Source organism: Albimonas donghaensis, from assembly GCF_900106695.1.
Classification (GTDB): Bacteria; Pseudomonadota; Alphaproteobacteria; order Rhodobacterales; family Rhodobacteraceae; genus Albimonas; species Albimonas donghaensis.
On sequence record NZ_FNMZ01000001.1, the window covers coordinates 230,687 to 287,496 of the forward strand.

Genomic DNA, 56,810 nt, shown 5'->3' on the forward strand with positions numbered 1-56,810 from the left:
CCGCCTCCACCCCGATCCGCGCCGAGGGGTCGGAGACCGGGTAGACCGCCGGATCCGGCAGCTTCGCCCTCATGCCGGGGTGATCCGGGCGCCGGCGGCGAGATCCTCGGGCGTGACCGCGGCCAGTTCGTCGATGAAGGCCACGGCGAAGCTGCCGGGCCCCCCGGCGCCCTGCGCGGCGCGCTCTCCCGCCAGGCCGTAGAAGGCGAGCGCCGCCGCGATGTCCTCCAGCGGCGTCTCGCCGGCCGCGAGAAAGGCCCCGCAGATCCCGGTCAACGAGCAGCCCAGCGCCGTGACCTTCGGCATCAGCGGGTGGCCGTTGGCGATCCGGTAGCCGCGCGTGCCGTCGGTCACGTAGTCCACCGGCCCGGTCACCGCGACGATGCCGCCGGTGCGGGCGGAAAGCGCGCGGGCCCCGGCTTCGGCCGTCGCCACCGCGTCGCCGGCATCGGCGCCCTTGCCGCCCGCGGCCGCCCCGGACAGGGCCAGGATCTCGGAGGCGTTGCCACGGATCAGGCTGGGGTTCAGGCCCGCCAGCTGCGCCCCGACCTCGGCCCGATAGGCGGTGGCGAAGACCGCGACCGGGTCCAGCACCCAGGGCTTTCCATGGGCGGTCGCGGAGGCCGCCGCGGCTTCCATCGACGCGACCCATTCCGGCGAGAGCGTGCCGATATTGATGGTCAGCGCCGAGGCGATGGCCGCGAAATCCGCCGATTCCTCGCGCGCATGAACCATGGCGGGAGAGGCGCCGGCGGCCAGCAGCGCGTTGGCCATGACGTTCATCGCCACATAGTTGGTGATGTTCTGCACGAGCGGCGCCGCGGCGCGCATGGCCGCGAGCTTCTCGCCCGGCCGGACGTCGGGGGCGGCGGTGTCGGGGGCGTCGGGGGTGTCGGTCAAGGTCTCGTCCTCCTGCTCGGCGGATACGAGAGCGGCGAGGTCCGGATCGGCCGCGAGGGGCGCGGGGGCCTCGTCGCGACTCCCTCCGCCGGTATGATCCGGATCAGGTTCCAAGGGTGCGTCTCAGCCCCGTGAAGGGGGCGCCCCTGTCGCAATTCGCCCCGACGCTAGGCCGGGGCGGGGGAGGACGCAAGGGGGGGCGAGGTGGGGGCGAGGGGGGAGGCGGCGCGGCCGCGCTCAGGTCAGCAGGCCGAACAGGATCGCGCCCCAGAGAAGCAGGAAGAAATGGGTGAACTGGCTGTCCTTCCAGCCCGCCCAGTAGTGGAACCACTGGCCCCCGACCAGGAAGCCGCCCCAGACCGCCGAGAAAGCCAGCGCGCCGGCGGCGGAGATCATGCGGGCGCCCAGGCCCTCGCCGCCGCCGAGCGCCGCGCCCAGCAGCATCAGCGCGCCCAGCAGCAGCAGCGCCGTGGCGAGCAGTTCGAAGGCGATGATGGCGCGATAGGCCCAGGCGTGGACGGCGGGGGACTCGATCCGGTTGCCCTTCACGTCGGCATAGATCTCGGGCCGTTCCTCGCGCACCCGGTCCATGCGCATGACCATGGTCACCAGATCGCCGTTGACCTTGGGATAGCGGATGTTCTCGATCACGCCGATGCCGATCCAGGCGCCGGTGATGGCGGTCAAAAGCGCCTGACCGAACAGAACCAGAGCCTCCATGCGCATCCCCTCTCGCTGATCGCGAAGCCGTCTTCGCGGGTCGGGCGGACCATCCGCAGGATGGGGGGCGCGGTCAAGCGATCCCGGCGCCGCGGCGCCGCGGGGGAAAGGCGGGCCGGGAGGGGGCCGGATGGAAGAATGCGGGGCGAGGGGAAGGGGGAGACGTCTCCACCCGCGCCGCGGTTCCGCGCCGCGCGGGCGCCCCGGCGCGGCCCTCGAAACGGTCGACGCGCGGCCTCGCTTTCCGGTCGCGCGACGGTCAGCCGGGCAGCAGCGCCTCGATGGCGTGGGAGATCTCGGGGGCCTCGGGCGGGGTGGCGCTGTCCCAGGCGCCGGCCAGGGTTCCGTTCGGCCCCACCAGGTATTTGTGAAAATTCCAGCGCGGCGCCGGCAGATCCGCCGCCGCCGCCGCCCCGCGCGCCCAGGCGTAGAACGGGTGCGCATCCGCGCCCTTCACCCGCACAAGCTCGGTCATCGGGAAGTCGATGGCGAAATTGACCTCGCAGAAGTCCTTGATCCTGGCGGAGTCCTCGAACTCCTGCCGCCCGAAATCCCGGCTCGGCGCCCCGATCACCACCAGCCCGCGGTCGCGATAGCGGTCCCACAGCGCCTGCAGCCCGTCATATTGCGGGGTGAAGCCGCAGCGCGAGGCGGTGTTGACCACCAGCACCGGCCGCCCGGCATAGTCGGAGAGCCGGAGCTTCCCGTCCGGCTGGCCGAGCGAGGCGAAGCCGAACCCGTGGGCCGAGACCCCGGCCCGCGCCATTCTCGGCGCCGCCAGCGCCCCGGCGCCCAGCGCGAGAAAGGCGCGGCGCCCGATCCCCCGCGCCGGCGGGACGGCGGCCTCCCCCGTCCCTGGGGCGCCGGCGGGGCGGTTGCGGCTGGATCGGTCGTCGGTCATGGCGGTCTCCCTGGGCAGGCGGGATCGCGGGCGGGGCGAACAGTCGGCCTGACAGATTATACGGTCGATATGAGCTTTCGGTTTCACGCGACGTGAAAACATTTCCGTCGGGGCGCGCGCCCGCCCCGGGCCTCCCTCCCGTTCCGCGCCTCCCGCCGTTCATCGGAGCCGCAGGTCCGAGGCGGCGACGCCGACGGCGCGCTCCAAATCGTCACGGTTCCGCCCAATGCCGCGCCCGATCCGTGTGATCGGATGCAGGGGATCGAGAACCGGTCGGCGCGCGCCGGCCGTCCCGAACCGCGACTGAAAAGCGAGACCACATGACGACGCTCCATATCAGCACCTTCGACACCCTCTATGCGCTCGAAATCGATGAAGCGTCCCGCGGCGCCTCCTCCATCGCGATCGACCGGGTCGGGGCCTTCGATATCGGCGCCGACGTCCACGATATCGGCTTCGCCGACTGGGGCGCCCTGTTCGCCCTGTCCGACGGCTTCGGCGAGCGCCGGTCGCGCGTGCTCTCCGAGGTCGACCTCACCGACGCCGGGCTGACCGCGCTGGCCTCGCTCGGCGCGGATCAGGCCTTCAACGGGCTCGGCGCCGGCGTGACCGGGGACCTGATGCTCTCCGAGATCGTCAGCGGCGCGCTGCTGGAAATCGACCTCTCGGCCGGCGCGCTCACCCCCTTCGCCGCAGGCGCCGCCGGCGGCTCGGCCGGCGACGTGACGGTGCATGAGGGGCTGGTCGCCCAGACCGGTTTCGACGACAGGGGCCGCGATCTGCTGTCCTTCTTCGACGCCGACGGCGATCCGGTCTCCTCCACCCGCATGGAGGCGGAGGTCTGGGGGCTGGCCAGCCTGGGCGAGAACAACCTGATCGGCGCGGTCGGCGACAGCATCGTGCGGATCGACGAGACATCCGGCGAGGTCGAGGAGCTCTACGACCTGTCGGGCGTCATCGACGGCGCCGTCACCGGGCTGGCCTTCGGCGGGCCGGCGATCCACGACGTGCTTTACGGCGGAAACGGGTCGCAGCGGATCAAGGGCGGGATCGGCGACGATGCGATCTTCGGCGGCAATGGCGAGGACAGGCTGCTGGGCGCGCGCGGGGATGACGTGCTGGGCGGCGACAACGGCAAGGACGTGCTGCGCGGCAATGCCGGCGACGACTGGCTCGCGGGCGGCAATGGCAAGGACAAGCTGGCCGGAGGCGGCGGGTTCGACATTCTCGACGGCGGCCGCGGCAAGGACCGGATCGACGGCGGCTGGGGCGACGACCTGCTGTCCGGCGGCAAGGGGCGGGACACCTTCGTCTTCCACGGCCGGGCCGGCGACGACGTGGTGGAGGACTGGGGGAACGGCCCTGACCGCATGGTGATGAATCTGCGCCGGGTGGACGGGTTCGCGGACCTGACGCTCGACGACACCCGTGACGGGCTGCTGATCACCTCCGATCGCTTCGACCGCTTCTCGGTGCTTCTGGCCGACGCGACTTCGGACGACTTCGACCATCGCGACGTGATGTTCGTCTGAGCCGAAGCCGGCGCCCCGCCGCGACGCCCGCGAACGGAAACGGCCCGCCCCTGCGAAGGGGCGGGCCGTTGCGTTTCGGGGGCGGCGCGTCCGGCGGCGTCAGGCCTTGCCGAACACCCGCTCGAAGATCACGTCGACGCGCTTGAGGTGGTAGCCGAGGTCGAATTTCTCCTCCAGCTCCGCTTCCGACAGGGCGGCGGTGACTTCCGGATCGGCCTTCAGCTCGGTCAGGAAGTCCTTGCCCTGCTCCCACACCTTCATCGCGTTGCGCTGGACCAGCCGGTAGCTGTCCTCGCGGCTCACGCCCGCCTGGGTCAGGGCCAGCAGCACCCGCTGGGAATGCACCAGGCCGCGGAACTGGTTGAGGTTCCGCTCCATGTTCTCGGGATAGACCACCAGCTTCTCGATCACCCCGGTCAGGCGGGCCAGCGCGAAATCCAGCGTGATGGTGGCGTCGGGGCCGATATAGCGCTCGACCGAGGAATGCGAGATGTCGCGCTCATGCCAGAGCGCCACGTTCTCCATCGCCGGCAGGGCGTAGCCGCGCACCATGCGCGCGAGCCCGGTGAGGTTCTCGGTCAGCACCGGGTTGCGCTTGTGCGGCATGGCCGAGGAGCCCTTCTGGCCGGGGGAGAAATACTCCTCCGCCTCCAGCACCTCGGTCCGCTGCATGTGCCGGATCTCGATCGCCACATTCTCGATCGAGCTGGCCGCGACGCCCAGGGCCGCGAAGAAGGCGGCGTGCCGGTCCCGCGGGATCACCTGGGTGGAGATCGGCTCCGGCTCCAGCCCCATCGCCTTGCAGACATGCTCTTCGACGAAGGGATCGATATTCGCGAAGGTGCCCACGGCGCCGGAGATGGCGCCGGTCGCGATTTCGCGGCGGGCGTTCTCCAGTCGGGTCCGGTTGCGCTTCATCTCCGCGTAGAAGCGCGCGAAGGTCAGGCCCATCGTGGTCGGCTCGGCGTGGATGCCGTGGCTGCGGCCGATGCGGACCGTGTCCTTGTGCTCGTAGGCCCGGCGCTTCAGGGCGGCGAGCAGGGCGTCCATGTCGGCCAGCAGCAGGTCGGAGGCGCGCACCAGCTGCAGGTTGAAGCAGGTGTCGAGCACGTCGGAGGAGGTCATGCCCTGGTGCACGAAGCGCGCCTCGGGGCCGACCAGCTCCGACAGGTGGGTCAGGAAGGCGATGACGTCGTGCTTGGTCTCGCGCTCGATCTCGTCGATGCGGTCGATGTCGAAGGCCATGTCCCTGGCCTTCCACACCGTCTCGGCGGCGGATCTGGGGATCACGCCGAGCTCGGCCTGGGCGTCGCAGGCATGGGCCTCGATCTCGTACCACAGGCGGAACTTGGTTTCGGGCGACCAGACGGCGACCATGTCGGGGCGGGCGTAACGGGGGATCATGGGCGGGCTCCGTCGCTTGGGTGGCGCTTGGATCGGGCGGAGGCGCATGCGGCGGCCGGGCGGAGCCGGCCGGCCGCGGCGTCCGCCGCGGGGTCGCGCGGGGCCTAGCGCGGGCGGGCCGTCGCGGCAAGTCGGCGCGTGCGCGCAGGGCGTGCGGGAGACGCGCGGGCGGGGCGCCGCGGAGGCGGATCGCCCCCCGGGCTCAGAAAGAGCGGCCCATCCGACGCCGGGACGACGCCCGCACGATCTGCGCGGATTCGCCATGTTCGCGCACCCGGAACCGGGAGTCGTCGTCGGCGACGTTCTGCAGGATCCAGACCTTGGGCGGGATATGGGCCCCGCGGGCGGTGGTGTAGCCGTCCACTTCCAGCCGCCGGCGCGGACCGGGCAGGGCGGAAAGCCGCCCCGCCGCCGCCACGCCGTCATTGAACTCCACCCGCACGTCGCGCGGGGCCGTGCCCGGCGCCGCCGCGAGGTGATAGACCCCGTTGGCGCCGGGGTAGATGTGGCTGTTTTCGATGATCACCCGCTCGGCGTCGCTCATGCCGCGCTTCGGCCAAGCGCCGCCTCCACGAGATTGCGGGCGTAGTCGGTGCGCGGCGCGGAGAAGACCTGCTCCGCCGTTCCGGTCTCGACGATATCGCCCTGGCGCATGACGATCACGCGATGAGACATGGCGCGAACCACCTTGAGATCATGAGAAATGAAAAGATAAGCGAGTTTGTGGCGACGCTGCAGATCCCGGAGCAGATCCACGATCTGCACCTGCACCGTCATGTCAAGCGCCGAGGTCGGCTCGTCCAGCACCAGAAGCTTCGGCTTGAGGATCATGGCGCGGGCGATGGCGATGCGCTGGCGCTGGCCGCCGGAGAACTCGTGCGGATAGCGGTCCATCGTCGCCGGATCGAGCCCGACCTCGTGCAGGGCGGCGGCCACCGCCTCGCGCGGGTTGGCGGCGCCCTCGACCTGGTGGATGCCCAGCCCCTCGGCCACGATCCTGCCCACCGACATGCGCGGGCTGAGGCTGCCGAACGGGTCCTGGAAGACCATCTGCATCTCGCGCCGCAGGGGGCGCAGGCGGCGCGCCTTCCAGCCCTGGACGTCCTGGCCGCCGACGATCACCGGCCCTTCGGAGGAGATCAGGCGCATCAGCGCCAGCGCCAGCGTGGTCTTGCCCGACCCGCTCTCGCCCACGATGCCCAGCGTCTCGCCCTGTTTCAGGGCCAGTTCGGCGTGGTTGACCGCCTTGATGAACCCCGCCTCGCGCCGCATGAAGCCGCGGCGGATCGGGAACCAGACCTTGAGGCCGGGGGTCTCGACCACCGTCTCCGCGTGCTCGACCGGCGGGGGCGGGGCGCCGGTGGGCTCGGCCGCCAGCAGCTTGCGCGTGTAGGGATGGCGCGGATCGGCGAAGAGCGCGGCGGTGTCGTTGGTCTCCACGATCTCGCCCTGCTGCATCACCGCCACCCGGTCGGCGATGCGGCGCACGATGCCGAGGTCATGGGTGATGAACAGCATCGCCAGCCCTTCCTCGCGCTGAAGGTCCTTCAGCAGGTCGAGGATCTGGGCCTGGATGGTGACGTCGAGCGCGGTCGTCGGCTCATCCGCGATCAGCAGGCGGGGGCCGTTGGCCAGCGCCATGGCGATCATCACCCGCTGGCGCTGCCCGCCGGACAACTGGTGGGGATAGTCGGCCAGCCGGGTTTCGGGGTCGCGGATGCCGACCTTGCGCAGCAGGTCGAGGATGCGGGCCTGCGCGGCCTCCCCCTTCAGCCCCTGGTGCAGGGCGAGGCTCTCGCCCAGCTGCCGCTCGATGGTGTGCAGCGGGTTGAGCGAGGTCATCGGCTCCTGGAACACGAAGCTGACGGCGTTGCCGCGCATGGCGCGCAGGCGGGGCTCGGCGGCGCCCACCATCTCCTCGCCCTCGAACGTCACGGACCCGGTGATGTCGGCCGCGTCGGGGGCGAGCCCCACGGTCGCCAGCGCCGACACCGATTTGCCGGAGCCGCTTTCGCCCACCAGCGCCAGCGTCTCCCCCGGCGCGACATGGAAGGACACGTCGCGCACCGCGACGGTCGTCGCCTCGCGGGTGCGGAAGGCGACGGTCAGGTTCCGGACATCGAGAATTGCGGCAGCATTGGTCACAAGGTTGAACCTAGCATTAATGTTGCGGCGAGGCGAGGCGCAAAGCGCTCATTTCGCTCATAGTTTCCGAACGAAACCCCTCCGCCTGATCGTCAGCGGAAAGCCTTCCGCGGGTCGAAGGCGTCGCGGATCGCTTCGAACACGAAGACCAGCAGCGACAGCATGATGGCGAAGGTGAAGAAGGCCGTGAAGCCCAGCCAGGGCGCCTGGAGGTTGTTCTTGCCCTGCAACGCCAGATCCCCCAGCGAGGGGTAGGAGGCGGGCAGCCCGAAGCCGATGAAATCCAGCGTCGCCAGCGTCGAGATCGAGGCGGTCAGGATGAAGGGCATCATGGTCAGCGTGGCGACCATGGCGTTGGGCAGCAGGTGGCGGAACATGATGGTCCAGTCGCCCACCCCCAGCGCGCGGGCGGCGCGGACGTATTCGAAGTTGCGCGCCCGCAGGAACTCGGCCCGCACCACGCCGACCAGCGCGGTCCACTGGAACAGGCTCAGCAGGATCAGCATGGACCAGAAGGTCGGTTCTATGATCGCGGCGATGATCATGATCAGGAACAGGACCGGGATCGCGGACCAGATCTCCTCGACCCGCTGGAAGATCAGGTCCACCCAGCCGCCGAAATAGCCCTGCGCGGCCCCCGCCACCACGCCGATGACGGTGGACAGCAGCGTCAGCGCCAGCCCGAACAGGACCGAGATGCGGAACCCGTAGATCACCCGCGCCAGCACGTCGCGCGCCTGGTCGTCGGTGCCCAGCCAGTGATCCGCGTCGGGCGGAGAGGGGGCGCGGCCGATCTCGTAGGCGATGGTGTCGTAGGAGAACGCGATCAGCGGCCAGACGACGGACCCGGGCTCGGCGCCCTCCACCGGCTCGCCGGCGCGGATCTTCGCGGCCAGCGTCTCGGGTTCGTCGAAACAGGCGTCCAGCCCGCCGGTCAGGATCAGGCAGCGCACCTCGGGGGCGCGGTAGTCGGCCTCGGTCTCGAAATCCCCGCCGAAATCGGTCTCGGGGTGGAATTCGAAGATCGGGAACATGGTCTCGCCCCGATAGGTCACCCACAGCGGCCGGTCATTGGCCACGAACTCGGCGCACAGGGCCACCACGAACAGCACCAGGAACAGCCAGAGCGACCAGAACCCCCGCTTGTTGGCCTTGAAGTTCTCCCACCGCCGGCGCTGCAACGGGTCGAGCGCGAAACGCCCCGTCGCCTGCGGGGGCGGCGGCGGCGCGACCGTCGCGGGGGAGGGGCCGGCGGAAGGGGCGGGGGTTGCGGCGTCGCTCATGCCTCGCGGCTCTCGAAGTCGATGCGCGGATCGATCCACACATAGGTCAGGTCGGAGATCAGCTTCACCACCATGCCCATCAGCGAGAACAGGAACAGCGTGCCGAACACCACCGGATAGTCGCGGTTGAGCACGCTCTCATAGCCCAGCAGGCCGAGCCCATCGAGCGAGAACACGATCTCGATGATGAAGGCGCCGGTGAAGAAGATCGAGATGAAGGCCCCCGGGAACCCGGCGATGACGATCAGCATGGCGTTGCGGAACACGTGGCCATAGAGGATCTTCCGCTCGGTCAGGCCCTTGGCGCGCGCGGTCATCACGTATTGCTTGCGGATCTCGTCGAGGAACGAGTTCTTGGTCAGCAGGGTCAGGGTCGCGAAGCCCGAAATCGACATGGCGAGCACCGGCAGCGCGATGTGCCAGAAATAGTCGACGATCTTTTCGGGCCAGGACATCAGCTCGAACCCGTCCGAGGTCAGGCCGCGCAGCGGGAAGGCCTGCAGATAGGAGCCCCCGGCGAAAAAGATCAGCAGCATCACCGCGAACAGGAATCCGGGGATCGCGTAGCCCACGATGACCACGCCGGAGGTCCAGGCGTCGAAGGTGGTCCCGTCGCGCACCGCCTTGCGGATGCCCAGCGGGATCGACACCAGATAGCTCAGCAGCGTGGTCCACAGACCGAGGGAGACGGAGACCGGCATCTTCTCCAGGATCAGGTCGATGACCGAGATCGAGCGGTAGTAGCTTTCCCCGAAGTCGAACTGCACGTAGTTCCAGATCATCAGCCCGAAGCGTTCCAGCGGCGGCTTGTCGAAGCCGAACTGGCGCTCCAGCTCCTTGATGAAGTCGGGGTCGAGGCCCTGGGCGCCGCGATAGTCGGAACTCGCGGCCGCGCCGCCGGCCTCGCCCCCGCCGCCGCCGGTGAAGCGGTCGGTGGACGACGACGGGTCGTTGATCTGCGAGATGATCTGCTGGACCGGGCCGCCGGGGGCGAACTGGATGACCGCGAAATTGATCGCCATGATCCCCAGCAGGGTGGGGATCATCAGCAGGATGCGGCGGAGGATATAGGCGCCCAAGTCAGCCCCGGTTCCGGTCGTTGCGTTCGGAATGGCGGCCGCGGTCCTGGCCGCGACGCGCGTCGTCCTCGACCCGAACGGGGATCGGGCGGGGGGCGTCCTCGCCGCGTCCGCCCAGCACCGAGGCGGCGCCGGCGGCGGCCACGCCGGCCAGGCCCACCAGGATCATGACGTCTTCAGGGGTCACAGCGCGCCCTCCGCCCGCAGTTTCTCGGCCTTCGCCTCGTCCCACCACCAGTAGCCGTCGCCGCGCGAATAGGGCGGCTGCTGCTCGGGGCGGCCGTAGACGTCCCAATAGGCGATGGTGTAGCTGCCCTTGTACCAGTTGGGCGTCCAGATGTGCAGCGCCCGCAGCGCCCGGTCCAGGGCGCGGGCTGCGATGTCCAGCTCTTCGCGGCTTTCGGCGCCGATGACCCTGGCGATCAGCGCGTCGACGGCCGGATTGGCCAGCCCGGTGAGGTTCGGCGTCCCGCGCTGGTCGGCGGATTCCGACCCGAACAGCTGGCGCAGCTCCGGCCCCGGGGTCAGGGACATGACGAAGCGGCCGGGGATCACGTCGTAGTCGAAATCCTCCTGCCGCTGCTGGTATTGCGCGGCGTCGACGATGCGCAGGCTGGCGTCCACGCCCATCTTCTTGAGGTTCTCGATATAGGGCCCGATGATGCGCTGGAAGGTCGGGCTGTCGTCGAGGAATTCGACGCGCAGCGTCTCGCCGGCCGCGTTGCGGCGCATCCCGTCGACCACATTCCACCCGGCCGCGTCCAGCAGCTTCATGCCCCGGCGCAGCACCCGGCGGTCGGATCCGGAGGCGTCGGTGATCGGCGGGCGCACCGCTTCGCCGAACACCGTCTCGGGCAGGTCGGCGCGCAGCGGCTCCAGCAGGGCGAGTTCCGCTTCGGAGGGCGTGCCGGAGGCGGCCATGGGAGAGTTCTCGAAGAAGCTCTCGGTGCGCTGGTAAAGCCCGTAGAACAGGGTGTCGTTGGACCACTGGAAGTCGAAGGCCATGGCCATCGCCTCGCGCACGCGGGGGTCCTGGAACTGCGGGCGGCGCATGTTGAACCAGAAGCCCTGGGTGCCCGACGGGCGGCCGTCGGGCAGCTGCTCCTTCTTCACCCAGCCGCGCTGGATGGCGGGGAAGCCGTATTCGGTGGCCCAGAGCTTGGAGAAGAACTCCTCGTGGAACAGATAGGCGCCGGCCTTGAAGGCCTCGAAGGCGGCCGTGTAGTCCTTGAAATACTCGAAGACGTAGCGGTCGAAGTTGTTGGCCCCCACGTTCGGGGCCAGGTCCTTCGCCCAGTAGTCGTCCCGGCGCGCGTAGATGATCCGCCGGCCCGGATCGGCCACGTCCACCCGGTAGGGCCCGGAGCCGAGGATGGGGTCGAGGGACGAGGCCTCGAAGTCCCGCGTCTCCCACCAGGCCGCGGACAGGATCGGCAGGCCGCCCACAAGGTCGGGAAGGTCGCGGGTGGAGACGCCCTCGGCGAAGGTGAACTTCACCGTCAGCTCATCCAGCGCCTCGGCCGAGGCGACGTCGCGCAGGCGCAGCCGGTAGGACGGCGCGCCCTTGGTCTTCAGCACCTCGAAGGTGAAGACCACATCCGCCGCGGTGACCGGAGAGCCGTCGGAGAAACGCGCCTCGGGCCGCATGTGGAAGGTGATCCAGCTGCGGTCCTCGGGATATTCCATCCGCTCGGCCACCAGGCCGTAGCTGGCGTCGGCCTCGTCGGGGGAGCCGGTGATCAGCGTGTCGAACAGCGCGCCCAGGCCCTGCGCCGGTTCGCCCTTCAGGATGAAGGGGTTGAGACTGTCGTAGGTGTTGGAGGCGCCGGTGCCGCGGCCCGACCAGACCCCGCCCTTGGGGGCGTCGGGGTTCACGAAGTCGAAATGCGGGAAATCGGCGGGGTATTTCAGCTCTCCGAAGGTGGAGATGCCGTGGGACCGGATGATGCCGTCGGCGTCGGGCTCGACCATGACCTTCGCCCGCGCGGGCGAAGCGCCGGAGAACGCGCCCAGCGCCAGCCCCGCGGTCAGGGCGCCGCCCCCGGCGAGCACGGCGCGGCGGCTGACATGGAACGGCGCGCAGTCCAGCGGCGGGCGGTCGAAGGGCGGTCGGGCGGCGGCGGGCCGGTGCGGCATCGACGATCTCTCCCAGGTCACGAGGGCTCCCAGTCCGTGGGGGCTCCCTAAAGGGTTAGGGCGCGAGCCCCCCCGGTTCAAGCGCGCCCGCGAGGGCGTGATCGATCCGGGACATAAGCCGCAGGTTTTCATTTGATTTTCGCGGGACGGGCGGGGGCGGCCCGGCTCACCCGCCCAGCAGCGCGCCGCGCAGTCCGCCGGTCGCGGCCGCGGCGGGGCGGTCGAGCCGCAGGGCGGATTCCACCGCCTGCAGGTGGCGGACCATCTCGTCGGCGGCGGCCTCGGCCTCGCCGGCCGCGATCAGGTCGACCAGCCGGTCATGGTCCGCGTGCCAGCCGCTCAGCGCCGCGTCGTTGCGGTGCAGCTGCACGATCAACGCGCTGCGGGCCACCAGCCGGCGCACCAGCCCCGCCAGCTCCCGGTTGCCCGACGCCTCGCCGATCCGCGTGTGGAACTCGCCGGACCGCCGCACCGCCTGGCGCCCGTCGCCGGCGGCGCGGGCCGCGTGCTCGGCGGCCAGCGCGGCGCGCAGGGCGGGGATCAGCGCGGGGTCCGTCGCGGCGGCGCGGGCCGCGGCCGCCGTCGCCTCGCGCTCCAGCAGCCGGCGCAGGGCGAAGACGTCGCGCGCCTCGGCCGCATCGGGGCGGGCCACGAACACCCCGCGATTGGGCGACGCCTCCGCCAGCCCGTCGGCGCAGAGCCGCACCAGCGCCTTCTCCACCTGCCTGCGCGACAGGCCGAATATCGCGGCCAGCTCGGTCTCGGTCAGCCGTTCCCCGGGCGCGAGGCGCTGGTCGGCGATGGCCTCGATCAGCGCCGCGTGCAGGGCGTCGGGGCCGGTCGGAGGCGCGGATATGGAATCAGCGGACATGCGGCGCGGCTCCGGTCGGGGAGGTGCGGGCGCCCAGCCTTTGGGCGCGGCCGCGGCAAGGCGCACAATAAATGCGCGATGAATTGCGCGCAATCCACCTTTCAGGCATCTCCGGCGCCATCGACCCTTGTTCAGGAAACTGGCACGGGCTTTGCTCCCGCCCGGACAGACCGTTCGCAGCACCCGCGAACCCTCTCACGCGGCATGGAGACCGACATGAAAACCCCGTCGCTCAAGTCCCTCGCCCTGGCGCTCTCCGCGCTGGCGGCGCCGGCGCTCACCGCCCTTCCGGCCTCGGCCCAGACCGCCATCAAGGTGACGCTGCCCTGGGTGTTCCAGGGGCCCGATTCCTTCATGCTCGTGGCCGTCGACAAGGGTTACTACAAGGCGGAAGGGCTGGACGTGACCGTGGACGCGGGCCGCGGCTCGGTCGACGCGCTCAACAAGGTCGCCTCGGGCGCCTACGAGTTCGGCTTCGCCGATCTCGGCAACCTGGTGCAGTTCGCCTCCGAAAGCCCGGACAAGGCCCCGGTCGCGGTGATGATCGTCTATGATGAGGGCCCGTTCTCGATCTTCACGCTGAAGTCGAGCGGGATCGAAAAGCCCGAGGACATGGCCGGCCACTCGCTCGGCTCCCCGGTCTTCGACGCGTCGTTCAAGCTGTTCCCGGCCTTCGCCGAGGCCACCGGCATCGACGAATCCAAGGTCGAGCGCATCAACATGGACGGCAAGCTGCGCGAGACCATGCTGCTGCGCGGGCAGGTCGACATGATCTCCGGGCACTATTACTCGTCCTATATCGACCTGCTTCAGCGCGGCGCGAAGCCGGAGGACCTGACCTCCTTCCTCTATTCCGATTTCGGCGTGGATTTTTACGGCAACGCCGTGCTGGTCCAGCGCGAGATCGCCGAGGAGAACCCCGAGCTGGTGAAGAAGTTCCTGCGCGCCACCGCCCGGGCGGTGAAGGAAGTGCTGGCCGATCCCGAGGTCGGCGTGGCCGCCGCCAAGGACCGCGACGGCCTGCTGAACGCGGAGATGGAGCTGGCCCGCCTGAAGCTGGCCGCCGAGACGCTGATCTACACCGATTACACCCGGGCCAACGGCTTCGGCGACGCGGACCCGGCGCGGTTGCAGCGCTCGATCGACCAGATCTCGGGCGTGTTCGGGCTCGACCCCAAGCCGACGCCGGCGCAGGTCTTCGACGCCTCCTTCCTGCCGCCGGCCGAGGATCGGGTCCTGCCCTGATGCCGGCCGACCGTTTCGATACGGTTATCGCCGGGGGCGCGGTCGTGTCCCATCGCGGGGTCGAGGTCATGGATCTCGGCCTGCGCGACGGGCGCATCGCGGCCCTGGCCGGGCCGGGGGCGCTGAAGGACGCGGCCCCGGCGCAGGGCGTGATCGATGCGCGGGGGCTGCATGTGCTGCCCGGCGTCATCGACAGCCACGTGCATTTCCGCGAGCCGGGGGGCGAGGCGACCGAGGATTTCGGCTCCGGCTCGCTGGGCGCGTTGCTGGGGGGCGTGACGGCGGTGTTCGACATGCCCAACACCGCGCCCGCCGTGCTGGACCGCGAAAGCCTCGCGGCCAAGCTCGCCCTTGTCGGGCGTCACGCCTGGACGGACTACGCGCTCTATGTCGGCGCGGACGGCGGCAATTCGCACCTGCTGGCCGACCTGGAGACCGCGCCGGGCGTCTGCGGGACCAAGGTGTTCATGGGGTCCTCGACCTCTTCGCTGGTGATCTCGGACCCCGGCGACCTGGAGGGGATCTTCGCGGCCGGCGCCCGCATCGTCAGCCTGCATGCGGAGGACGAGGCCCGCATCCTCGCCCGCCAGCACATCGCCGAGGCGGCGGGGGACGTGCGCGTCCATGGCGAATGGCGCGACGTGGAGAGCGCGGTCGCCGCGACCCGTCTCGCCATCGACACCGCCCGCCGGCTGGGCCGGCGCATCCACATCCTGCATGTCTCGACCGCGGAGGAGATCGCGCTGATCGCCGCCAACCGGGACATCGTGACCTGCGAGGTTCTTCCCCAGCACCTGATCCTCGCCGCCCCCGACTGCTACGAGGCCCACGGGACCCTCGTCCAGCAGAACCCCCCGATCCGCGAGGCCCGCCACCGCGCGGCGCTGTGGGCGGCGGTGGCGGACGGGATCGTGGACGTGATCGGCTCGGACCACGGACCGCACCGGCTCGCGGACAAGGCCGGGCCCTATCCCAACCGCCATTCCGGGATGCCGGGCACGCAGACGCTGCTGCCGATCCTGCTGGATTTCGTCGCGCAGGGGCGGCTGAGCCTGTTGCAGGTGGTCGACCTGGTTTGCGCCGGGCCGGCGCGGGTGTTCGGCATCGCGGGCAAGGGGCGGATCGCGGTCGGCCATGACGCGGATTTCACGCTGGTCGATCTCGGCGCCCGCCGGCGGATCGACAACGCTGACATCGCCTCCAGGGTCGGCTGGACCGTCTGGCACGGGCGCGAGGTCGCGGGCTGGCCCATGGCGACCGTGATCCGCGGGCGTCTGGCAATGCGGGACGGCGAGGCGCTGGGCGGGCCGCAGGGGCGTCCGGTCCGCTTCCACGGCGCGCTCGCGCCCGAGGCGACGTCCGGGGCGACGTCCGGGGCGGCGGCATGACCGGCCTTTCCCGCGCCGAACTCGCCGCCTTGTCGCCCTCCGCCCTGCGCGCGCTGATCCGCGCGGGGGATCATGCTGGCGTGACATCGGGCCTCGCGCCCGGCGTGCTGCAGGGCAATCTCGCCATTCTGCCGACCGAGGCCGCCGACGACTTCGCCGCCTTCTGCGCCGCCAACCCGGCCGCCCTGCCGGTGATCGAGCGCGGGCGCCCCGGCGACCCGATCCTGACCTGCGCCGCGGGGTTCGACCTGCGCACCGACCTTCCCGGCTACCAGGTCTGGCGCGACGGGGCGCCGGCGGAGACGTGCGCCGACATCTCCGCGCTGTGGTCCTCCGACCTCACCGCCTTCGCGCTGGGCTGCTGGTTCGCCAACGAATCCGCGCTCGCCGCCGCCGGCATCCGCATGCGCCATATCGAGCGCGGCGTGCAGGGCGCGCTGTTCCGTACCCGCCGCGCCGCGACCCCGGCGGGGAGGTTCTCGGGGCCAGAGGTCGTCTCCATGCGCCCTTTCGCGACCGCGGACGTGCCCCGCATCCGCGCGCTCACCGGCGCCCGCCCGCAGGCCCATGGCGCCCCGCTCGATCTTGACGCGGAGGGCCTGGGCGTCGACCTCTCCGCCCCCGACTGGGGCGACGCGATCCCGCCCGAGCGGGGCGAGACCGCGCTGTTCTGGCCCTGCGGCCTGACCGGGCAGGAGGCGCTGGCCGCCTCCGGCCCGCCCTTCTTCATCACCCACCGTCCCGGCTGCATGGTGGTCACGGACCTTCCCGCGGAGCCCGCATGAGCGATCCCGAATTCCACCCCGCCGATTTCATGAAGCCCGCCGACTTCATGGGGCCCGCCGATTTCATAAAGGTCGACGGCGTCGACATGACCTTCTCGCGCGGGGAGGAGGAGGTGCACGCCCTGCGCGGGCTCGACCTCTCCATCCCCAAGGGGCGTTTCGTGGCGGTCGTGGGGCCTTCGGGCTGCGGGAAATCCACCCTGATGCGCCTGCTCACAGGGCTCGCGAAGCCTTCCGCCGGGACGGTGACGCTGGAGGGCGCCGCCCTGCGCGGCCCGGCCAAGGGGGTGGGCATGGCGTTCCAGAACGCCTCGTTGCTGCCCTGGCGCTCGACGCTTTCCAACGTGATGCTGCCCTTCGAGATCGTCGCGCCGCACAAGCGCCGCCTGCGCGCCAACCGCGCCGAATACGAGGCCCGCGCCCGGGCGCTGCTGAAAACCGTGGGGCTGGAGGCCTTCGCCGACAACCAGCCCTGGGAGCTTTCGGGCGGGATGCAGCAGCGCGCCAACGTCGCCCGCGCCATCGTCCACGAGCCCCGGCTGATGATGCTGGACGAGCCCTTCGGCGCCCTCGACGCCTTCACCCGCGAAGAGCTGTGGTCCGTCATGCAGGCCCTGTGGATGGAGCGGGGCTTCACCGCCGTGCTCATCACCCATGACCTGCGCGAGGCGGTCTATCTCGCCGACGAGGTGCTGGTCATGTCCGCCCGCCCCGGGCGCATCGTGCATCGGCAGGAGATCGATCTGCCCCGCCCCCGCACGCTGGAGATGACCTACGAGCCGCCCTTCCAGGCGCATGTGCATTCCCTGCGCGACCATATCCAGACCGTGCGGGAGGCCCATTGATGACCCGGCGCCGGTTGCAGATCCTGATGCCCTGGGCCGTCACCCTCGGCCTGTTCGCGCTGTGGGAGGCGTTCTGCAAGATCTCGGGCATCGAGGTGTTCATCCTGCCCGCCCCTTCCGACGCCTGGGCGGCGGGGGTGGAGTTCTGGCCGCAGTTGCTGGAGCATTCCTTGCAGACGCTCTTCACCACCACCGCGGGCTTCGTGCTGGCGGTGGGGTTCGGGGTGCTGCTGGGGCTGGCGATCGGGTCTTCGACGCTGGTCTACAAGGGGCTCTACCCGGTGCTGGTGGGGTTCAATTCCATCCCCAAGGTGGCGCTGGTGCCGGTGCTGGTGATCTGGTTCGGGATCGGGACCGTGCCGGCGATCATCACCGCTTTCGTGATCTCGTTCTTTCCGATCGCGGTGAACGTGGCGACGGGGCTGGCGACGATCGAGCCGGAGCTGACCGACGTCCTGCGCTCGCTGGGGGCGAGCCGTCGGGAGATCCTCGCCAAGATCGGGCTGCCGCGGGCGATGCCCTATCTCTTCGCCTCGTTGAAGATCGCGATCACGCTGAGCTTCGTGGGGTCGGTGATCTCGGAGACGGTCGCGTCGAATTCGGGCATCGGCTATCTGATGCTGGCGGCGTCGTCGAACTACAACGTGCCGCTGGTCTTCGCGGGGCTGCTGGTCGTCGCGTTCCTCGGCGTGCTCATGTACGCGCTGATGGCGCTGGTCGAGGGGCGGATGACCGGCTGGGCCTTCCGCGGGACCGATCTGATGAGCTGAGCCGGGCTGAGCCGAGCCGGGCAGGGGGACGGGGACGGGGACGGGCGCTGGACGCCCTTGCGGGCGTCGTCGCCCCGCCCGCCGTCCCCCCCTGAAGGCGCCCGTCAGCCGTACATCTTCGGCAGTTCGGTGATGTCGTGGTCGCCCATGGTCGCGGGCCGGACCAGGCGGCAATCCACCGAGCCGTCGGCCCCCAGCCGCCAGTCCAGCAGCCCGCAGAGCTTGTCGCCGATGCGCGGCTGGTGGGCGTCGGGGATCACGAAGGCCGAGGCCGGGCACCAGCCGTGGATCACGCCCTCGGCCGTCACCTGCCGAGTCTGGTGGACATGGCCGCAGCCGACGAGGCGAACATCCGCGCCCCGGATCAGATCCATCATCCGCGCCCGCGGCCCCATCGGGGCGTAGCGGAAGGGGGTGGGGTCGGCGGGCTCGTCCGGGGTCTCGCGGAACAGCGGCTTGTGGGTGAACAGCGCCACGGGGCCGGGGACCGCCAGCGTCTCCTCCAGCCAGTCCCATTGCGCCGCCTCCTCGGGCAGGCCCGAGAGGAACAGCTGCGCGTCGATCCCCACAACCCGCCAGCCGGCGATGTCGCGGGCGAAACGGTCGGCGCCGAAGACCCGCGCCCAGGCCGCCAGCGGGCCGGGACCGACGGGGGAGGCCGGCGCGTAGTCGCCATCGCCCGGATTGTCGCCGACGTCGTGATTGCCGGGGATGACCAGCGTCTCGACCCCCAGCTCCGCCAGCCGGGCGGCGGCGTAGTCCAGTTCCTCCGGCACGCCGGGCGCGTCGCGGGTCACGTCGCCGGAATGCACCACGAGGTCGGGGGACTCGGCCCGGATCCAGGCGGCGAGCGCGTCGAAATTGGCGTCCACCTCCGCCTGTCCGGGGGCGAGATGTGTGTCGGAGATCTGCGCGATCCTGAGGCGTCTCGTATCGGCCATGCGGGCGTCCTTCGTGCTTTGTCCTTCGCCGGGGGAGAGGGCGGTCCCCGGCCCGGGGCGCGACCCTAGCCCGCCTGCGTCCCCCCGGGCGTTGCGAAGGGCGCAACGGGCGTTGCGCGCTGCGCGCTCACGCCTTCGGGCCGTTCCGGTCCAGCTTGTCGGCGTCGCGGACCTCCCGACGCCCGCCGCAGGGCGCCGATGTCGCGCGATCGACATGGAACCGACACGCGGGCGCAGCGGCGCCCCGTCATCATCGGCCGGGACCAGACCGCCCGCGCCGCACATATTCCAGGAGCGACCGATGATCGGCCCCATCACCCGCCGCACGAGCCTGCGCCTCACCCTGAGCGCGGGCGCAGCCCTCGGCCTCGCCGCCGCCGTCTCCGCGCCGGCCCTCGCCGCCGAGCCGACCGAGATCACCTTCTACCACTACCAGACCTCCAACTACGACGCGTTCCGGGCGATCCTCGACGATTTCGAGGCCGAGAACCCCGACATCGCCGTCAAGGACGTCTTCAAGCAGTCCCAGCAGATCACCGCCGAAGTGCAGGCCGCGCTGGCCGCCGAGCGTCCGGTGGATATCGCCACGGTGATCGGCAAGAACATCGTGTTCTTCCTCAACAACACCGGCGCGGTGGACATGGTGGCGGCGTCCGGGGGCGACACCGCCTGGCTCGACGGCTACCTGCCCAACTTCCTGGACCTGGGCCGCGAAGGCGAGGCGGTCTTCGCCATCCCCCACGCCTACGGCACGCCCATGGTCTACTGGAACAAGGAGATCTTCGAGCGCGCCGGGCTGGATCGCGACGCCGCGCCGAAGGACTGGGACGAGGTGCTGGCCTTCGCCAAGACCATCAACGAGACGACCGGCATGCCGGGCGCCGCGCATCTGCACGCCTCCATGGGCGATTACGGCACGATGGTCATGACCACCAACGCCGGCGCCGAGTATCTGAGCCGCGACGGGACCCGCGCCGGCTTCGACAGCCCCCAGGGCGTCGCCGCGCTTCAGTACTGGCAGGATCTCGCCAGGTCGGGCGCCATGCCCATCGCGTCGGACCGCGAGTGGACGGCGGCCTTCGCAGCCGGCCAGATGGGGATCTACATCACGTCCTCGGCCGCGCTGCGTCCCTTCGTGGCGGCCTCCGAGGGCAAGTTCGAGCTTGGCGTCGGCAACTACCCGCTGTTCAAGGACCAGCCCCGCCGGGTGAACAACTCCGGCGCCGCCCTGATGCTCTACGCCCCCGAAGGGCCGCGGCGCGAAGCCTCGATGAAGCTGCTGCGCTACATCTCCCAGAAGGAGATCGCCAACCGCTGGTCGCGTGAATCGGGCTACATGCCACTGGTGCAGGACCCGCTCTCGGACCCGGCCATGGCCGAGTATGTCGAGGGCTTCCCGCAGGTGCGCCCGGTCATCGACCAGATGTCCCAGACCGTGCCCACCGCCGTCTGGCCGGCCCGCGGCACGCTGGAGGCGCAGACGGTGATCCGCGCCATGCTCGACGAGCTCTGGGCCGCCGAGCGTCCCGCCTCCGAGATCGTGCCCGAGGCGGTGGCCGAGGTGAACGCCGCCCTCGCCGCCAACCAGGCGACCCAGTGAGCGACGCCGCTTTCGCGCCAGGCGCCGCGGCGGAGGGCATCCCCTCCGCCGCGGCGCGCCTTCCCCTGCGGCTGCGGCTGGCGGGGGTCGCGCCCTGGCTCTACCTCGCGCCCACGCTGCTGGGCCTGGGGATCTTCGTCTACTGGCCGCTGATCCACACGGTCGCGCTGTCGATGACCGAGTGGAACCTCAACCCCGACCAGCCGGCCCGTTTCGTGGGGCTGGAGAATTACGGGCGGGTGGCGTCCTCGACCCTGTTCGAGCACGCCTGGGTGAATTCGCTGATCTATGTCGGCGCCTCGATCCCGCTGAAGGTGCTGGCGCCGGTGCCGCTGGCGGTTTTCGTGTGGTCGCTGGGGGCGCGCGGGCACGCCTACCGGGCGATCCTGTTCCTGCCGACGCTGATCAGCTTCGTCGCCGTGGCCATCGCCTTCCTGTGGATCCTCAACCCCATCTTCGGCTACGCCAAGGCCTGGCTGGGAGAGATCGGCGTGCGCCTGCCGGCGCTGCTGACCGACGCCGACACCGCGATCTGGACGATCATCGCGATTTCCAGCTGGAAGGTGATGGGCTTCAACATGCTGCTCTATCTCGCCGGTCTCGCCTCCATCAACCGCGACCTGATCGAGGCGATGCGCATGGACGGCGCCTCGGACGGGGTGATCCTGCGCAGGCTGATCCTGCCGCTGCTGACGCCGACCCTGTTCTTCGTGCTGATCTCCACCGTGATCTTCACCATCCAGCAGGTGTTCACGCCCATCGACATCCTCACCGGGGGCGGGCCGCAGAACTCCACCACCAACCTGTTCCACATGGTCTACCAATACACCTTCGTGACCTTCGACGTCGGCGCCGGGGCGGCCGGAACGGTCATGCTCTTCGCCCTGCTGATGGCGGTGACGGCGGCGCAGATCCTGACGCTCGACCGTCGCGTCGAATACGGGCGCTGAGATCATGGAGCTGTCCCGATCCTGGCGCGTCATCGGCCATCTGGTGCTGCTGACCTGCTGCCTCGCCGTCGCGGCCCCGGTGGCGGTGGTGCTCGCCACCGCGCTGAAATCGCCGTCCGAGGTGTTCCAGCCCAGCCTCTGGCCCTCGGCCCCCACCTTCGACAACTTCGCCACGCTGTTCGGCAAGGCGCGGTTCGCGGATTACCTGTGGAACTCGGTCGCGACGACCGTGCTGCGGGTCTCGGGCCAGCTGGTCATCGCGCTGCTGGCGGCCTGGGCCTTCGCCCGCTTCGCCTTCCGCGGGCGCGACACGCTTTTCGCGATGGTGCTGGGGGCGATGATGATCCCGCATCTGCTGACCATGATCCCGGTCTATATCCTGATGGCCCGGCTGGGCTGGTTCGACACCTGGGCGGCGCTGATCATCCCCAATCTCGCCATGCCTTTCGCGGTGTTCCTGCTGCGCCAGCACATGCTGGCCTTCCCCCGCGACCTGCTGGACGCGGCCGAGATGGATGGCGCCGGGCCGTGGCGGGCGCTGTGGCGGGTGGTGGTGCCCAACCTCGCGCCCGCGCTGTCGGCGCTGACCATCATCCTCTTCGTCGAGTGCTGGAACGAGTATTTCTGGCCCCTGCTGGTGACCGAGACCGAGGCCTCGCGCACCTTGCAGATGGGCCTGCGCGAGTTCCTGGAATCCGACGGCTATTCCGATTTCGGCGCGATGATGGCGGGGGTGGCCCTGGCCTCGGTCCCCGCGGTCGCGCTGTTCCTGATCCTTCAGCGGCGGGTGATGGACACCTTCGTCGCCTCCGGACTGAAAGGCTGAACCATGGCGGGCATCGCGCTTCGCAACCTCACCCGCCGTTTCGGGGATTCCGTGGCGGTGGACGGGCTGAACCTGGAGATCGAGGACGGCGAATTCGTGGTTCTGGTCGGGCCCTCGGGCTGCGGCAAGACCACGACCCTGCGCATGCTGGCGGGGCTGGAGCCGACCAGCGAGGGGCGGGTGGAGATCGCCGGGCGGGACGTGACCCCGCTGCCGGCGCGGGACCGCAACCTCGCGATGGTGTTCCAGTCCTACGCGCTCTACCCGCATATGTCGGTGGAGGAGAATATCGGCTTCGCCCTGCGCCTCGCGGGCCGCAGCCGGGCCGAGACCGCCGCCGCCGTGGCCGCCGCCGCCGGCCGGCTGGAGATCGGGCATCTGCTCTCCCGCCGCCCGCGGGAGCTTTCCGGCGGCCAGCGCCAGCGCGTCGCTGTCGCGCGCTGCATCGTGCGCGAGCCCCACGCCTTTCTCTTCGACGAGCCGTTGTCGAACCTCGACGCCCGCCTGCGCGGCTCGGCGCGGGTGGAGATCTCGCGGCTTCAGGCGCAGCTGGGCATGACCACGCTTTACGTCACGCATGACCAGGTCGAGGCGATGACCATGGCCCATCGCATCGTGCTGATGGAGGGCGGGCGCATCCGCCAGCAGGGCGCCCCGATGGACCTCTATGAGCGGCCCGCCGACCTGTTCGTCGCGGGCTTTCTCGGCGCCCCGGCCATGAACCTGATCCCCGGCGTGATCGAGCCCGGCCCCCGCGGCCCGGTCTTCGCCGCCGCCGGCCTGTCGCTTCCCGCCCCGCTCGGCGCGCCGGAGGGCCCCGCCACCCTCGGCCTGCGGCCCGAGGCGCTGAGCCCGGGCGACCCCGGTCCGGGCGAAATCGCCCTGCGCGGGCGCGTCGATCATGTCGAGCGGCTGGGCGCCGAAACCGTCGTGCAGCTTTCCGTGGGCGAGGCCGGCGCGATCAGCCTGACCGCCCGCCTGCCGGGCGCCGCCGCGCCGGGGCGGGGGGCGCCCATGGCGCTGCGGGCGCCGGTTTCGGCCCTGCATGCGTTCGGGGCGGACGGGCGGCGCGTGGCGCTGGGCGCGGAGGCGCGGGAACTCGCGCCCGCCTGACCCGGCCTGAACCGGGCGGGGCTGGGCGGGGCTGGGCCGGGCTGTGCAGGGCGGGGCGGACGCTTGCCTGCCGCCCGACTGCAACAAGACCGTCACCTGAGGCGGCTATGATGCGCCCATGCTGCGCAAGGCGCCCCCGCTCGAATCGATAGAGGTGTTCGTCGCCGCCGCGAAGGCGGGGTCGTTCAGGGCGGTGGCGCGCGACCTCGCGCTCAGCCCTTCCGCCGTCTCCCGGCGCATCGCGGGGCTGGAGGCGTTCCTGGGCCGGGCGCTCTATGACCGCACCGGCCCCGCGCCCCGGCTCAACGCCGACGGCCGCGCCTATCTCGCGGCCATCGAGCCCGCCATCGCCGCCATCCGCGACGCCACCGCGGCGCTGGAGCGGGACGGCGCCTCGGGCCGCCCGCTGCGCGTCGCCGCCTCGCATTCCTTCGCGTCGAGCTGGCTGATCCGCCGCCTCCCCGACCTCGCCCGCGACCAGGGGCTGGAGGTCGAGCTGATCCCGACCCGCGATCCGGAGGCGCTGCGATCCGGGGCCGTGGATCTGGCGATCTGGGGCGGTCGGCGGGCGCCGGCGGAGTTCTGGTCGGAACCGCTCTACGCCTCCTGCGCCGTGCCGGTGGCGATGCCGGTCATGGCCGATGGCCGCCCCGCGCCGCGCGATGCGGCGGAGCTTGCGGATCGCGTGCTGATCGGCGTGACCGAGCCCGGCGGCTCCTGGGACCGCTGGTTCGCGGCCGGCGGAACCGGGGGGACGAGCGGGATCCGGCGCATCGACTACCCCACCCAGTCGCTGGCCTGCGAGGCCGCCGCCGCGGGGCTGGGCGTGGCGCTGGCGGTCCCTTTGATCTCGGAGCCCTACCTTCCGTCCCGCGGCCTCGCGCCCTGCGCCGAGGCCCGGCCGATCGGCAGCGTCCACCGCCTGTGCCGCGCCGCCGAGCGCCGGGCCTGGACCCCGGCCGAGCGCCGCTTCGCCGCCTGGATCCGGGCGGAGGCCGCGCGCTCCGTCGCGCTGTTCGACCGCGCCGCGCTGCACCCGGCCCCGCCCGCCATCGCCGCGGAATAGGCGGCTCAGCCCCCGATCAGGACCGCGTCGAGGATCACCGCGCCCTCGCCCTCCGGCAGGGCCAGCACCGGGTTCATGTCGCAGCCGTCCAGCCCCGGAGACGCCGCCGCCACCCGGCTGACCTGCGCCAGCAGGCGGGCCAGCGCCGGCAGGTCGGCGGGCGGCGCGCCGCGGGGATGGGTGAGCAGGCGCAGGGCCCGGACCTCGCCGATCATGCGCATCGCCTCGGCCTCGTCGAAGGGGGCGGCGCGGAAGGTCACGTCGCGCAGCGCCTCCACATGCACGCCGCCGAGGCCGAACATCACCACCGGCCCGAAACTGGGATCGCGCTGCACGCCGATCACGCATTCCGCCACGCCGCGCCGCATCGGGGCGACCATCAGCCCGCGCAGCCGCGCCCCCGGCGCCGCCTTCGCGGCGGAGGCGAGGATGGCGGAGGCCGCCGCCCGTCCGGCCTCGGCCCCCGAGACATTGAGCGTCACCCCGCCGACCTCGGTCTTGTGGGCGAGATCCGGCGACACGATCTTGACCACGCAGGGCGCCCCGAAGGCCGCCACGGCCTCGCCCGCTTCCTCCGCCGTCGCGGCCCGGCGGAACGCCGCCGTGGGCAGGCCGAGCGCGGCGAGCGCCTCCAGCGCCGTCGGCTCGTCGCAGTCGGGCGGGACGGAAAGGCCGGGGGCGCCGGGGACGGGATCGGGCGGGGCGGGACGCGCGAAGGCCTCCGCCAGGCCCGCCAAGGCCGCCGCCGCGCGCACGGCCCGGCCCGGATCGTCGTAGATCGGGCAGCCGGCGGCTTCGACCACGGCCCGGAATTCGGGGCTCGCCAGCGTCACCAGGAAATGCGGAACCTCCGGCGTCGCCGCCCGCACCGCGGCGATATCCGCCGCGATCTGCGGCCCCGTGGCGGGCGACAGTCCCGACGCGGAAAGGAAGTTCACCACCAGATCGCAGGTCCCGTCCGCGGCCATCCCGGCCAGCGAGGCCCGGAACGCCCCCTCCATCTGGATCACCTGGCCGGTGATATCGAGCGGGTTGCGGGTCCCCGCGAAGGGCACCAGCGCGCGCACGGCGGCCTGGGTCTCCGCCGTCAGCTCCGGAACCTCCAGCCCGGCGGCCGAGGCCGCGTCGGCCATCAGCACCCCCGCGCCCCCCGAGACGGTGTAAAGCCCCGCCCGCCGCCCGCGCGGCGGCCCGGCGGTGGTGGCGGCGTAGGCGATGTCGAGGCATTCCTCGATCGAGCCCGCCCGATGCGCGCCGTATTGGCGGAACACGCCGTCGAAGACCGCGTCCTCGCCGGCCAGCGCCGCGGTATGGGAGGCCGCCGCCGCCGCCCCGGCCTCGGACCGGCCGACCTTGGTGACGATCACCGGCTTGCCCGCGGCCCGGCAGGCCTCCAGCGCCCGGCGCAGGCGCGCGCCGTCCCGGCAGCCCTCCATGTAGCCCACGATCACGTCGGTGGCGGGGTCGCCGGCCAGCCATTCCACGCATTCCGCGAAGCCCAGATCGGCCTCGTTGCCCGTGGTGATCCAGTGGCTCAGCCCCAGCCCCCGCCCGCGGGCCAGCGAATAGGCGAAGCCGCCGAAGGCGCCGGACTGGCTGACCAGCCCGATCCGCCCCAGCGGCGGCACGCCGGCGTTGACCACCGGGGCGAAGGTGGCGAAGATGCGCTCCGCGATGTTCATGAAGCCGAGGCAGTTGGGCCCCAGCAGGCGCACCCCCGCGGCCTTCGCCGCGGCGGCCATGCGGGCCTGGACCTCGGCCCCGCCCGCGTCGATCTCCGCGAAGCCGGAGGTGAACATCACCGCCCCCTTCACGCCCGCCGCCGCGCAATCCTCCAGCGCCCCTTCCGCCAGCGCCGCGGGCACCGCGATGATCGCGAGATCCACCGGCCCCGGCGCCTCGCGCAGGGAGGCCCAGGCCCGAAGCCCCTGGATCTCCGGGGACTTCGGGTTGATGGGCAGGATCCGCCCGGCATAGCCCTGCGTCTTCAGGAACGACACGGGCAGCCCGCCGATCTTCAGCGGGTCCGAGCTCGCCCCGATCACCGCCACCGAGCGGGGGCGGAACAGCGCGTCGAGCGGGTTGGCGCGGGCGGATCCGTCAGCCATGGCTCACATCCCTTCGGGCGGGATGGCGGAGGCGGGAACCTCCACGCCGATCTCGCGGTAATAGCGCAGGGCGCCGGGATGCAGGGGCGCGTTCATCTGCTTCAGCGCGCTTTCGGGGGTGAAGGTCTTCATCCACTCGGCCGCGCCGTGGAAGGTGTCGAGATGGTCGAAGATCGCTTTCGTCACCGCATAGACCGCGTCGTCCGACAGGTCCTTGCGCGTGCCGATCCCGACCCAGGAGCCGACCGCCTTCGCCGGCGTCTCGTTGACCTGGTTGGCGCCGTAGATGTCGGCGGGGATCTCCTCGATCGTGCGGCCGGGAATGGCGACCATCTTCTTCAGGTCGCCCTTGTCGAAATTCTCCAGCGGAATGGAGATCAGCCGGATCTCGTCGAGCAGGGCGAATTGCTGGATCGAGGGGCTGGGGAGTTCAGTGGGGATGATCGCCACATCCACCCGACGGTCCTGGAAGGCCTGCGAACCGGAGGTCCAGTCGAGCTTCGCCTGCTCGAAATCCGCGCCCGGCTTCATCCCGGCGCTGTCCATGATCGCCAGGCCCACCGTGGTCGCCGCGCCGCCCGGAGGGCCGAGGAAGACGCGCTTGCCGCGGATATCCTCCAGCGTCTCGATCCCCGAGCCGGCATAGGTGATGATGTGATAGGGTCCGAGCGGGAAGTTCACCACCGAGCGGACGTTCTTGAACAGCTCCGGCGCGTCGGCCATGTCCTTGTACATGGCGATGCCGTTCGACATGTAATGGTTGATCGCCGGGGCGGAGATGTAGAAATCCACGTCCCCCCGCGCCGCGTCCAGCGTCGAGCGGGTCGAGGTCATCCCCGACGTCATGTTCATCCGGTAGGGCGTGTTCTGCTGCACCACGGTCTGCATGGTGGTGGAGAACACGAAGGACGAACTGCCGGGCGCGCCGGTATGCACGCGCAGGTTGGTGTCCTGGGCCGCGGCCGGGAAGGCGGCGGCCGCCAGGCCTGCCGCGGTCAGCGCGAAGATCGCGGTTCTGCGGGAAAGACGGGTCATTTCGGTGTTTCCTCCGTTGGTATGGGCTCCGGTTCGGGGGGGCGACGCCTCCCGTCCAGCAGCTCTTTTGCGGGCAGGTAGCAGCGCAGGATCAGGTCGTAGGGACCCGCCGGCGCCGGCAGCCAGTTGGCCCGGCGGGCGTCGCCGGGATCGTCATGCGCGAGGTGAAGGGTGACGCCGCCGTCCGGGTCCCGGACCAGGCCGGGCGTGCGGTCCCCGATGGCGTGACGGCCGATCGGGTTCTCCACGAAGAAGAACTCGCCCTCGGGCGTGGGGGCGTAGAGCGACAGCGACCAGAAGCCGTCGACCGGCAGCGGCCGGTCGCCCGGGATCCGCCAGCGCATCGGCCGCCGCCCGTCGAGCCGCTCGCCCCCGACCGAGGTCGCGCGGAAATACGTCGCCTCCTCCAGCGGCAGCGCGCCGAGCCCGCCCACCGCCACCGAGGCGCGGATGAAGAAATCCTGGCCGTAGTCGCCCAGCTTCGCCGGCGGGCCCTGCCAGGCGCCCTGCGCCTCGGACCCGTCCCAGGCGCGGGGGCCCTGCGCGCGCATCAGCCGGGCGCGGGCGCGGGCGAAGCCGTCCGCGATGGCGGCGGCCTCGGCGGAGGAGAAGCGGGCCGGGTCGAAGGGGGCGTCGGGGCCGTCCGCCGCGGCCTCCGGCCCCAGGCCGAGCACCGCGATCCGGCGCAGAACGCCGAGATCCATCGCCGGCGGCCGGTGCAGCGCCAGCAGCCGGGCGCCCTGCGCCAGGAACTCGGGCCAGTCGGAAAGCCGCGTCCCCTCCCCGGCATCGGGGGCGGCGTTCTCGGGCGAGGGCGCGGTCTCCAGCGCCATGCCGTCCTGCACGGCGCGGGCGGCGTCCATGTCCTCCGGCCCCGCGGCGAGGATCCGGGCCAGCGCCCAGACGATGGGGGTCGGGGCGCGGATCACCGGCCCCTCCAGTCCCTCGGCCGAGGCGTCGGGGCCGACCAGCGTGAAGCGCCCCCCCTCGGTCCCCGTGGCGCGGGAGCCGAGCACCGCGAAATTGTTGGTCCACATGTCCATCAGCGCCAGCGAGACGTAGCGGTCCCCATGCCGGGGCAGGGCGATGCGCGCCGGCCCTTGCCGAAGGTCGATCCAGGCGTCGGTGTAGAGCGTGTCGGCATTGGGCGTGGTGATCTGCCGGGACCGGTGGTTGAGCAGCTTTCTCGCGTGCAGCAGCCGGTTCATGCCGCCTTCCGCCGCGCCCTGGGCCGCCGCGCCCTGGGCCGCCGCGGCCGCCATGCGCCGGCGACGCAGCGTCTCCATCGCCAGCAGGGGGGTGAGATAGGTGCAGGCCGCGTCCGCGGCGTCGCGCAGGCGGGAAAGCGGGTCTTGGGCGCCGTCGGCCATGGGGGGCTCCTCGGGGTTGATCGAAAGGGGCGGGAAGGCGGGGCCGCTCAGGCCCGCGCCCGCGCCCTCGCCGCCGCGCCGCGCGCGCGCATCGTCTCGGTCGCCAGCAGCGCCGCGACCAGCGCGAAGCCCGCGAAGTCCAGCCCCGTGCCCTTGAGCAGCGACAGCGCCGCCGCCGCGGCGTAGAGCCCGCGCCAGCCCGGGTTCAGCCGCGACAGCCCCTGTCCCGCCAGCGCCGCGCTCAGCGCCCAGATCACCGCCGCGATGCGCGCGATCCCCATGGCGAAGTCGCCCGCGTCGAAATCCACGATCAGCAGCAGCGACGGGTTGAGCACGAACAGGAACGGCACGATGAAGCCGATGATGGTCAGCCGCATGGCCGCGACGCCGACCTTCATCGGGTTGGCCTCGGCGATCGGCGCCGCGGCGAAGGCGGCGAGCGCGACGGGAGGCGTGATCGCCGAGAGCACGGCGAAATACAGCACGAACATGTGCACCGCGATCCGCGGCGCCCCCATCGCGCCCAGCGCCGGGCCCATCACCAGCACGATGATCAGATAGGCCGGCAGGGTCGGCATCCCCATGCCGAGCGCGAGACAGGCCAGCGCCGTGATCCCGAGGCTCAGCATCAGGTTGGTCGACCCCAGCGCGCCGACGGCCTGGGCGAAGTTCAGCCCCAGCCCGGTCAGGTTCATCCCCGCCACCACCACGCCGATGGCGCCGACGGCGATCATGATCCGCGCGCCCCCGATGCCGCCCTTGGCCAGCGCCGCGACCAGGCGCATCGGCTCGCGACGAAGCTCGGGGTTCAGGAAACCGGTCAGAATGGCCGCGACGGTCGCCCAGAACCCGGCCATGGCCGGCGAGCGTCCCATCAGCATCACCCCGATCACCGTGGCGATGGGGATCAGGAACATCAGCGACAGCAGCGCGTCCTGCCGGGTCAGCCGGGGCAGTTCGGCGGGGTCGGTGGTCCCGATCCCGTCGCGCCGCGCCTCCAGCCAGACCGCGGTGAACAGCGCCGCCAGATAGGCCAGCGCCGGCACGACCGCGGCGGCGCAGACCCACAGATACGGCGTGCCGGTCAGCTGCGCGAGCATGAAGGCCACCGCCCCCATCACCGGCGGAATGAACTGCCCGGCGGTCGAGGCCGCGGCCTCCACCGCGCCCGCGAATTCGGGGCGGAACCCCTTCTGCTTCATCATCGGAATGGTGAAGGTGCCCGTCCCCGCCACATTGGCCGTGACCGAGCCGGAGATCGAGCCGAACAGCGCCGAGGCGACGATGGCCGCATGCGCGGGCCCCCCCGCCACGCGTCCCGTGGCGCGCACCGCGATGCGGATCAGCGTGGGGCCCGCGCCCGTCGCCTCCAGCACCATGCCGAACACGATGTAGATGAACAGAAGCTCGATCACGATGCCCACCGGCATCCCGAACACGCCCTGATAGCCGTACCAGGCCCCCTGCGCGATCTGGTCGAGCGTGAAGCCGGCATGGCCCATGATCCCGGGCAGGGCGTCGCCCCACAGGCAATAGGCCAGCATCAGCCCGCCCACGCCCGCCAGCCCCCAGCCGAATTCGCGCCGGGTCAGCTCCATGATCGCGATCAGCGCCAGCAGGGCGGACCACTGGTCGAAGGGAGAGAAGTCGACGAGCATGTTCTCGAGCTGGTCGGCGGAGGCCATGAACCGCTCCAGCCCCAGCAGGATCGCGCCCAGCACCGCGGCGTCGATCAGCCAGTAGAGCGCCGCCAGCCCCGGCCGCCCCGCGCCCGCCCGCGCCGCCAGCGGCCGGCGCGCCACGACGCAGAGCGCGCAGAGCCCGAACACCGCCACGCGATGAAAGGCGGGGTCGAACATCCCCTGCGAGGACGTCCACAGCGCCTGCAGCGCCAGCACGAAACCCAAAGCCAGCCCGAGCCGGGCCGCCCAAGTGACGGACATCGATTCCTCCCCCGCGGCCTTGGCGCCGCTTTCATGGTTTCGGGGACGGAACCACAGGAATTAATGTAGGTCAATTATTTTGACGCGGCGTCCGGGGCGGGCGGTTCCGGCGTCCCGTCGGCGGGCGCCGTGGCTCGGGGCGCCTCCGTCGCCGGGGCTCGGCGCAGCCAGGCCAGCGCGCCGGGAGAGACGGGAGCGTCGAGAATCGCGCCCATGGCGGTGGTCATCTCCTCGATCCGGAACCGCGCCTCCTCGGGGCTGAAGCCGGGGCCGAGCTGGTCCTGGGCGCGCTCGATCTCCGCCACCTGGAACATCGAGAGCGAGACGACCTGCCGGAACCGGCTGGCCAGCGCCTCGGGCGGGGCGAAGGGGTTGGCGCGGGCGATCTCGACGCGGATGTCGTCCAGCGTCCAGGCCCGGTGCGCGCGGGCGTAGCGCCGCCAGATGTCGTGGTCCACCCGCATCTGAAGCAGCAATCGCGCGGTGAAATGCGGTCCGGGCGTGGCCAGGAGCCGGTCGAGATTCGGCTGGATCAGCGCCGTCACGATCTCCCGCGAGGTCAGCGGGCGCGCGCCGGCCTCATCCCTCATCCGCTCCAGCAACGCGGCGCGGGCCTGGTTCATCGGCGGCACGCGCAGGTCCATGATCGCGTCGAGGATCCCGTCGCGAGACCCGAAATGGTAGTGGATCGCGGACTGGTTCCGCTGCCCGGCGGCGGCGTTGATCTGGCGAATCGTCGTCGCCGCCACGCCCTGCAGCGCGAACAGCCGCTCGGCCGCCAGCAGCAGCCCGGTCCTGGTGTCGGTCTTCGCCGCGTCCTGCGTCATCGGCCCTCGCATGGTCGTCCGGCCGCCCCTGCCTGGTGCGGTTCCGGAGTGTCGCGAAGACCCATGAGTAATGCAACAACATTAAAGCCTCCGCCGCGGCCCGGCGGCCACGGCGGGTCTTCCCCGATGGGAGGGCCGGGCGCAAGCGGCGTTCGCCGCCGCGACTCGGGCCCTGTCGCAGGGACGTTGACAGCAGGGCGACCCCCATGCCAAGCAAAAACGGTTAACAGTTTTCCGTTTTCCGGCGCCCGCGCCGGGAACGCGAAGACCCGGCCAGAAACCCGGCGATGTCGGCCACAGCCGCCTCAGACCGGGAGAACAGGGTGGAGACATGGCACAGGACGGAAGCGGCGCGCCCGGGCGGGCGGGCCTCGGCGCGCTGTTCGACGCGCAGGCGGTGGCGGTGCTCGGGGCCTCGGACGACCCGAGCAAGTTCTCGGGCCGGCCCTACCAACTGCTCCGGCAGGGCGGCTTCGCGGGCCGGGTCTACGCGGTCAATCCGACCCGCGCGACGGTGCAGGGCGACCGCGCCTGGCCCGACCTCGCCTCCCTGCCGGAGGTCCCGGACCTGGTCGTCATCGGCGTCCCCGCCGCCCGCCTCGCGGACGCGGTGCGCGACTGCGCGGCGGCGGGCGTCAAGGCCGCGGTGATCTTCGCCGGCGGGCTCGCCGAGACCGGCGAGGAAGGCCGCGCGCTGGAGGCCGGGATCGCCGCCATCGCCCGCGCCGCCGGGATGCGCCTGCTCGGCCCCAACTGCATGGGCGCGATGAACCTGCGCGCCCGGCTCTACGCCACCTTCTCCAACACCGCCGAGGACCCGGCGCCCGAGCTTGGCGACGGCGGGATCGGCGTCGTCTCCCAGTCCGGCGCGCTGGGCAATTTCATGCTGACCCGCGCCTTCGACGCCGGCATCCCGGTCGAGAAATGGATCACCACCGGCAACGAGGCCGATATCGAATTCGCCGAGGCGCTGGACGCGCTGCTCGACGACCCCCGCCTGCGCGGCGTGGTCGGCTACCTGGAGGGCGCCCGCGATGGCCCCCGCCTGCGCGCCGCGCTGGAACGGGCGCAGGCCGCCCGCGTCCCCGTGGCGCTGATAAAGGTCGGCGCGACGGAGGAAGGCGGGCGCGCCGTGCGCTCCCACACCGACGCGCTGGTGGGCGACGACGCGGTCTACGAGGCGCTGTTCCGCCGCACCGGACTGCGCCGGGCGCACACGGTCGAGGACCTGCTGGAACTGGGCCGCGTCTTTTCCACCGGCGCCCGGTCGCGGGGGCGCAGGCTGCTGCTCGCCTCGATCTCGGGCGGGGTCGGGGTGATCATGGCCGAGGCCGCGGTGCGCGCCGGGCTCACGCTGCCGCCGATCTCGGCGGGCTGCGCGGCGGCGCTGCGGGCGCGGCTGCCCTTCCTCAGCCCCTCCAACCCGCTCGACGTCACCGGGCAGGGGGGCTCGGACTTCGCCCTGTTGCGCGACGCGCTGGAAATGGGGGTGGAGGATACCGGGGCGGACATGGTGATCTGCTTTCTCGGCCGGGTGGCGCGGCATGAGGAGACGGTGACCGCCTATCTCGACCTGCTCGACGCCATGCAGGCGGAGCGGCCCGACGTGCTGTTCCTGACCGCCGGCATGTTCACGCCCGAGCAGGAGCGCCGCTTCCGCGCCCGCGGCCGGCTGGCCTTCGCCGACCCGTCCCGCGCCGTGGCCTGCGCCGAGACGCTGGCCGCCCTGAACGAGAGTTTCGCAAGAGCGGCCGAGCCAGCTCCCGCCCTCCCCGCCCCCGATCTCTCCGCCCCCGACCTCTCCGCCCTGCGGTTGCCGCGCCCCGCGGGAACGCCGGACGAGGCCGCTTGCCACGCCATGCTCTCGGTCGCGGGCGTGCCCGTCCCCGATCACCGCATCGCGAAGGACGCGGCGGGCGCGGACGCCGCGGCGCGGGCCTTCGACGGACCCGTGGCCCTGAAGATCCTGTCCCCCGACCTGCCTCACAAGTCGGACATGGGCGGCGTGCGCCTGAACGTGGCGCCGGGGGATGCGGCGGAGGCCTTCGCCGCGATGCTGGCCGATGTCTCCCGCCTCGCGCCCCATGCGACCCTGCGCGGCGCGCTGGTCATGCCCATGGCCACGGGGTTCGAGGAACTGGTGATCGGCGCCCGCATCGACCCGCAGCTGGGCCCCGTGGTCATGGCCGGGCTCGGCGGCGTCTTCGTCGAGGTGCTGGGCGACGTCGCGGTGCGCGAAGCCCCGGTCTCCGAAGCCTCCGCGCTGGAGATGCTGCGGAGCCTCAAGGGCGCGCCCCTGCTCGAAGGCGCCCGAGGCCGCGCGCCCCGCGATCTCCCCGCCGCCGCCGCCGCCATCGCCGCGCTGTCGCGGCTGGCCGCGGCCAATGCCGACTGGCTCGGCTCCATCGAGATCAACCCCTTCGCCCTCGGCCCCGAGGGCGCGGGGGGGCAGGCGCTGGACTGCGCCGTCACCCTCGCGGACACCCAAACGGAGGACCCGGCATGAGCCGTCTTCGCACCCGTCTCGGCAATCTGGGGGTCAGCGACCGCCTGGGGCTCCGCGCCCCGATCTTCGGCTTCTCGCACGCCGTGGAGGTGGTCGCCGCCATCACCAATGCCGGCGGCTACGGCGTCTACGGCGCCACCCGCCGCCTGCCCGAGGAGATCGAGGCGGAGCTCGCCTGGATCCGCGCCCGGGTCGGCGACCGTCCCTTCGGCGTCGACCTGGTGATCCCCGCCAAGGTGCCCGAAAAAAACGACCGCGCCGCACTGGAAAAGGAGATCCCCGAGCCCCATCGCGCCTTCATCGAGGGGATCGAGGCGAAATACGCCGTGCCCAAACCCTCCGGCCCCGGCATGCGCACCCGCTTCATCCGGTCGGAGGAGATCCAGGACGCGCAGATCGCCGCCGTCGCGGCCTCGGACGTGGATCTGGTGGCGCTGGGCATCGGCTGCCCGCCCGAGGTGGTGGCGACCATGAAGGCCCGCGGCAAGACCACGGTGGCGCTGGTCGGGCAGGAGCGCCACGCCGCCAAGGCGCTGGAGGCCGGCGTCGATCTGCTGGTGGCGCAGGGCTATGACGCGGGCGGGCATACCGGGGTGGTGGGGACGTTCTCCCTCGTCCCCCGCATCGTCGATCTGGCGGGCGACGTGCCGGTGCTGGCGGCGGGCGGCGTCTCCACCGGCCGCCATGTCGCCGCCGCCCTGGCCATGGGCGCCGCCGGCGTCTGGGTCGGCACCGCCTTCCTGCTGACCGAGGAGAACGCGTCCCACCTGACCCGGGGAGAGGTCGAGGCGCTGGTCCGTTCCCAGGCCACCGACACCGTGATCAGCCGGGCCGAATCCGGAAAGCCCTTCCGCCAGACCCGCTCCGCCTGGTCGGAGGAATGGGCGGCCCCCGGCGCGCCCCAGCCGCTGGGCCATCCGCTGCATGACGTGCTGGTGGGCGATATCCTCGGCGCGATCGAGGAGCATGACGTCAGGCCGCTCGCCCATTCCGGGGCCGGGCAGGGGATCGGCTGGTTCGACCGGATGCGCCCCGTCGCGGACGTCATGGCCGATCTGACCGCCGAGGCCGAAGCCGCCATCGACCGCATGTCCCGCGCCCGCGAGGAGGTCCCCGCATGAACGCCCCGATGAAAACCCCCGACTTCACCGCCGCGCGCGAAGCCGCCTTCCGCGCCGAAATCGCCGAATTCGTCGCCGACAGCCTCCCCGACCGCATGCGGCGGGATCACGAGCTGGGCCGCTCCCTCAGCCGCGCCGACCATGTCTGCTGGCAACGCAAGCTGGTCGCCCGAGGCTGGGGCGCGCCGCACTGGCCCGAGGAATGGGGCGGGGCGGGCTGGTCCATGCGCCAGCTCTTCGTGTTCGAGGAGGCGATGTCGGCCCTGGGCGCCCCCGCCTCCCCCGCCTTCAACACCCGCATGATCGGCCCGATCCTGCTCGCCCATGGGGACGAGGCGCAAAAGCGCCGCTTCCTGCCCCGCGCGCTGAATTTCGACGACTGGTGGTGCCAGGGCTATTCGGAGCCGGGGGCGGGGTCTGACCTCGCCTCGCTCCAGACCCGCGCCGTGCGCGACGGGGACCACTATGTGGTGAACGGCTCGAAGATCTGGACCTCGGCCGGGCAGCACGCCAACTGGATGTTCTGTCTGGTGCGCACGGACCGGGAGGCGCGGGCCCAGAACGGGATCTCCTTCCTGCTCATCGACCTGACCTCTCCGGGCGTCTCCTTCCGGCCGATCAGGCATTTCTTCGGCGCCCATGTCTTCAACCAGTTCTTCTTCGACGACGTGCGCGTGCCGGTCGAGAACCGGGTGGGCGACGAGAACGCCGGCTGGTCCATCGCCAAGGCGCTGCTGGAGCATGAGCGGCTCTATTCCTCCCGCCACACCGAGGCGCGACGCAAGCTCGGCCGCCTGCGCCGGCTGGCGGGAGAGGTGGAGCTGGACGGCGCCCCCGCGGCCCGCGACCCCCGCTTCCGGCAGGTGCTGGCCCGGCGCGCGATGGAGGTCCGCTCGCTCGAATACGCCACCATGCGGGCGCTGGAGCGGCTGGTGGAGACGGGAGAGATCGGGGCCTACGCCTCGGTCCTCAAGCTGAAGGGGATCGAGATCAACCAGCGCCTGGACGAGGCGGTGTTCGACCTGCTCGGCCCCGACGCGCTGCCCGCCGACGCGGCGTGGGAGACGCCCGCCGCCGCCGATTTCCCCCATCCCGACGCGCGCAACGCGGCCGAGGCCCGCTACTGGTTCCGGGGGCCCGCCATCGCCGGCGGCTCCCAGGAGGTCCAGCGCGGGATCATCGCCAAGCGCATCCTGAACATGTGAGGGAGGTGAGACCCATGCGTTTCGCGCCGACCGAAGACGAAGTGATGGTCGAGGACACGCTCGACCGCCTGCTGACCGAGATGATCGACGCCGCCCCGCGCCGGGACGGCGAGCCTCCCGCGCCGGAACCCGGCGCGCTGCGCGCCCGGCTCGGCCAGCTCGGCCTCTGGGGCGGATGGCTGCCGGAATGCGCCGGCGGCGGCGGCGGGGGCGCGCGGATGCTGCTGATCCTCGCGCGGGGGCTGGGGCGGCGGCCGGTGGGCTCGGGCTATCTCGGGGCCTGCGTGCTGCCCGGCGCCCTGCTGGCCCGCGCCGCGGCAGGGCAGGGGGCGGGGCGCGCGCCCGCCGCCGACCTCTGCGCCCGGATCGCGGCGGGGGAGGCGACCGCCGCGGCGGCGATCTTCGAGCCGCGCCGGCGCTGGGCGCCCGACCCGATTCTCGTCGCCCGGCCCGACGGCGACGGCGTGATCCTGACCGGAGAGAAGGTCCATGTGGCCGAGCCCTCGGGCGCCGAAGCCTTTCTCGTCTCCGCGGCCGAGGCGGGGGGCGCTTCCGTCTTTCTGGTCCCCGCCGACGCCCCCGGCCTGACCGTCCGAACCTACCCCGCCTTCGACGGGGCGGAGATGGCGCGCCTCTCCTTCGACGCGGTGCGCCTTCCCGCCGCCGCCGCCCGCCTGCACGGGCCGGGCGAGGGGGCCGGGGCCATCGAGGAAGCCCTGCGCATCGCCCGTTTCGCCATGGCGGCGGAGACGCTGGGCGCCTGCGAAGCCGCGCTGGCGCAGACCATCGACTACCAGCGCGAGCGCAAGCAGTTCGGCCGGCCGCTCGCCTCCTTCCAGGCGCTGCAGTTCCGCGCCGCCGACCTGCATTCGGAGATCGAGCTGCTGCGCTCCGTGGTGCTGGGGGCGGCCGAGACGCTGGCCGGTCCGCCCACCGCCCATGCCCGCGCCGACATCGCCGCCGCCGCCGCCATGGCGGCCGAGACCGGCGACCTCGTGGCCCGCGAGGCCATCCACCTGCACGGCGCCATCGGCATGACCCGCGAACTGGGCGTGGGGCGTCACCTGATGCGCATCAACGCCCTGACCCGCTGGCTGGGCGACGCCGATCACCTGCGCGAGACCTTTCTGCGCATCGAAGAAGAGGAGGCCGCCGCATGAGCGTGTCCGACACCCCCGCCGATACCCCCGCCGACACCGCCGCCAACGCCGCCGCCCCGGCCGACGCCGAAAACAGGGTCCATGTCGAGCGCGACGGCCCCGTCGCCGTCGCCACGCTGGACGCGCCCGCCTATCGCAATTCGATGGGCGCGCCGGGGATCCGCGACGGGCTCGCCGCAGCCATCGCGGCCTTCGAGGCCGACCCGGACCAGCGCGCCTTCGTGCTCACCGGGGCGGGGGGCGTGTTCTCCGCCGGCGGAAACCTGCGGGCGCTCCGCGAGATCCGCGACGAGGACGCCATGCGCGCCCGCATCCGCGGGGCCGACGGGCTGGTGGGAACCATGCTCAAATCCCCGAAACTCTACCTCGCGGCGGTCGAAGGCCCGGCCTTCGGGGCGGCGCTGGGGCTGGTCTCGGGCGCCGATTACGCCATCGCCTCCGAGGGCGCGAAATTCTGCGCGGCGCAGGTGAAGGTCGGCGCCTCGCCCGACGGGGGCCTGTTCTGGACCCTGCCTTTGCGCATCGGCCGCGCCGCCGCCCGGCGCACGCTGCTGACCGGCGAAGACATCGGCGCCGCCCGGGCCCATGCGCTGGGGCTGGTGGACGAGGTCGTCCCCGACGGAACCGCGCTGGAGGCCACGGTGAAAGCCGCCCACCGCCTCGCCCGCGGCGCGCCGCGGGCGCAGGCGACCGTGAAACGCTTCTTCGCCGACGACCTCGCGGGCCGCGACGCGGTGCTGGAATGGGAACGCGAAACCGCCATCGCCAATTTCCTCACCGCCGATTTCCAGGAAGGCGCCTCGGCCTTTCTCGAAAAGCGCCGCCCGGTGTTCCGGGGGGAATGAGGATGGACGCCCACGCCGATCTCCACGCCCGCCTGAAAACCTTCATGGCGGAGGAGGTGCTTCCCCGCTGCCCGGAGATCCGCGCTTTCACGGCGGCCAACCCGCCGGGCGCGCGCCCCCCGGTCATCGCCGCGCTGAAGGCGCAGGCCCGCGCGCAGGGGCTGTGGAATCTCGGCCTGCCGGACCTGCCCGACTGGGCCCCGGGCGCCCGGCTCTCCAACCTCGCCTTCGCGCCGCTGGCCGAGACCATGGGCGCCATCCCCTGGGCCGCGGAGCTGTTCAACTGCCACGCCCCCGACCTGCCCACCATGGAGATGCTGCTGAAGACAGGGACGGAGGCGCAGAAGGACCGCTGGCTTCTCCCCCTGCTGGAGGGCGAGATCTGCACCGGCTTCTCGATGACCGAGCCGCGCACGGCCTCGTCCGACGCGCGCAACATCGCGACCCGGATCGAGGATGCGGGCGACCACTGGATCGTCAACGGCCACAAGTGGTTCACCGGCAATGCCGGGGTGCCGGGCTGGTCCTTCACCGTGCTGATCGGGGTCACCGACCCCGACGCCGCCGCCTATGCCCGCCACTCGGCCCTGATCGTGCCCATCGACCTGCCCGGCGTGCATGTCGTGCGTCATATCCCGACGCTGGGTTTCTCGGACCGCTGGCGGCCCAACGCGGAGGTGGTGTTCGAGAATGTCCGCGTCCCCAAGGATCACCTGCTGGGCGAGCGCGGCCGGGGCTTCGCCGCGGCGCAGGTCCGGCTCGCCACCGCGCGCATCCACCATTGCATGCGCTCCATCGGCGGGGCCGAGCTGATGATCGCCCTGATGTGCGAGCGCGCCGGAACCCGCGAGACCTTCGGCCGGCCCATCGCCCAGCACGACAAGATCCGCGAATTCGTGGCGCTGAGCCGGGTGGAGATCGACCAGGCGCGGCTGCTGACGCTCAACGCCGCCGACGCGCTGGACCGCAAGGGCGGGCGCGGGGCGCAGGCCGAGATCTCCCAGATCAAGCTCGCCGTGGCGCGGGCCTGCTACGACGTGGCGGACCGGGCGGTGCAGGTCTTCGGCGCCATGGGCGTGACCGATGACAGCCCGGTCGCCGATTTCTACGCCGGCATGCGGGCGCTGCGCATCTATGACGGGCCCGACGAGGTCCATGTCCGCACCATCGCCCGGGCCGAGTTCGACCGGCAGGCGGCGCTTCACCCCGAGGGCCTGATGCGCTACCTGTGCACGGATTTTTCGGATCGCAGCCGATGGGAGGGCGCGCCCGCGCATGGATGACGCCCGCAGCCCGGACGGACCGCTCGACGAGGCCGACGCGCGCCGCGCCGCCGACACGGGGAACGCCGCCGGGCTCGGGCTCGCGCCCGGGGATCTCCCGCAGGAGGAAGCCCCGCCCCTGACCCTGCCCGAGCAGATCGCCGTGACGCTGGCCCGCGACATCGTCAACGGCCGCTTCGCCGAGGGTGAGAAGCTGTCGGAGGCCAAGCTGGCCGAGCGTTTCCACGTCTCCCGCGGGCCGATCCGCGACGCGATCGAGCTGCTGGAGCGCAACATGTTCGTCTATTCGCGGCCCCGGCGCTCGGCCCGGGTGGCGTCGATGACGCGCTATTCCATCCGGCAGGTGTTCGACATGCGGGCCATGCTCTCGGGCCTGGCCGCGCGCTACGCGACCCGCAACGCGACCCCCGCGGACATGACCGAAATGCGCGCCCGGCTGGCGATCCTGGCCGGGCTGCATCGTCGGGACCCGGAGGGGGCGGACGCGATCTACGCCCAGAACTACCGGCTGTGGTTGAAGCTGCATGAGGCGGCGCGGGCGCGCAATATCAGCTTCATCACCGCCTCGGTCTCCGGCGCGGGGATCTGGCAGCTGGCCCTGCGCGACCGGCTCTCGGCCGGGGACCAGACCCTTTCGGGGCGCGAGCTGATCGAGGACTGGGAGGCGATGCTCACCGCCATCGAGGCGCGGGACGAAGCGGAGGCCGAGCGGCTCGCCAACCACATCTCCGACATCGGCTGGCGGATGGTCGAGCATGTGCTGCCCCCCGACGCCGACGGGCCCTGACCGCCGCTCGTCCTGACGCCGGCATGGCTGTTGCCCGCGGCGCGGCGGAATGGAAGGGTGGGGCGGCCCCCCGCTCCCGCCCTCCCGGAGACCGCCCCATGACCCTGAGCGCCGAGACCTATTCCGACAGCCTCTGGTGGCGGCGCGCGGCCGAACCCGCCGTGCCCTCCGACGCGCCGGAGGAGGCGCTGCGCCCGGTGGACGTGGCGGTGATCGGCGGCGGCTTCACCGGGCTCTCGGCGGCGCTGCACCTGGCGGAGGCCGGTCGCTCGGTCACGGTGATCGAGGCGCGGCATGTGGGTTTCGGCGCCTCGGGGCGCAATGGCGGGCAGGTGATCCCCGGCATCAAGATCGACCCCGACGAGATCATGGCGCGCTGGGGGCCGGAGGCCGGAGCCCGCGCGCTGGATTTCGTGGGGACCGACGCGGATCTGGTGTTCGACCTGATCGACCGCCACGCCATCGCCTGCGCGCCGCGTCGCAAGGGCTGGATCCAGGCCGCGCATTCGACCCGCGCGCTGGGCCCGATCCTCGCCCGCGCCCGGCAGTGGGAGCGTCAGGGCGCCCCCATCGAGATCCTCGACCGCGACGCCATCGCCGCCGCCACCGGGACCGAGGCCTATTTCGGCGGCTGGCGCGACCTGCGCGCCGGCGTGGTGCAGCCGCTGGCCTTCGCCCGCGGCCTCGCCCGCGCCGCGCAGGCCGCCGGCGCCCGCATCCTGCAGGACACGCAAGCCGCGGCGCCCGAGCCTGACGGCGACGGCTGGCGCATCGCCACGCCGCACGGGACGCTCCGCGCCCGCGCCGTCATCGTCGCCGCCAACGCCTATGGCGAGGGGCTGATCCCCGGCCTCTCGCGGTCCGTCCTGCAGGTGCAGAGCACGGTGATCGCGACCGAGCCGCTGTCGCCCAACGTCGCCGCCAGCGTCCTGCCCGCCGGCGCCTGCGTGTCCGAGACCCGCAAGCTCGCCTTCTACTTCCGCAAGGAGGATGACGGCCGGCTGGTCTTCGGCGGGCGCGGGGCGGTGGGGGCGGACTACGCGACCGACCTCGCGCGGGCGCTGGAGGACGGGATGCGGCGCATGTATCCCCAGATCGGCGACGCGGCCGTCGCGCATGAATGGTCCGGGCATCTGGCGCTGACGCTCGACCACCTGCCGCATCTGCATACGCCTGCGCCGGGGCTCTTCGCGGCGCTGGGCTACAATGGCCGCGGGCTGGCGCTGGCCACCGCCACCGGGCGGGCGCTGGCCCGGCATATCGCGGAGGGCGCGCCGCTGCCGATCCCCGCCTCCGCCATCCGCCCGGTGGCCTGGCACGGGGTGCGGGCGCCGGTGATGAATGCCGGGATCCGTTTCTACTGGCTCAAGGACCGGTTGGGTTTCGCGTCCTGACCGGGCGGGGGAGGCGGGTTCGCACCCGCCCTACGGAGGTTGCGCAACGCGCGTAGGGCGGGTGCGAACCCGCCGTCCGCCCGCGCCGCCCGCGCCTCACCCCCGGGCGACGAACTTCTCCGTCGCCACGGCCAGCCGCCGCACGCCTTCGGCCAGCTTGTCCTCGGGGTTCAGCGTGAAGTTCAGGCGCAGCGCCCGCCGATCCTCGCCCGCGGGATCGAAGACGGAGGACGGCGACACGCACACCCCCTCCGCCATGCACACATCCAGAAGCGCGTCGGTGTTCATCGCCGGGTCGCGGGCCACCGCCCAGACGAACATGCCGCCGACCGGAACCTCCCAGTCCCACCACGGCCGCAGATGCGCGTCCATCGCGGCGCAAAGCGCATCGCGCCGCGCCCGGTAAAGCGACAGGATCCCCGGCAACGCCCGCGCCACCGCGCCCCCCTCCAGCGCGTCCAGCGCGATCCGCTGCGACAGGCCGCTTGTGCACATGTCCGAGCCCTGCTTCGCCACGGTCAGCGCCGCGATCATCTCCGGCGCCGCGATCACCCAGCCCACCCGCAGCCCGGGAACCAGCTGCTTGGAGAGCGAGCCCATATAGACCACCGGCCCGTCATAGGGCCCGTCTCCGGTCTCGTGCGCCGCGTCCAGCTCCTGCAGCGAGGGCAGGGGCGCCGCGTCGAAATAGAGCGCGCCATAGGGGTCGTCCTCGACCAGCCAGGTCCCGGTCGCGCGCGCGGCGCAGACCATGGCCGCGCGCGCGTCCCGTCCCACCAGCTTGCCGGTGGGGTTGGAGAAATTGGGCACCGCATAGCCGAACTGCGCGCCCGCCAGCGCCGCGTCGGGGTCGAAATCGTTGCGGTCGGGGAAGAACGGCCGATAGGACGGCGCGCGCGGCCGCCACGCGTCCAGCGCCCCCAGATAGGCCGGCGACTGCGCCGCGATCAACGCGCCCGGGTCCAGCAGCGCCTTGCCCGCCAGGTCCAGCCCCTGCATCCCGCCCGAGGTGATCAGCACGTTGTCCCGCGTCAGCCGCAGCGCCGGGGTCGCGTATTTCGCCGCCAGCGCATCGCGCAGCGCCGGCAGCCCGTCGATGGGCGGATAGGACAGCGCGTCGCCCGGATGCTCGGCCACCGCGCGGCGGGCCAGCTCGGCCAGCTCCTCGACCGGATAGGTCGAGGGCTCCGGCAGGCCGCCGGCGAGGTTGACCAGATTCGGGATCGACCCAGCCGCGAGGAACATGCGGGTGATCTCGTTCTTGTCGTCGAGCCAGCGGGCGAAAGCGGGGCGGCGAGCGGTCATGCGCAGGCTCCAACAAGGGGATCGGCCAGCGAGAGGCGCGGGGCCTCGCGGGCCGCGCGCATCGGGGGCCGAAGGCGCGCGGGGGGGCGCGGCTCGGGCCGTTCGGGTGAAATGATCGCGGCAACCGGGCCATGGAGCAACCCGGCTCGGGTGCGGCGCAGCGTGGCGGGGGCGGGACGCGGGAGGCGGGGGAGGGCGGGGGGCGCGCCCCTCCGGTCAGCCCTCCAGCCCGCGGAAGCGTTCGGCCAGCGCCTCCGCCGCCTCCGCCCAGCCCCAGGGCGGATTGGCGACCCAGAGCCCGCTGCCGATCATGCCATGCCCCGGCCGCGCCGGCGGAAACCGGACCTCGGAGCGCACCGCCTCGCCCCCCATCGCGTCGAGCCGCGCGACCATCCCCCGCTCCGCCCCCGAAGCGAGCACCGGATACCACAGCATCAACACCCCCACCGGCCACTTGCGGCGCAGCTTGGCCATCAGCTCGGGCATCTCGGCGTATTCCGACTTCACCTCCCAGGACGGGTCCACCAGCAGGAGGCCCCGGCGCGGGGTCGGCGGGGTCAGCGACAGGGCCAGCGCCGGGCCGTCGGCGTCATGCACCTCCAGCGTCGGCACGGCGTCGCGCAGGGCGGCGACCTCCTGCGGGTGGCGTTCCGCCAGCACCAGCCGGTCATCGGCCCGCAGCAGGGTCCGCGCGATCAGCGGAGAGCCGGGATAGGCCGAGGCCCCGCCCTGCGCCCGCGCCGCCGCCAGCGCGCGGGCATAGGGATGATCGGGGGCGAACCAGCCCTGCATCCGCCCGATGCCGGCCGCGGCCTCGCCGGTCTTGCGCGCCTCGGCGCCCGCGAGGTCGTAGAGCGCCCGGCCGGCATGGGTCTCCAGGTAGGTCAGCGGCTTGGGCTTGCGCGCCATGTAGTCCAGCGCCAGCGCCAGCAGCGCGTGCTTGTGGACATCCGCGGCGTTCCCGGCGTGATAGGCGTGCTGGTAGGAGAGCATGGCGGCTCTTACCACCGTCCGGGCGCCGACGCCAATGAGGCCGCGGATCGCGCCGCGCAGGCTTGATCCCGGCGCCCCGTCGGCGTCTGCTGCGCGCAGGCGCCCCGCAGGCGCGCCCGCGCGAAAGGGGAGAACGGCATGAGCGGCGCGATCTGGGTCCTGAACGGCCCCAACCTCAACCGGCTGGGCACGCGCGAGCCGGAGATCTACGGGACCACGACCCTCGCCGAGATCGAGGCCCGGTGTCGGGAGGAGGCCGGCGCCCGCGACCTGGTTTTCCGCCAGACCCATTCCGAGGCCGAGATGATCGACTGGATCCACGAGGCCATCGACACCGGCGCCGCCGGTCTCGCGATCAACCCGGCCGCCTTCACCTTCCAGTCGATGGCGGTGATGGACGCGCTGAAAATGGTCTCCGCGCCGGTGATCGAGCTGCATATCTCCAACATCCATACCCGCGGGCCGCGCTATTCGGATTCGCTGATGTCGGAGGTGGTGACCGCCATCGTGGCGGGGCTGGGCGCGCGGGGCTACCCGCTTGCGGTCCGCGCCCTGATCGACATGGACGCGGACCGGGCCTGAAGCGGCGGGCGGCGGGCGGCGCGAGGCGGGAGCGGCGGCGCCGCAGCCGGGCCCGGCCGCTCCGCCGTCGTCAGGGGCGGGTCAGCGCCGAATAGGCCAGCGCCCGCATCTCCTTGCGCAGCGGGTAGGTGGAGGACGGGACCAGCTGGGTCAGGAAGATGGCCACCATGTCCAGCTTCGGGTCCACCCAGAACACGGTCGAGGCCATGCCGCCCCAGCCGAAATCCCCCACGCTCGCCGCGGTCTTGGCCAGCCCCGGCTCCAGCGTCACCGACACGCCCAGGCCGAAGCCGATCCCGTCATAGGACACCTCGGAGAACACCGGCTGCCCGTTGGCCGCCAGATCCCCGCGCAGCGCGTTGGTCGCCATCAGCTCCACCGTCGTGGGGGCCAGCAGCCGGGCCCCGCCAAGGGCGCCCTTGCCGCGCAGCATCTCGGCGAAACGCAGGTAGTCGTCGATGGTCGAGATCAGCCCCCCGCCGCCCGACGTCTGGCGCACCTTGCCGTCCGCCCAGGCGGTCTCCGCGCCCCGGTCGAGCAGCCTGAGATCCTCCTCCGGGGTCTTGACGTAGCAGCTCGCCAGCCGCGGGATCTTGGCCTCGGGGACCGCGAAGAACGTGTCCTCCATGCCCAGCGGCGCGAAGATCCGGTCGTGGAAGAACCGGTCCAGGGGCATGCCCGACACCGCCTCCACCACCCGGCCCAGCACGTCGGTGGACACGCCGTAATTCCAGCGCGAGCCCGGATCGAAGCAGAGCGGCAGCTCCGCCAGCCGCTTGACGGTGGCGGCGAGATCGCCCTCCTTCACCGAGAAATCCAGCTTCCGCTCCCGCATCGCCTCGGAGACGGGGCCTTCGTTGAAGCCGTAGGTCAGGCCGGAGGTGTGGGTGATCAGGTGATGCACGGTCAGGCGGGTCTTCGGGGCCTCCACCTGGTCGAGGGAGGTCGCGCCGGGGATCAGCACCTGGATGTCGCGGAACTCGGGCAGGATCTCGTCCAGGGGGGTGTCGAGATGGACCCGCGCCTCCTCGAACAGCATCAGGAAGGCGACCGAGGTGATCGGCTTGGTCATCGAATAGATGCGCGCCAGCGTGTCCCGGGCCCAGGGCGTTCCAGCCTCGACGTCGCGCAGGCCGGCGACCGCGTGATGGGCGACCTGCCCGTGACGCGCGAGGATGACCTGCGCGCCGGGCAGCAGGCCGCGGTCGACCCAGGACTGCATCCAGGGCTGGAACCGGGCCAGCCGGTCGGGGTCGAAGCCAAGCGTCGTCGGGTCGCTTACGGTGTCGAACATGGGGGCGCCTCCTCACGTGTCCGCGGGTTCGGCGCCCGGGCGGGGGCCGACTCGCTGTTGTCTGACAACTGTCCGGGATCGGGGGCGGGACCACAAGCGCGCGGCGCGGGTCGGGGGGGGGCGGCAGGCCGGAAACGAAAGGCTCGGGGCCGTGAGGCCGCCGGGAACGGAAAACCCGGGGCCGGAAGGCCGCCGGGAACGGAAAGCCCGGCGCCGGAAGGCCGCCGAAAAAGGAAAACCCGGGGCCGCAAGGCCCCGGGCGGGATCAGGAGACCGAGCGCCTCAGGCCGCGCGGAACAGCGCCGCGAGGCCCTGGCCGCCGCCGATGCACATGGTCTCCAGCGCGGTCTTGGCGCCCGAACGCTGCATCTGGTTGAGCATCGTGGCCAGGATGCGCCCGCCGGTCGCGCCCACCGGATGGCCCAGCGAGATGCCCGAGCCCAGCGGGTTCACCCGCTCGAAATCCGACTTCGCCAGCTTCCATTCCCGCGTGCAGGCGAGCGCCTGGGCGGCGAAGGCCTCGTTCAGCTCGATCAGGTCGATGTCCTTGAGCGACAGCTCGGCCCGGTTCAGCACCTTGGCCACCGCCGGCACCGGCCCGATGCCCATGCGGTTGGGCGCGACGCCCGCGATCCCCCAGCCCGACAGGGTGGCGAGCGGGGTCAGGCCGTATTTCGCGACCATCGCCGCCGAGGCCACGATGGCGGCCGAGGCCCCGTCGTTCTGGCCCGAGGCGTTGCCCGCGGTGACGGTGGCGTCGGCGTCCTGGCGGCCCATGATCGGGCGCAGCTTGGCCATGGCGGCGAGGTCCACGTCGGGGCGCGGATGCTCGTCCGAGTCCACCACCACGTCGCCCTTGCGGTTCTTCACGGTGACCGGGACGATCTCGTCGCGGAACAGCCCGCCCTGCTGGGCGGCGACGGCGCGGCGGTGGGATTCCACGGCGAACTCGTCCTGCTCCTCGCGGCCGATGGCATAGTCGCGGCGCAGGTTCTCGGCGGTCTCGATCATGCCGCCGGGCACGGGGAAGTTCTTGCCGCCGGCGGTGACGCGGCCGCGGGTCAGCGAATCGTGCAGCATCATGCCGCCCGCCTTCGCGCCGTAGCGGCCTTCATGGGTGAAGAAGGAGGCGTTGGACATGGACTCGGCCCCGCCCACGATCACGATGTCCGAGCCGCCCGAGGCGACCTGAAGGCAGCCGTAGATGATCGCCTGGAGGCCCGAGCCGCAGCGACGGTCGAGCTGCATGCCGCCGGCGGTCTCCGGCAGGCCGGCGTCGAGCCCGACCACGCGGCCGAGCGCCGGCGCCTCCATCGAGGGGTAGCACTGGGCGAAGATCACGTCGTCGATATCGCTGGGGTCGATCTCGGTGCGCTCCATCAGCGCCTTGACCACGGTGGCGCCGAGCTCATGCGCCGGGACCGTCTTCATCGCGCCGCCGAAGCCGCCGACGGGCGTGCGCAGGGGGGAGCAGATATAGGCTTCGTTCACGGGATTTCCTCCACTGGCGCGGCGTTCGCCGCCGCTGACCGGGCGACCATAGACGCCTCTGGCGCGCAAGGGTATCGGGCGCGAAGGGTCGCGTCGCGTCGCGCGGGCCGGAAAACGCGCGGCGCCTCGACGCGCTGGGGGCGCGCGGGGGCGGCTCGCCCTGATGTCCGTCAGGCGCCGGCGGGGCCCGACGCCTCCGGCGCGGGGCCAGGGGCGATGACCCGGAACGCCGCCCCGGCGCCCCGCCGCCGCCTCGACCTTTCGGCCCGTATCCGCGGCCCGGTGGCCTGGCGCAGGTCCGCGCGCCCGAAGCGGATGGCGCCGGCCCCGGCGGGCGCGCGAACCGCGCCGATCGCGGCCCCATGCGCGCCCGCATCAGGATGCCGGGACCGCAGGCGCGCCGCAGACGCGCCGCGGTCCGGGGAGGGCGCCGGCCTCGCGGCGGAGGCCGGGGCTCCGGCCCCGCAACCCCATCCGGGCGGGCTTCGGCGCGCGGCCCGGGCGCTCCGGCCGCTGGACCCGGACCCCGAAGGCGTGCTGATCTGCGGTCAGGCGCGTCCCGCGCGATCCACCCCACTCAACCCCCGCGCCGGTTCCCCGGCGTCGGGGCGGAAGGCCTCCGCATGACCTCCTTCGACTATTCCACCGCCTATCCGGCCCGCCGCGCCCCCGTGGCCGCGCGCAACATCGTCGCCACCTCGCAGCCGCTGGCCGCCCAGGCCGGGCTCGACGCGCTGCGCCGGGGAGGCAACGCGGTCGACGCCGCCATCGCCGCCGCCGCGGCGCTGACGGTGGTCGAGCCGACGGGCTGCGGACTGGGCTCCGACGGGTTCGCGATCCTGTGGGACGGAGAGGCGCTGCACGGGCTCAACGCCTCCGGCCGCGCCCCCGCCGCCTGGACGCCGGAGCGGTTCGAGGGCCGGGACGCGATGCCCTGGCGCGGCTGGGACAGCGTCACGGTTCCCGGCGCGGTCTCCGCCTGGGCGGCCCTGTCGCGGCGGTTCGGGACGCTGCCCTTCGCCGATCTGCTCGCGCCGGCGATCGCCTATGCCCGCGACGGGTTCCTGCTGTCGCCCACCATCGCCAAACGCTGGGGGCTCGACCTGGGCGCGCTCTCCGCCCATCCCGGCTTCGCCGAGACCTTCGCGCCGGGCGGCGCCCCGCCCCGCGCCGGGGAGGTCTTCCGCAACCCCGACATCGCCCGCACGCTGGAGGAGATCGCCGCCACCGGGGGCGAGAGCTTCTATCGCGGCGAACTCGCCCGTCGCATCGCCGCCGCCGCCCGCGACCAGGGCGGCGCGATGACCGAGGCCGACCTCGCCGCTCATCAGCCCGACTGGTGCGGGACCGTCTCCCAGTCCTGGCGCGACGTGCGCCTGCACGAGATCCCGCCCAACGGCCAGGGCATCGCCGCGCTGATCGGGCTGGGGATCTGCGAGCATCTGCCCCTCGACGGGCTGGACCCGGACGGGCCGGAGGCGCTGCACCTCCAGATCGAGGCGATGAAGCTCGCCATGGCCGACGCCGACCGCTACGTGGCCGATCTCGACGCGATGGACGTGCCGCCCGAGGCGCTGCTCGACCCCGACTACCTGCGCGCCCGCGCGGCGCTGGTGGACCCGGCCCGCGCCAGGCCGGCGGCGGCAGGGGCGCCCAGGGCCGGCGGCACGGTCTACCTGACCGCGGCGGATGCATCGGGCATGATGATCTCCTTCATCCAGTCCAACTACGCGGGCTTCGGCTCGGGCGTGGTGGTTCCGGGCACGGGCATCCACATGCAGAACCGCGGCGCCGGCTTCACGCTGGAGCCCGGCCATCCCAACCGCGTCGGGCCGGGCAAGCGGCCCTTCCACACCATCATCCCCGGCTTTCTCACCGACGCCGACGGGGCGCCGCTGATGAGCTTCGGGGTGATGGGCGGACCGATGCAGGCGCAGGGGCATGTGCAGATGGTCCTGCGCACGCGGCTGTGGAACCAGACCCCGCAGGCCGCCGCCGACGCGCCCCGCTGGCGTTTCGTCGAGGGGCTGGAGGTGGCGGTGGAGACCGATCTGCCCGAGGCGACGCTGGCGGGGCTGGAGGCGATGGGCCACCGCCTGTCGCGTGAGGCGCCGGACGCGGCCTTCGGCTTCGGCGGCGCGCAGCTGATCCACCGGCTGGAGGACGGCTATCTCGCGGGCAGCGACTCGCGCAAGGACGGCGGCGCGGTCGGGTTCTGACCCGCCGCGCCCCGCCTGCGCGCCCCCTCCGGCGTCAGGCGGCCAGACGGCGCGCGAGGAAGCCCAGGATCGCGTCCGCCATCGGGCCGGCCGCCTCGGGCGCCAAGTGGAAATGGTGGTCGCCCGGCAGTTCCATCATCTCGTAATCCGCGATCAGCTCGGCCCCCAGACGCGCCACGTCCAGCGCCGCGGGGCGGGCGCGCAGGGCGCTGCCTTCGGCCCAGATGTTGAGCACCGGGCATCGGATCGCGCGCAGCACGCCCTCCACCTGCGGTCGGGTCAGCTTGATGGCGGAACTGGCGAAAAGCCGCGGGTCGCCGCGCATCCGGAACCCCTCCGGCGTTTCCTCCAGCGCCCGGTCGGCCAGCGCCTCGGACACCGCGGCCGAATTGCCCTTCTGCACCCGGCGGCGCAGATAGGCCTCGCGCGTCGGGAAGCTGCGATGGGGGCGGGCCTTGCGGGCGCGCGTCTGTTCGACGAAGGCGCGCAGGGTGGCCACCGCGTCCTCGCCCGCCGGCTGGGGGGCCAGCGAATCCAGCGAGATCAGCGCCCGCACCCGCTCCGGCATCGCCGCGGCGAAGAGGGCCGAGATGTTGGCCCCCCGCGAATGCCCCATCAGCACGCAATCCGCCCAGTCCAGCCGGTCCAGCAGCTCGGCGATCTGGGGCAGGTCGTCCCAGATGTTGTAGGTGGCGTGCGGCGCGCGATGGCCGCTGAGCCCCTGGCCGCTGAGATCCAGCGCCACCACCCGGCAGCCGGTCAGGCGCGGCGCCAGTTCCCGGAAGCTCGCGGCATGGTCCATCCAGCCGTGCAGGGCCAGCACCGGGGTTCCGTCCGGCGGCCCCCATTCCAGCCCGGTCAGCGTCAGCCCGTCGATCTCCCACCGGCAATCCCGCGCCTGCGCCATGCCGCTCCCCCTTTTGGCCTGTCTCTCGCATTCCTGGGGACCGGCATAGCGCATCGGGGCCGGGCGTTCGAGATGGGGGCGCGGGGCTCAGGCGGCGGCGTCGGCTTCCGCGGCCTCGGGGCGGTAGTTGAGCACCGGGGCCAGCCAGCGCTCGACCTCCTCCAGCGGCATCCCCTTGCGGGCCGCGTAGTCGACGGCCTGGTCGCGCTCCACCTTGGCGACGCCGAAATAGTAGGCGTCGGGGTGGCCGATATAGAGCCCCGAGACCGAGGAGCCGGGCCACATCGCCATGCTCTCGGTCAGGGTCACGCCGGTGGCGGCCTCGGCGTCGAGCAGGGAGAACAGGGTCAGCTTCTCGGTATGATCGGGCTGGGCGGGATAGCCCGGCGCGGGACGGATGCCGCGATAGGGCTCGCCGATCAGCTCTTCGGGCGCGAAGGCCTCGTCGGGGGCGTAGCCCCAGTATTCCCGGCGCACGCGCTGGTGCAGCATCTCGGCCATCGCCTCGGCGAAACGGTCGGCCAGCGCCTTGACCATGATCGCGCCGTAGTCGTCGCCCGCCTTCTCGAAGCGTTCGGCGATGGCGGCTTCCTCCGGCCCCGCGGTGACCACGAAGCCGCCGACCCAGTCCTCGACCCCCTCCGGGCCCACGAAGTCGGCCAGCGCGGTGTTGGGGCTGTTCCGGCGCTTGGAGGTCTGCTGGCGCAGCGTGTGCAGCGTGGCGAGCGGATCGGCGCGCCCGGCGTCGGCCCACAGGCGGATGTCGTCGCCCTGCCGGTTCGCCGGCCAGAAGCCGACCACGGCGCGGGGGCCGAACCATTTCTCCGCGATCAGGGTCTTGAGCATCGCCTGCGCGTCATCGAGCAGGTTGCGGGCCGCAGCGCCGTATTTCTCGTCGTCGAGAATGCGCGGATAGACGCCCTTCAGCTCCCAGGTCTGGAAGAACGGGGTCCAGTCGATGAAGCGCGCGATCTCGGCCAGGTCCCAGTCGTCGATGACCCGGGCTCCGGTGAAGCCGGGCGCCGTGACCGCGTAATCCGACCAGTCGATCGCCATGGCGTTGGCGCGCGCGGCGGCGAGGGGCAGGCGGGTCTTGGCCCGCTCGGCGCGCTCGTGCCGTTCGGCCACCTGGGCGTAATCGGCGCGCACGCCCTCGATATAGGCGCCGCGCTGCGCGTCGCTCAGCAGCGCCGAGACCACGCCGACCGCGCGGCTCGCGTCGGTGACGTAGATCGCCTGGTTGCGGCTGTAGCGGGGCGAGATCTTCACCGCCGTGTGCACCTTGGAGGTCGTCGCCCCGCCGATCAGCAGGGGCAGGTCGAAGCCTTCCCGCTCCATCTCCGCGGCCAGATGCGCCATCTCGTCCAGCGAGGGCGTGATCAGGCCCGACAGGCCGATGATGTCGACGCCATGGGCCCTGGCCTCCTCCAGGATCTTCTGGGGGGGGACCATGACGCCGAGGTCGATGATCTCGTAATTGTTGCAGGCCAGCACGACGCCGACGATGTTCTTGCCGATGTCGTGGACGTCGCCCTTCACGGTGGCCATCAGCACCTTGCCCGCGGACTGCCGCTGATCCCCGCCGGCGAGGCGCTTCTCCTCCTCCATGTAGGGCAGCAGCACGGCCACGGCCTGTTTCATCACGCGGGCCGACTTCACCACCTGGGGCAGGAACATCTTGCCGGCGCCGAACAGGTCGCCGACCACGTTCATGCCGTCCATCAGCGGGCCTTCGATGACATGCAGCGGGCGTTCGGCCGCAAGGCGGGCCTCCTCCGTGTCCGCGTCCACGAATTCGGTGATGCCGTTGACCAGCGCGTGCTCCAGCCGCTTTTCCACCGACCATTCGCGCCAGGCGAGGTCGCGCTTGCGCTCCTCCCGCCCCGCGCCGCGGAAGCGTTCGGCGATGTCGAGCAGGTTTTCGGTGGCCGAGCCGCCATTCGCCGGCGTGCGGTTCAGGACCACGTCCTCGCAGGCTTCGCGCAGGTCGGGCTCGATCTGGTCATAGACCGCGAGCTGCCCGGCGTTGACGATGCCCATGTCCATCCCCGCCTTGATGGCGTGGTAGAGGAACACCGCGTGCATCGCCTCGCGCACCGGCTCGTTGCCGCGGAAGGAGAAGGACAGGTTCGAGACGCCGCCCGAGATATGGCAGTGCGGCAGGTTCTGCCGGATCCAGCGCGTGGCCTCGATGAAATCGACGCCGTAATTGTCATGCTCCTCGATCCCCGTCGCCACGGCGAAGACGTTGGGGTCGAAGATGATGTCTTCGGGCGGGAAGCCCACCTGCTCGGTCAGGATCCTGTAGGCGCGCGCGCAGATCTCGGTCTTGCGCTTGAAGCTGTCGGCCTGGCCGTCCTCGTCGAAGGCCATGACCACCACCGCGGCGCCGTAGGCGAGGCACAGGCCCGCATGGTGCAGGAACGCCGCCTCGCCTTCCTTGAGCGAGATGGAGTTCACCACCGGCTTGCCCTGCACGCATTGCAGCCCGGCCTCGATCACCTCCCATTTGGAGCTGTCGATCATGATCGGCACGCGGGCGATGTCGGGCTCGGCGGCGACGAGGTTGAGGAAATCGATCATCGCCTGGCGGGAGTCGATCAGCCCCTCGTCCATGTTGATGTCGATGATCTGGGCGCCGTTCTCGACCTGATCGCGGGCCACGTCCAGCGCGGCCGCGTAGTCGCGATTGGTGATCAGTTTCCGGAACTTGGCCGAGCCGGTGACGTTTGTGCGCTCGCCCACATTGACGAAGGGGATGTCCTTGGTGAGCACGAAGGGTTCGAGGCCCGAGAGGCGGAGAAGCGGATCAGACATCGGCCAGAACCCCCGCCTTGCGCGGCGCGTGGCCCGCGACGGCCTGCGCGATCTCCGCGATATGATCGGGCGTGGTGCCGCAGCAGCCGCCGACGATGTTGACCAGCCCCTCGCGGGCGAAGACCTCGACCTTGGCGGCGGTCTGCTCCGGCGCCTCGTCATACTGGCCGAAGGCGTTGGGCAGGCCGGCGTTGGGATAGGCGCAGATCAGGCTGTCGGCCACCCCCGCCAGCTCCGCCAGATGCGGGCGCATGGCGTCGGCGCCCAGCGCGCAGTTCAGCCCCACGGTGAACGGCCGCGCATGGCGGACCGAATGCCAGAAGGCGGTCGGGGTCTGGCCCGAGAGCGTGCGCCCCGAGGCGTCGGTGATGGTGCCCGAGATCATGATCGGCAGGCGCTTTCCATGTTCGGCGAAGGCCTCGAAACAGGCGAAGATCGCGGCCTTGGCGTTGAGCGTGTCGAAGATCGTCTCGATCAGGATCAGGTCGGCGCCGCCGTCGATCAGCCCGCGGACCTGCTGGCCGTAGGCGCGGCGCAGGTCGTCGAAGGTCACGGCGCGGTAGCCGGGATCGTTGACGTCCGGGCTCATCGACGCGGTGCGGTTGGTCGGCCCCACGGCGCCGGCCACCCAGCGCGGCTTGCCGTCCTGCGCCGTGGCCCGGTCCATCGCCCGTCGCGCGATGCGCGCGCCCTCGGCGTTGAGCGCGTGGACCCGGTCCTCCATCGCGTAGTCGGCCTGGGCGATGATGGTGGAGGAGAAGGTGTTGGTCTCCACGATATCGGCGCCGGCCATGGCGAAGGCGTAATGGATGTCCTCGACCGCCTGCGGCTGGGTGAGGATCAGCAGGTCGTTGTTGCCCTGCTGCGGGTGGTCCGAATGGATGGCGCAGCTGTGCCCGCCATGGCCGCGGAAGGCGTCCTCGTCCAGGCCCAGCGTCTGGATCATCGTGCCCATGGCGCCGTCGAGGATCAGAATGCGCTCGCGCGCGGCCCGGGTCAGGGCGTCGAACGTGTCGGCGGGCGGGAGCATGAAGCTGTGCATCGGGGTCCTTCCTTGGTGTCGGGGCAGGGTAGCCCGCCGCCATGCAGGACGTAAAACGACGAATATCTCGCTAATCATGACGGCTTGTCATGATCCGCCGCGGGTGTATGGCTGGCCGTCGATGACCGGCGACGCCGCCGCGCCCGGATCGGATGACAGGAGGTCATGTCATGCTCGACCGTCAGCACCTCGCCATCCTGCGCGAGGTCGATCGCCAGGGGGGCGTCACCGCCGCCGCCGACCGGCTGAACATGACCCAGTCGGCGGTCAGCCATGCCATCCGGCGGCTGGAGCGGGAGCTTGAGGCGACCTTGTGGGAGCGTGACGGCCGCCGCCTGCGCCTGACCCGCGCCGGGCGGCGCCTGCTGACGCTCGCCAACCGCGTGCTGCCGCAGATCGAGCAGGCCGAGGCCGAGATCGCCGAATATGCCGGCGGCCGCCGCGGCGCGCTGCGCATCGGGATGGAATGCCACCCCTGCTACCGCTGGCTGCTGAAGGTCGTGCAGCCCTATCTCGCGGCCTGGCCGGACGTGGATCTGGACGTGAAGCAGGCCTTCCAGTTCGGCGGGCTGGGCGCGCTGCTGGGGCATGAGATCGACCTGCTGATCACGCCCGACCCGGTGCTGCGGGCGCCGCTGACCTTCACCCCGGTCTTCGGCTACGAGCTGGTGCTGGCGGTGGCCGCGGACCACCGGCTCGCCGGCCGGGAGGTGGTCACGCCCGAGGATCTGGAGCGCGAGCAGCTGATCACCTACCCGGTCCCGGTCGAGCGGCTGGACGTGTTCACCCGCTTCCTGCTGCCCGCCCACCGTCTGCCGCGCGGGCACCGGACGGTGGAGACGACGGACGTCATGCTGCAGATGGTCGCCGCCGGGCGGGGCGTCGCGCCCTTGCCCGACTGGCTGCTGACCGAGGCCCGCGGCGGCCCGCCCCTGGTCCCCCTGCGGCTGGGTCCGGAGGGGATCTCCAAGTCGATCCATGTGGGGTATCGCACGGCGGATGCGGGGGTGGAGTTCCTGTCGGGGTTCCTGGACCTCGCCCGCGGGGTGGCGCCGGCGGGCGGGGTCGATGCGGAGGCGGCCGGGGGCTGACCGCCGCCCCGGGTCGTGGCGCGGCGGCCCGGGCGGGCGCCCGCGGGGGCGGCGCGGGCCTGGGGCGGGCGTCAGGCGCCGGCTGCGCCCCCGGTCATTCGTGGAAGGGCGCCGCGGGGATGCGGCGGCCCAGCAGGAAGGCGTCGGCCACGAGAACCAGCGGCGCCAGGTCCACGTCCGAGACGCCGGCGTCGATCAGCGCTCCGAAGCGGCGATAGAGGTCGGGATACTCGCCCGGGGCCGCCACCGCCTGCGCCGCGCCGCCGATGAACAGCTCCGCGCCGCCCTTCGACAGGCGCAGGGGGCCCGCATCGGTCTCGACCTCGATGTCCCAGGCGGGCGGCCCCTCCCAGCGGAAGTCGAAGCGGGCCTCGATCTCCAGCCCCCCGGAGCCGGCCAGGGTCAGGTCGCAGGCGATGGGGGTCTCGCAGTTTTCGGGCACATGCAGGTCGGCCGAGGTCAGGCGCGCCGGCGCGGGCAGGATGGCGGTGAGGATCGACAGCGCGTTGACGCCCGGATCGAACACCCCGAGCCCGCCGGCCTGCCAGATCCAGGTCTGGCCCGGATGCCATTCGCGCACGTCCTCCCGCCAGGTGATCCGCACCCGGCGCGGAGGATGGGCGGCCAGCCAGTCCCGCGCCGGCGCGACCCCGGCGGCGTGGCGGGAATGCCAGGTGGCGAACAGCGTCACGCCCTGCGCCGCGGCGAGCGCGGCCAGCGCCTGCACCTCGGCCACAGTCTGGCCGGGCGGCTTCTCCAGCATCACGTGCCGGCCCGCGAGGATCGCGGCGCGGGCGGCTTCGAACCGGACCTGCGGCGGCTGGCAGAGCGACAGGGCGGCGATGTCGGGCCGCCCGCGCAGGAGAGCGTCGAGGTCCGGGTGGTTCTCGATCCCCTCCGCCCCGCCGGAGCGGCTGACGGTGGCGGCGAGCCGGAAGCGCGGGTCGGCGGCGATGGACGGCAGGTGCTGGTCGCGGGCGATCTT

The 56,810-nt window shown here is 72.1% G+C and carries 48 protein-coding genes and 1 riboswitch (2 of these 49 running past the window's edge); of the genes, 22 read left to right on the forward strand and 26 right to left on the reverse strand.

Going from position 1 to position 56,810, the window contains the following annotated elements:
* The 4 genes from thiE to BLV24_RS00980 all read right to left on the reverse strand — a co-directional run.
* A protein-coding gene (gene thiE / locus BLV24_RS00965; protein ID WP_092679272.1) for a thiamine phosphate synthase crosses the window boundary here: on the reverse strand, positions 1-73 show its 5' end (the start). The gene continues 557 nt to the left of window position 1, outside the view; the window shows 73 of its 630 coding nt (coding positions 1-73); the start codon lies at positions 71-73; the stop codon falls past the left edge of the window.
* Positions 70-900, reverse strand: coding sequence for a hydroxyethylthiazole kinase (gene thiM, locus BLV24_RS00970; RefSeq protein ID WP_281242860.1), 831 nt, complete (start codon positions 898-900; stop codon positions 70-72). The genes thiE and thiM overlap by 4 nt, the downstream gene beginning before the upstream one ends.
* A 63-nt stretch (positions 901-963) precedes the next feature.
* Positions 964-1,058: riboswitch (TPP riboswitch) on the reverse strand.
* Between the two features lie 79 nt (positions 1,059-1,137).
* Entirely contained in the window at positions 1,138-1,620 is a 483-nt protein-coding gene (locus tag BLV24_RS00975) for a DUF2165 family protein (protein WP_176954578.1), read from the reverse strand.
* Positions 1,621-1,879: 259 nt separating this feature from the next.
* The gene (locus BLV24_RS00980) at positions 1,880-2,521 is read right to left on the reverse strand and encodes a glutathione peroxidase (RefSeq protein ID WP_245710324.1); all 642 of its coding nucleotides are present in this window, start codon (positions 2,519-2,521) and stop codon (positions 1,880-1,882) included.
* 320 nt (positions 2,522-2,841) lie between these two features.
* Here BLV24_RS00980 and BLV24_RS00985 point away from each other — a divergent pair, with 320 nt between their 5' ends.
* A complete protein-coding gene (locus BLV24_RS00985; RefSeq protein WP_092679274.1) occupies positions 2,842-4,053 on the forward strand; it encodes a calcium-binding protein in 1,212 nt (403 codons plus the stop codon).
* Positions 4,054-4,152: 99 nt separating this feature from the next.
* Here the strand turns inward: BLV24_RS00985 and purB are convergent, their stop codons facing one another.
* The 8 genes from purB to BLV24_RS01020 form a co-directional block, all read right to left on the reverse strand.
* Positions 4,153-5,457: an adenylosuccinate lyase gene (gene purB / locus BLV24_RS00990; RefSeq protein ID WP_092679275.1), complete on the reverse strand. Its 1,305-nt coding sequence runs from the start codon at positions 5,455-5,457 to the stop codon at positions 4,153-4,155.
* Between the two features lie 202 nt (positions 5,458-5,659).
* Positions 5,660-6,001, reverse strand: a complete 342-nt coding sequence (locus BLV24_RS00995; protein WP_092679276.1) for a hypothetical protein — start codon at positions 5,999-6,001, stop codon at positions 5,660-5,662.
* A complete protein-coding gene (locus tag BLV24_RS01000; RefSeq protein WP_092679277.1) occupies positions 5,998-7,602 on the reverse strand; it encodes an ABC transporter ATP-binding protein in 1,605 nt (534 codons plus the stop codon). Before BLV24_RS01000 ends, BLV24_RS00995 begins: the two co-directional genes overlap by 4 nt.
* Before the next feature lie 92 nt (positions 7,603-7,694).
* Positions 7,695-8,885, reverse strand: a complete 1,191-nt coding sequence (locus BLV24_RS01005) for an ABC transporter permease (protein ID WP_092679278.1) — start codon at positions 8,883-8,885, stop codon at positions 7,695-7,697.
* Complete coding sequence (locus BLV24_RS01010; RefSeq protein ID WP_092679279.1) at positions 8,882-9,964, reverse strand: microcin C ABC transporter permease YejB; 1,083 nt, start codon at positions 9,962-9,964, stop codon at positions 8,882-8,884. The genes BLV24_RS01005 and BLV24_RS01010 overlap by 4 nt, the downstream gene beginning before the upstream one ends.
* 1 nt (position 9,965) lies before the next feature.
* Positions 9,966-10,151 (reverse strand): hypothetical protein, encoded by a 186-nt coding sequence (locus BLV24_RS21370; protein ID WP_143040179.1) that lies wholly within the window; start codon positions 10,149-10,151, stop codon positions 9,966-9,968.
* On the reverse strand, positions 10,148-12,100 hold the full coding sequence (locus BLV24_RS01015) for an extracellular solute-binding protein (RefSeq protein WP_092679280.1): 1,953 nt from the start codon (positions 12,098-12,100) through the stop codon (positions 10,148-10,150). The genes BLV24_RS21370 and BLV24_RS01015 overlap by 4 nt, the downstream gene beginning before the upstream one ends.
* A 166-nt stretch (positions 12,101-12,266) precedes the next feature.
* Positions 12,267-12,971 (reverse strand): GntR family transcriptional regulator, encoded by a 705-nt coding sequence (locus BLV24_RS01020; protein WP_092679281.1) that lies wholly within the window; start codon positions 12,969-12,971, stop codon positions 12,267-12,269.
* A gap of 216 nt (positions 12,972-13,187) precedes the next feature.
* Here BLV24_RS01020 and BLV24_RS01025 point away from each other — a divergent pair, with 216 nt between their 5' ends.
* From BLV24_RS01025 to BLV24_RS01045, 5 genes are read left to right on the forward strand one after another with little or no spacing between them, the layout of a single operon-like run.
* Positions 13,188-14,216 carry an ABC transporter substrate-binding protein gene (locus tag BLV24_RS01025; RefSeq protein ID WP_176954579.1) on the forward strand — a complete coding sequence of 343 codons (1,029 nt, stop codon included), beginning with the start codon at positions 13,188-13,190 and terminating at the stop codon, positions 14,214-14,216.
* On the forward strand, positions 14,216-15,604 hold the full coding sequence (locus BLV24_RS01030; protein WP_092679283.1) for a dihydroorotase: 1,389 nt from the start codon (positions 14,216-14,218) through the stop codon (positions 15,602-15,604). Before BLV24_RS01025 ends, BLV24_RS01030 begins: the two co-directional genes overlap by 1 nt.
* Complete coding sequence (locus tag BLV24_RS01035) at positions 15,601-16,389, forward strand: D-glutamate cyclase family protein (protein ID WP_092679284.1); 789 nt, start codon at positions 15,601-15,603, stop codon at positions 16,387-16,389. The genes BLV24_RS01030 and BLV24_RS01035 overlap by 4 nt, the downstream gene beginning before the upstream one ends.
* On the forward strand, positions 16,386-17,234 hold the full coding sequence (locus BLV24_RS01040) for an ABC transporter ATP-binding protein (protein ID WP_245710325.1): 849 nt from the start codon (positions 16,386-16,388) through the stop codon (positions 17,232-17,234). Before BLV24_RS01035 ends, BLV24_RS01040 begins: the two co-directional genes overlap by 4 nt.
* Positions 17,234-18,004: an ABC transporter permease gene (locus tag BLV24_RS01045; protein ID WP_092679285.1), complete on the forward strand. Its 771-nt coding sequence runs from the start codon at positions 17,234-17,236 to the stop codon at positions 18,002-18,004. The genes BLV24_RS01040 and BLV24_RS01045 overlap by 1 nt, the downstream gene beginning before the upstream one ends.
* Before the next feature lie 104 nt (positions 18,005-18,108).
* Here the strand turns inward: BLV24_RS01045 and BLV24_RS01050 are convergent, their stop codons facing one another.
* Positions 18,109-18,945 carry a metallophosphoesterase family protein gene (locus tag BLV24_RS01050; RefSeq protein WP_176954580.1) on the reverse strand — a complete coding sequence of 279 codons (837 nt, stop codon included), beginning with the start codon at positions 18,943-18,945 and terminating at the stop codon, positions 18,109-18,111.
* Positions 18,946-19,246: 301 nt separating this feature from the next.
* Here BLV24_RS01050 and BLV24_RS01055 point away from each other — a divergent pair, with 301 nt between their 5' ends.
* From BLV24_RS01055 to BLV24_RS01075, 5 genes are all read left to right on the forward strand, one after another.
* Complete coding sequence (locus tag BLV24_RS01055) at positions 19,247-20,545, forward strand: extracellular solute-binding protein (RefSeq protein WP_176954581.1); 1,299 nt, start codon at positions 19,247-19,249, stop codon at positions 20,543-20,545.
* Positions 20,542-21,495, forward strand: coding sequence for a carbohydrate ABC transporter permease (locus tag BLV24_RS01060; protein WP_092679287.1), 954 nt, complete (start codon positions 20,542-20,544; stop codon positions 21,493-21,495). Before BLV24_RS01055 ends, BLV24_RS01060 begins: the two co-directional genes overlap by 4 nt.
* 4 nt (positions 21,496-21,499) lie before the next feature.
* Positions 21,500-22,321 carry a carbohydrate ABC transporter permease gene (locus tag BLV24_RS01065; protein ID WP_092679288.1) on the forward strand — a complete coding sequence of 274 codons (822 nt, stop codon included), beginning with the start codon at positions 21,500-21,502 and terminating at the stop codon, positions 22,319-22,321.
* A 3-nt stretch (positions 22,322-22,324) separates the two neighbouring features.
* Positions 22,325-23,434 carry an ABC transporter ATP-binding protein gene (locus BLV24_RS01070; RefSeq protein WP_092679289.1) on the forward strand — a complete coding sequence of 370 codons (1,110 nt, stop codon included), beginning with the start codon at positions 22,325-22,327 and terminating at the stop codon, positions 23,432-23,434.
* A 118-nt stretch (positions 23,435-23,552) separates the two neighbouring features.
* Complete coding sequence (locus tag BLV24_RS01075) at positions 23,553-24,500, forward strand: LysR substrate-binding domain-containing protein (protein ID WP_092679290.1); 948 nt, start codon at positions 23,553-23,555, stop codon at positions 24,498-24,500.
* Between the two features lie 5 nt (positions 24,501-24,505).
* On the opposite strand, the gene BLV24_RS01080 is transcribed toward BLV24_RS01075, so the two are convergent.
* The 5 genes from BLV24_RS01080 to BLV24_RS01100 all read right to left on the reverse strand — a co-directional run bounded on the left by BLV24_RS01080 (position 24,506) and on the right by BLV24_RS01100 (position 31,783).
* Entirely contained in the window at positions 24,506-26,608 is a 2,103-nt protein-coding gene (locus BLV24_RS01080) for an acetate--CoA ligase family protein (RefSeq protein ID WP_092679291.1), read from the reverse strand.
* Between the two features lie 3 nt (positions 26,609-26,611).
* Positions 26,612-27,643 (reverse strand): TAXI family TRAP transporter solute-binding subunit, encoded by a 1,032-nt coding sequence (locus tag BLV24_RS01085; RefSeq protein WP_092679292.1) that lies wholly within the window; start codon positions 27,641-27,643, stop codon positions 26,612-26,614.
* Complete coding sequence (locus BLV24_RS01090; RefSeq protein ID WP_092679293.1) at positions 27,640-29,013, reverse strand: DUF1254 domain-containing protein; 1,374 nt, start codon at positions 29,011-29,013, stop codon at positions 27,640-27,642. Before BLV24_RS01090 ends, BLV24_RS01085 begins: the two co-directional genes overlap by 4 nt.
* 47 nt (positions 29,014-29,060) lie before the next feature.
* Positions 29,061-30,956 carry a TRAP transporter permease gene (locus BLV24_RS01095; protein WP_092679294.1) on the reverse strand — a complete coding sequence of 632 codons (1,896 nt, stop codon included), beginning with the start codon at positions 30,954-30,956 and terminating at the stop codon, positions 29,061-29,063.
* 74 nt (positions 30,957-31,030) lie between these two features.
* Entirely contained in the window at positions 31,031-31,783 is a 753-nt protein-coding gene (locus BLV24_RS01100) for a TetR/AcrR family transcriptional regulator (RefSeq protein ID WP_176954582.1), read from the reverse strand.
* 331 nt (positions 31,784-32,114) lie between these two features.
* Here BLV24_RS01100 and BLV24_RS01105 point away from each other — a divergent pair, with 331 nt between their 5' ends.
* The 8 genes from BLV24_RS01105 (at position 32,115) to BLV24_RS01140 (ending at position 42,084) form a co-directional block, all read left to right on the forward strand.
* Positions 32,115-34,289 (forward strand): acetate--CoA ligase family protein, encoded by a 2,175-nt coding sequence (locus BLV24_RS01105; RefSeq protein WP_092679296.1) that lies wholly within the window; start codon positions 32,115-32,117, stop codon positions 34,287-34,289.
* The gene (locus BLV24_RS01110; RefSeq protein WP_092679297.1) at positions 34,286-35,410 is read left to right on the forward strand and encodes an NAD(P)H-dependent flavin oxidoreductase; all 1,125 of its coding nucleotides are present in this window, start codon (positions 34,286-34,288) and stop codon (positions 35,408-35,410) included. The genes BLV24_RS01105 and BLV24_RS01110 overlap by 4 nt, the downstream gene beginning before the upstream one ends.
* Entirely contained in the window at positions 35,407-36,615 is a 1,209-nt protein-coding gene (locus tag BLV24_RS01115) for an acyl-CoA dehydrogenase family protein (protein WP_218133319.1), read from the forward strand. The genes BLV24_RS01110 and BLV24_RS01115 overlap by 4 nt, the downstream gene beginning before the upstream one ends.
* 14 nt (positions 36,616-36,629) lie before the next feature.
* The gene (locus tag BLV24_RS01120) at positions 36,630-37,775 is read left to right on the forward strand and encodes an acyl-CoA dehydrogenase family protein (protein ID WP_092679298.1); all 1,146 of its coding nucleotides are present in this window, start codon (positions 36,630-36,632) and stop codon (positions 37,773-37,775) included.
* Complete coding sequence (locus BLV24_RS01125; protein WP_092679299.1) at positions 37,772-38,620, forward strand: enoyl-CoA hydratase/isomerase family protein; 849 nt, start codon at positions 37,772-37,774, stop codon at positions 38,618-38,620. The genes BLV24_RS01120 and BLV24_RS01125 overlap by 4 nt, the downstream gene beginning before the upstream one ends.
* A 2-nt stretch (positions 38,621-38,622) precedes the next feature.
* Positions 38,623-39,903, forward strand: coding sequence for an acyl-CoA dehydrogenase family protein (locus BLV24_RS01130; protein WP_218133320.1), 1,281 nt, complete (start codon positions 38,623-38,625; stop codon positions 39,901-39,903).
* The gene (locus BLV24_RS01135) at positions 39,896-40,690 is read left to right on the forward strand and encodes a GntR family transcriptional regulator (protein WP_092679301.1); all 795 of its coding nucleotides are present in this window, start codon (positions 39,896-39,898) and stop codon (positions 40,688-40,690) included. The genes BLV24_RS01130 and BLV24_RS01135 overlap by 8 nt, the downstream gene beginning before the upstream one ends.
* A 98-nt stretch (positions 40,691-40,788) precedes the next feature.
* A complete protein-coding gene (locus BLV24_RS01140) occupies positions 40,789-42,084 on the forward strand; it encodes an NAD(P)/FAD-dependent oxidoreductase (protein ID WP_092679302.1) in 1,296 nt (431 codons plus the stop codon).
* 96 nt (positions 42,085-42,180) lie between these two features.
* On the opposite strand, the gene BLV24_RS01145 is transcribed toward BLV24_RS01140, so the two are convergent.
* Together BLV24_RS01145 and rlmJ are read right to left on the reverse strand one after the other, a co-directional pair.
* On the reverse strand, positions 42,181-43,389 hold the full coding sequence (locus BLV24_RS01145) for an aminotransferase-like domain-containing protein (protein WP_092679303.1): 1,209 nt from the start codon (positions 43,387-43,389) through the stop codon (positions 42,181-42,183).
* Between the two features lie 216 nt (positions 43,390-43,605).
* Positions 43,606-44,382, reverse strand: coding sequence for a 23S rRNA (adenine(2030)-N(6))-methyltransferase RlmJ (gene rlmJ / locus BLV24_RS01150; protein ID WP_092679304.1), 777 nt, complete (start codon positions 44,380-44,382; stop codon positions 43,606-43,608).
* Positions 44,383-44,520: 138 nt separating this feature from the next.
* On the opposite strand from rlmJ, the gene BLV24_RS01155 reads away from it, so the two are divergent.
* Positions 44,521-44,964, forward strand: coding sequence for a type II 3-dehydroquinate dehydratase (locus BLV24_RS01155; protein ID WP_092679305.1), 444 nt, complete (start codon positions 44,521-44,523; stop codon positions 44,962-44,964).
* Between the two features lie 70 nt (positions 44,965-45,034).
* Here the strand turns inward: BLV24_RS01155 and BLV24_RS01160 are convergent, their stop codons facing one another.
* On the reverse strand, positions 45,035-46,258 hold the full coding sequence (locus tag BLV24_RS01160) for a serine hydrolase domain-containing protein (RefSeq protein WP_092679306.1): 1,224 nt from the start codon (positions 46,256-46,258) through the stop codon (positions 45,035-45,037).
* Between the two features lie 282 nt (positions 46,259-46,540).
* On the reverse strand, positions 46,541-47,749 hold the full coding sequence (locus tag BLV24_RS01165; protein ID WP_092679307.1) for an acetyl-CoA C-acetyltransferase: 1,209 nt from the start codon (positions 47,747-47,749) through the stop codon (positions 46,541-46,543).
* Positions 47,750-48,372: 623 nt separating this feature from the next.
* Between BLV24_RS01165 and BLV24_RS01170 the strand changes: the two genes are divergently transcribed.
* Entirely contained in the window at positions 48,373-49,968 is a 1,596-nt protein-coding gene (locus BLV24_RS01170; RefSeq protein WP_092679308.1) for a gamma-glutamyltransferase family protein, read from the forward strand.
* Positions 49,969-50,002: 34 nt separating this feature from the next.
* Here BLV24_RS01170 and BLV24_RS01175 read toward each other — a convergent pair whose 3' ends face one another.
* The 3 genes from BLV24_RS01175 to BLV24_RS01185 all read right to left on the reverse strand — a co-directional run bounded on the left by BLV24_RS01175 (position 50,003) and on the right by BLV24_RS01185 (position 54,734).
* Positions 50,003-50,875 (reverse strand): alpha/beta fold hydrolase, encoded by an 873-nt coding sequence (locus tag BLV24_RS01175; RefSeq protein WP_092679309.1) that lies wholly within the window; start codon positions 50,873-50,875, stop codon positions 50,003-50,005.
* Between the two features lie 87 nt (positions 50,876-50,962).
* Positions 50,963-53,692, reverse strand: coding sequence for a methionine synthase (metH, locus tag BLV24_RS01180; protein WP_092679310.1), 2,730 nt, complete (start codon positions 53,690-53,692; stop codon positions 50,963-50,965).
* Positions 53,685-54,734, reverse strand: coding sequence for a homocysteine S-methyltransferase family protein (locus BLV24_RS01185; protein ID WP_092679311.1), 1,050 nt, complete (start codon positions 54,732-54,734; stop codon positions 53,685-53,687). Before BLV24_RS01185 ends, metH begins: the two co-directional genes overlap by 8 nt.
* A gap of 170 nt (positions 54,735-54,904) precedes the next feature.
* Here BLV24_RS01185 and BLV24_RS01190 point away from each other — a divergent pair, with 170 nt between their 5' ends.
* Entirely contained in the window at positions 54,905-55,825 is a 921-nt protein-coding gene (locus BLV24_RS01190; RefSeq protein ID WP_092679312.1) for a LysR family transcriptional regulator, read from the forward strand.
* 94 nt (positions 55,826-55,919) lie between these two features.
* Here BLV24_RS01190 and BLV24_RS01195 read toward each other — a convergent pair whose 3' ends face one another.
* Positions 55,920-56,810, reverse strand: partial view of a Gfo/Idh/MocA family protein gene (locus tag BLV24_RS01195; RefSeq protein WP_092679313.1) — the 3' portion only. Its footprint extends 66 nt past the window's final position; only the last 891 of its 957 coding nucleotides appear in the window; its start codon lies off the right edge, out of view; it ends in the stop codon at positions 55,920-55,922.

Coding starts and splice junctions, on each gene's coding strand:
- BLV24_RS00975 (WP_176954578.1), bottom strand. CDS start 1,620: ATGGAGGCTCTGGTTCTGTTCGGTCAGGCGCTTTTGACCGCCATCACC.
- BLV24_RS00980 (WP_245710324.1), bottom strand. CDS start 2,521: ATGACCGACGACCGATCCAGCCGCAACCGCCCCGCCGGCGCCCCAGGG.
- BLV24_RS00985 (WP_092679274.1), top strand. CDS start 2,842: ATGACGACGCTCCATATCAGCACCTTCGACACCCTCTATGCGCTCGAA.
- purB (WP_092679275.1), bottom strand. CDS start 5,457: ATGATCCCCCGTTACGCCCGCCCCGACATGGTCGCCGTCTGGTCGCCC.
- BLV24_RS00995 (WP_092679276.1), bottom strand. CDS start 6,001: ATGAGCGACGCCGAGCGGGTGATCATCGAAAACAGCCACATCTACCCC.
- BLV24_RS01005 (WP_092679278.1), bottom strand. CDS start 8,885: ATGAGCGACGCCGCAACCCCCGCCCCTTCCGCCGGCCCCTCCCCCGCG.
- BLV24_RS01015 (WP_092679280.1), bottom strand. CDS start 12,100: ATGCCGCACCGGCCCGCCGCCGCCCGACCGCCCTTCGACCGCCCGCCG.
- BLV24_RS01020 (WP_092679281.1), bottom strand. CDS start 12,971: ATGTCCGCTGATTCCATATCCGCGCCTCCGACCGGCCCCGACGCCCTG.
- BLV24_RS01025 (WP_176954579.1), top strand. CDS start 13,188: ATGAAAACCCCGTCGCTCAAGTCCCTCGCCCTGGCGCTCTCCGCGCTG.
- BLV24_RS01030 (WP_092679283.1), top strand. CDS start 14,216: ATGCCGGCCGACCGTTTCGATACGGTTATCGCCGGGGGCGCGGTCGTG.
- BLV24_RS01035 (WP_092679284.1), top strand. CDS start 15,601: ATGACCGGCCTTTCCCGCGCCGAACTCGCCGCCTTGTCGCCCTCCGCC.
- BLV24_RS01040 (WP_245710325.1), top strand. CDS start 16,386: ATGAGCGATCCCGAATTCCACCCCGCCGATTTCATGAAGCCCGCCGAC.
- BLV24_RS01045 (WP_092679285.1), top strand. CDS start 17,234: ATGACCCGGCGCCGGTTGCAGATCCTGATGCCCTGGGCCGTCACCCTC.
- BLV24_RS01050 (WP_176954580.1), bottom strand. CDS start 18,945: ATGGCCGATACGAGACGCCTCAGGATCGCGCAGATCTCCGACACACAT.
- BLV24_RS01055 (WP_176954581.1), top strand. CDS start 19,247: ATGATCGGCCCCATCACCCGCCGCACGAGCCTGCGCCTCACCCTGAGC.
- BLV24_RS01065 (WP_092679288.1), top strand. CDS start 21,500: ATGGAGCTGTCCCGATCCTGGCGCGTCATCGGCCATCTGGTGCTGCTG.
- BLV24_RS01070 (WP_092679289.1), top strand. CDS start 22,325: ATGGCGGGCATCGCGCTTCGCAACCTCACCCGCCGTTTCGGGGATTCC.
- BLV24_RS01075 (WP_092679290.1), top strand. CDS start 23,553: ATGCTGCGCAAGGCGCCCCCGCTCGAATCGATAGAGGTGTTCGTCGCC.
- BLV24_RS01080 (WP_092679291.1), bottom strand. CDS start 26,608: ATGGCTGACGGATCCGCCCGCGCCAACCCGCTCGACGCGCTGTTCCGC.
- BLV24_RS01085 (WP_092679292.1), bottom strand. CDS start 27,643: ATGACCCGTCTTTCCCGCAGAACCGCGATCTTCGCGCTGACCGCGGCA.
- BLV24_RS01090 (WP_092679293.1), bottom strand. CDS start 29,013: ATGGCCGACGGCGCCCAAGACCCGCTTTCCCGCCTGCGCGACGCCGCG.
- BLV24_RS01095 (WP_092679294.1), bottom strand. CDS start 30,956: ATGTCCGTCACTTGGGCGGCCCGGCTCGGGCTGGCTTTGGGTTTCGTG.
- BLV24_RS01100 (WP_176954582.1), bottom strand. CDS start 31,783: ATGACGCAGGACGCGGCGAAGACCGACACCAGGACCGGGCTGCTGCTG.
- BLV24_RS01105 (WP_092679296.1), top strand. CDS start 32,115: ATGGCACAGGACGGAAGCGGCGCGCCCGGGCGGGCGGGCCTCGGCGCG.
- BLV24_RS01110 (WP_092679297.1), top strand. CDS start 34,286: ATGAGCCGTCTTCGCACCCGTCTCGGCAATCTGGGGGTCAGCGACCGC.
- BLV24_RS01115 (WP_218133319.1), top strand. CDS start 35,407: ATGAACGCCCCGATGAAAACCCCCGACTTCACCGCCGCGCGCGAAGCC.
- BLV24_RS01120 (WP_092679298.1), top strand. CDS start 36,630: ATGCGTTTCGCGCCGACCGAAGACGAAGTGATGGTCGAGGACACGCTC.
- BLV24_RS01125 (WP_092679299.1), top strand. CDS start 37,772: ATGAGCGTGTCCGACACCCCCGCCGATACCCCCGCCGACACCGCCGCC.
- BLV24_RS01130 (WP_218133320.1), top strand. CDS start 38,623: ATGGACGCCCACGCCGATCTCCACGCCCGCCTGAAAACCTTCATGGCG.
- BLV24_RS01135 (WP_092679301.1), top strand. CDS start 39,896: ATGGATGACGCCCGCAGCCCGGACGGACCGCTCGACGAGGCCGACGCG.
- BLV24_RS01140 (WP_092679302.1), top strand. CDS start 40,789: ATGACCCTGAGCGCCGAGACCTATTCCGACAGCCTCTGGTGGCGGCGC.
- BLV24_RS01145 (WP_092679303.1), bottom strand. CDS start 43,389: ATGACCGCTCGCCGCCCCGCTTTCGCCCGCTGGCTCGACGACAAGAAC.
- rlmJ (WP_092679304.1), bottom strand. CDS start 44,382: ATGCTCTCCTACCAGCACGCCTATCACGCCGGGAACGCCGCGGATGTC.
- BLV24_RS01155 (WP_092679305.1), top strand. CDS start 44,521: ATGAGCGGCGCGATCTGGGTCCTGAACGGCCCCAACCTCAACCGGCTG.
- BLV24_RS01160 (WP_092679306.1), bottom strand. CDS start 46,258: ATGTTCGACACCGTAAGCGACCCGACGACGCTTGGCTTCGACCCCGAC.
- BLV24_RS01170 (WP_092679308.1), top strand. CDS start 48,373: ATGACCTCCTTCGACTATTCCACCGCCTATCCGGCCCGCCGCGCCCCC.
- BLV24_RS01175 (WP_092679309.1), bottom strand. CDS start 50,875: ATGGCGCAGGCGCGGGATTGCCGGTGGGAGATCGACGGGCTGACGCTG.
- metH (WP_092679310.1), bottom strand. CDS start 53,692: ATGTCTGATCCGCTTCTCCGCCTCTCGGGCCTCGAACCCTTCGTGCTC.
- BLV24_RS01185 (WP_092679311.1), bottom strand. CDS start 54,734: ATGCACAGCTTCATGCTCCCGCCCGCCGACACGTTCGACGCCCTGACC.
- BLV24_RS01190 (WP_092679312.1), top strand. CDS start 54,905: ATGCTCGACCGTCAGCACCTCGCCATCCTGCGCGAGGTCGATCGCCAG.